The sequence below is a fragment of the Mycobacterium sp. AT1 genome (assembly GCF_002043095.1).
In the GTDB taxonomy this organism is placed as follows: Bacteria; Actinomycetota; Actinomycetes; order Mycobacteriales; family Mycobacteriaceae; genus Mycobacterium.
In genome coordinates, this window is the sequence record NZ_MVOC01000044.1 from 57,090 (window position 1) to 114,760 (window position 57,671).

Annotated in this window: 45 protein-coding genes (1 of these 45 only partly in view); 25 read left to right on the plus strand and 20 right to left on the minus strand. The window is 67.8% G+C overall.

Features of this window, described 5'->3' with window-relative positions:
- Positions 1-132: 132 nt before the first annotated feature.
- Positions 133-1,563 carry an MFS transporter gene (locus B1790_RS20270; protein WP_079925044.1) on the plus strand — a complete coding sequence of 477 codons (1,431 nt, stop codon included), beginning with the start codon at positions 133-135 and terminating at the stop codon, positions 1,561-1,563.
- Positions 1,564-1,803: 240 nt separating this feature from the next.
- Here B1790_RS20270 and B1790_RS35915 read toward each other — a convergent pair whose 3' ends face one another.
- A complete protein-coding gene (locus B1790_RS35915; protein ID WP_369832388.1) occupies positions 1,804-1,989 on the minus strand; it encodes a three-helix bundle dimerization domain-containing protein in 186 nt (61 codons plus the stop codon).
- A 167-nt stretch (positions 1,990-2,156) separates the two neighbouring features.
- Positions 2,157-3,035: a LysR family transcriptional regulator ArgP gene (locus B1790_RS20280; RefSeq protein WP_079925046.1), complete on the minus strand. Its 879-nt coding sequence runs from the start codon at positions 3,033-3,035 to the stop codon at positions 2,157-2,159.
- A 70-nt stretch (positions 3,036-3,105) separates the two neighbouring features.
- Here B1790_RS20280 and lysE point away from each other — a divergent pair, with 70 nt between their 5' ends.
- Positions 3,106-3,705, plus strand: coding sequence for an L-lysine exporter (gene lysE / locus B1790_RS20285; RefSeq protein ID WP_079925047.1), 600 nt, complete (start codon positions 3,106-3,108; stop codon positions 3,703-3,705).
- On the opposite strand, the gene B1790_RS20290 is transcribed toward lysE, so the two are convergent.
- Complete coding sequence (locus B1790_RS20290) at positions 3,702-3,950, minus strand: hypothetical protein (RefSeq protein WP_142271415.1); 249 nt, start codon at positions 3,948-3,950, stop codon at positions 3,702-3,704. The genes lysE and B1790_RS20290 overlap by 4 nt on opposite strands.
- Positions 3,951-4,005: 55 nt before the next feature.
- Between B1790_RS20290 and B1790_RS20295 the strand changes: the two genes are divergently transcribed.
- A complete protein-coding gene (locus B1790_RS20295; protein ID WP_079925149.1) occupies positions 4,006-4,803 on the plus strand; it encodes an SDR family oxidoreductase in 798 nt (265 codons plus the stop codon).
- Positions 4,804-4,876: 73 nt separating this feature from the next.
- On the opposite strand, the gene B1790_RS20300 is transcribed toward B1790_RS20295, so the two are convergent.
- On the minus strand, positions 4,877-5,158 hold the full coding sequence (locus B1790_RS20300) for a deoxyribodipyrimidine photolyase (protein WP_233165230.1): 282 nt from the start codon (positions 5,156-5,158) through the stop codon (positions 4,877-4,879).
- A 164-nt stretch (positions 5,159-5,322) separates the two neighbouring features.
- On the opposite strand from B1790_RS20300, the gene B1790_RS20305 reads away from it, so the two are divergent.
- From B1790_RS20305 to B1790_RS20340, 8 genes are all read left to right on the plus strand, one after another.
- Positions 5,323-5,928 carry a hypothetical protein gene (locus tag B1790_RS20305; protein ID WP_079925050.1) on the plus strand — a complete coding sequence of 202 codons (606 nt, stop codon included), beginning with the start codon at positions 5,323-5,325 and terminating at the stop codon, positions 5,926-5,928.
- 49 nt (positions 5,929-5,977) lie between these two features.
- Positions 5,978-6,958, plus strand: a complete 981-nt coding sequence (locus B1790_RS20310) for an ABC transporter substrate-binding protein (protein WP_142271416.1) — start codon at positions 5,978-5,980, stop codon at positions 6,956-6,958.
- 12 nt (positions 6,959-6,970) lie between these two features.
- Positions 6,971-7,657 carry a queuosine precursor transporter gene (locus B1790_RS20315; RefSeq protein ID WP_079925052.1) on the plus strand — a complete coding sequence of 229 codons (687 nt, stop codon included), beginning with the start codon at positions 6,971-6,973 and terminating at the stop codon, positions 7,655-7,657.
- Positions 7,658-7,670: 13 nt separating this feature from the next.
- Entirely contained in the window at positions 7,671-8,285 is a 615-nt protein-coding gene (locus B1790_RS20320) for an allophanate hydrolase subunit 1 (protein WP_079925053.1), read from the plus strand.
- The gene (locus B1790_RS20325) at positions 8,282-9,151 is read left to right on the plus strand and encodes a biotin-dependent carboxyltransferase family protein (protein WP_079925054.1); all 870 of its coding nucleotides are present in this window, start codon (positions 8,282-8,284) and stop codon (positions 9,149-9,151) included. The genes B1790_RS20320 and B1790_RS20325 overlap by 4 nt, the downstream gene beginning before the upstream one ends.
- 21 nt (positions 9,152-9,172) lie before the next feature.
- Positions 9,173-9,718 (plus strand): GNAT family N-acetyltransferase, encoded by a 546-nt coding sequence (locus tag B1790_RS20330; RefSeq protein WP_233165231.1) that lies wholly within the window; start codon positions 9,173-9,175, stop codon positions 9,716-9,718.
- 139 nt (positions 9,719-9,857) lie between these two features.
- Entirely contained in the window at positions 9,858-11,003 is a 1,146-nt protein-coding gene (locus tag B1790_RS20335) for a uroporphyrinogen-III synthase (RefSeq protein ID WP_079925055.1), read from the plus strand.
- Positions 11,000-11,683 (plus strand): sirohydrochlorin chelatase, encoded by a 684-nt coding sequence (locus B1790_RS20340; protein WP_079925056.1) that lies wholly within the window; start codon positions 11,000-11,002, stop codon positions 11,681-11,683. Before B1790_RS20335 ends, B1790_RS20340 begins: the two co-directional genes overlap by 4 nt.
- A 69-nt stretch (positions 11,684-11,752) precedes the next feature.
- Here B1790_RS20340 and nirD read toward each other — a convergent pair whose 3' ends face one another.
- The 4 genes from nirD to B1790_RS20360 all read right to left on the minus strand — a co-directional run bounded on the left by nirD (position 11,753) and on the right by B1790_RS20360 (position 15,969).
- The gene (gene nirD, locus B1790_RS20345; RefSeq protein ID WP_079925057.1) at positions 11,753-12,109 is read right to left on the minus strand and encodes a nitrite reductase small subunit NirD; all 357 of its coding nucleotides are present in this window, start codon (positions 12,107-12,109) and stop codon (positions 11,753-11,755) included.
- Entirely contained in the window at positions 12,106-14,646 is a 2,541-nt protein-coding gene (gene nirB, locus B1790_RS20350; RefSeq protein WP_079925058.1) for a nitrite reductase large subunit NirB, read from the minus strand. Before nirB ends, nirD begins: the two co-directional genes overlap by 4 nt.
- Positions 14,647-14,742: 96 nt before the next feature.
- The gene (locus tag B1790_RS20355; protein ID WP_142271417.1) at positions 14,743-15,087 is read right to left on the minus strand and encodes a hypothetical protein; all 345 of its coding nucleotides are present in this window, start codon (positions 15,085-15,087) and stop codon (positions 14,743-14,745) included.
- A 123-nt stretch (positions 15,088-15,210) separates the two neighbouring features.
- Positions 15,211-15,969 (minus strand): isocitrate lyase/phosphoenolpyruvate mutase family protein, encoded by a 759-nt coding sequence (locus B1790_RS20360; RefSeq protein WP_079925060.1) that lies wholly within the window; start codon positions 15,967-15,969, stop codon positions 15,211-15,213.
- Positions 15,970-16,083: 114 nt separating this feature from the next.
- Here B1790_RS20360 and B1790_RS20365 point away from each other — a divergent pair, with 114 nt between their 5' ends.
- From B1790_RS20365 to B1790_RS35050, 5 genes are read left to right on the plus strand one after another with little or no spacing between them, the layout of a single operon-like run.
- Positions 16,084-16,389, plus strand: coding sequence for a hypothetical protein (locus B1790_RS20365; protein ID WP_079925061.1), 306 nt, complete (start codon positions 16,084-16,086; stop codon positions 16,387-16,389).
- 49 nt (positions 16,390-16,438) lie between these two features.
- Entirely contained in the window at positions 16,439-17,269 is an 831-nt protein-coding gene (locus B1790_RS20370) for a hypothetical protein (protein ID WP_079925062.1), read from the plus strand.
- 44 nt (positions 17,270-17,313) lie between these two features.
- Positions 17,314-19,278 (plus strand): fumarate reductase/succinate dehydrogenase flavoprotein subunit, encoded by a 1,965-nt coding sequence (locus B1790_RS20375; RefSeq protein WP_079925063.1) that lies wholly within the window; start codon positions 17,314-17,316, stop codon positions 19,276-19,278.
- A 1-nt stretch (position 19,279) separates the two neighbouring features.
- Complete coding sequence (locus B1790_RS20380) at positions 19,280-20,029, plus strand: succinate dehydrogenase/fumarate reductase iron-sulfur subunit (RefSeq protein ID WP_079925064.1); 750 nt, start codon at positions 19,280-19,282, stop codon at positions 20,027-20,029.
- Positions 20,030-20,086: 57 nt separating this feature from the next.
- A complete protein-coding gene (locus B1790_RS35050; RefSeq protein WP_198952065.1) occupies positions 20,087-20,248 on the plus strand; it encodes a hypothetical protein in 162 nt (53 codons plus the stop codon).
- Between the two features lie 21 nt (positions 20,249-20,269).
- Here B1790_RS35050 and B1790_RS20385 read toward each other — a convergent pair whose 3' ends face one another.
- The 6 genes from B1790_RS20385 to B1790_RS20410 form a co-directional block, all read right to left on the minus strand.
- The gene (locus tag B1790_RS20385; RefSeq protein WP_079925065.1) at positions 20,270-20,755 is read right to left on the minus strand and encodes a flavin reductase family protein; all 486 of its coding nucleotides are present in this window, start codon (positions 20,753-20,755) and stop codon (positions 20,270-20,272) included.
- Positions 20,756-20,824: 69 nt separating this feature from the next.
- Positions 20,825-21,469, minus strand: coding sequence for a GAP family protein (locus B1790_RS20390; protein ID WP_079925066.1), 645 nt, complete (start codon positions 21,467-21,469; stop codon positions 20,825-20,827).
- A gap of 30 nt (positions 21,470-21,499) precedes the next feature.
- A complete protein-coding gene (locus tag B1790_RS20395) occupies positions 21,500-23,239 on the minus strand; it encodes an AMP-binding protein (protein ID WP_079925151.1) in 1,740 nt (579 codons plus the stop codon).
- A gap of 43 nt (positions 23,240-23,282) precedes the next feature.
- A complete protein-coding gene (pe, locus tag B1790_RS20400) occupies positions 23,283-24,431 on the minus strand; it encodes an acyltransferase PE (protein ID WP_079925067.1) in 1,149 nt (382 codons plus the stop codon).
- 57 nt (positions 24,432-24,488) lie between these two features.
- Positions 24,489-27,497: an RND family transporter gene (locus tag B1790_RS20405; protein WP_079925068.1), complete on the minus strand. Its 3,009-nt coding sequence runs from the start codon at positions 27,495-27,497 to the stop codon at positions 24,489-24,491.
- Between the two features lie 66 nt (positions 27,498-27,563).
- Positions 27,564-28,985: a condensation domain-containing protein gene (locus tag B1790_RS20410; protein WP_079925069.1), complete on the minus strand. Its 1,422-nt coding sequence runs from the start codon at positions 28,983-28,985 to the stop codon at positions 27,564-27,566.
- Positions 28,986-29,241: 256 nt separating this feature from the next.
- Between B1790_RS20410 and B1790_RS20415 the strand changes: the two genes are divergently transcribed.
- Positions 29,242-40,248, plus strand: coding sequence for a type I polyketide synthase (locus tag B1790_RS20415; RefSeq protein ID WP_079925070.1), 11,007 nt, complete (start codon positions 29,242-29,244; stop codon positions 40,246-40,248).
- 2 nt (positions 40,249-40,250) lie between these two features.
- Here the strand turns inward: B1790_RS20415 and B1790_RS20420 are convergent, their stop codons facing one another.
- Positions 40,251-41,330 carry a dihydrodipicolinate reductase gene (locus B1790_RS20420; protein ID WP_079925071.1) on the minus strand — a complete coding sequence of 360 codons (1,080 nt, stop codon included), beginning with the start codon at positions 41,328-41,330 and terminating at the stop codon, positions 40,251-40,253.
- Positions 41,331-41,577: 247 nt separating this feature from the next.
- Between B1790_RS20420 and B1790_RS20425 the strand changes: the two genes are divergently transcribed.
- Positions 41,578-43,413 (plus strand): acyl-CoA dehydrogenase, encoded by a 1,836-nt coding sequence (locus B1790_RS20425; RefSeq protein ID WP_079925072.1) that lies wholly within the window; start codon positions 41,578-41,580, stop codon positions 43,411-43,413.
- Positions 43,414-43,512: 99 nt separating this feature from the next.
- Entirely contained in the window at positions 43,513-44,925 is a 1,413-nt protein-coding gene (locus tag B1790_RS20430) for an alpha/beta hydrolase family protein (protein ID WP_198952066.1), read from the plus strand.
- Here the strand turns inward: B1790_RS20430 and B1790_RS20435 are convergent, their stop codons facing one another.
- Positions 44,926-45,861, minus strand: coding sequence for a TIGR03564 family F420-dependent LLM class oxidoreductase (locus B1790_RS20435; RefSeq protein WP_079925073.1), 936 nt, complete (start codon positions 45,859-45,861; stop codon positions 44,926-44,928). It lies immediately after the preceding gene.
- Positions 45,862-45,895: 34 nt separating this feature from the next.
- Between B1790_RS20435 and B1790_RS20440 the strand changes: the two genes are divergently transcribed.
- Positions 45,896-47,017, plus strand: a complete 1,122-nt coding sequence (locus tag B1790_RS20440) for a TDT family transporter (protein ID WP_079925074.1) — start codon at positions 45,896-45,898, stop codon at positions 47,015-47,017.
- A gap of 176 nt (positions 47,018-47,193) precedes the next feature.
- On the opposite strand, the gene B1790_RS20445 is transcribed toward B1790_RS20440, so the two are convergent.
- A complete protein-coding gene (locus tag B1790_RS20445) occupies positions 47,194-48,513 on the minus strand; it encodes an acetyl-CoA C-acetyltransferase (RefSeq protein ID WP_142271427.1) in 1,320 nt (439 codons plus the stop codon).
- A gap of 150 nt (positions 48,514-48,663) precedes the next feature.
- On the opposite strand from B1790_RS20445, the gene B1790_RS20450 reads away from it, so the two are divergent.
- Both B1790_RS20450 and B1790_RS20455 read left to right on the plus strand, forming a co-directional pair.
- A complete protein-coding gene (locus B1790_RS20450; protein WP_079925076.1) occupies positions 48,664-50,028 on the plus strand; it encodes a 3-oxoacyl-ACP reductase in 1,365 nt (454 codons plus the stop codon).
- 28 nt (positions 50,029-50,056) lie between these two features.
- Entirely contained in the window at positions 50,057-50,875 is an 819-nt protein-coding gene (locus B1790_RS20455; protein WP_079925153.1) for a MaoC/PaaZ C-terminal domain-containing protein, read from the plus strand.
- Here B1790_RS20455 and B1790_RS20460 read toward each other — a convergent pair.
- The 3 genes from B1790_RS20460 to B1790_RS20470 are packed head-to-tail and all read right to left on the minus strand — an operon-like array spanning position 50,872 to position 54,605.
- Positions 50,872-52,725, minus strand: a complete 1,854-nt coding sequence (locus tag B1790_RS20460) for an ABC transporter ATP-binding protein (protein WP_233165233.1) — start codon at positions 52,723-52,725, stop codon at positions 50,872-50,874. The two genes, B1790_RS20455 and B1790_RS20460, sit on opposite strands and share 4 nt — an antisense overlap.
- Before the next feature lie 10 nt (positions 52,726-52,735).
- Positions 52,736-53,359, minus strand: a complete 624-nt coding sequence (locus B1790_RS20465) for a TetR/AcrR family transcriptional regulator (RefSeq protein ID WP_079925077.1) — start codon at positions 53,357-53,359, stop codon at positions 52,736-52,738.
- A 28-nt stretch (positions 53,360-53,387) separates the two neighbouring features.
- On the minus strand, positions 53,388-54,605 hold the full coding sequence (locus B1790_RS20470) for a glycoside hydrolase family 3 N-terminal domain-containing protein (protein ID WP_079925078.1): 1,218 nt from the start codon (positions 54,603-54,605) through the stop codon (positions 53,388-53,390).
- 35 nt (positions 54,606-54,640) lie between these two features.
- Here B1790_RS20470 and B1790_RS35735 point away from each other — a divergent pair, with 35 nt between their 5' ends.
- The 3 genes in view from B1790_RS35735 to B1790_RS20485 are tightly spaced (at most 49 nt apart) and all read left to right on the plus strand, a layout consistent with a single transcriptional unit that may run on beyond the window.
- Entirely contained in the window at positions 54,641-56,143 is a 1,503-nt protein-coding gene (locus B1790_RS35735; protein WP_079925079.1) for a serine/threonine-protein kinase, read from the plus strand.
- Positions 56,144-56,192: 49 nt separating this feature from the next.
- Positions 56,193-56,366, plus strand: a complete 174-nt coding sequence (locus tag B1790_RS20480; protein WP_079925080.1) for a DUF2613 domain-containing protein — start codon at positions 56,193-56,195, stop codon at positions 56,364-56,366.
- 24 nt (positions 56,367-56,390) lie between these two features.
- Positions 56,391-57,671, plus strand: partial view of an alpha-(1->3)-arabinofuranosyltransferase gene (locus B1790_RS20485; RefSeq protein WP_198952070.1) — the start only. Its footprint extends 2,955 nt past the window's final position; the window shows 1,281 of its 4,236 coding nt (coding positions 1-1,281); its start codon is at positions 56,391-56,393; its stop codon lies beyond the right edge, outside the window.

Genomic DNA, 57,671 nt, shown 5'->3' on the forward strand with positions numbered 1-57,671 from the left:
ATACATGTCTAGATCAGCGTGTCCAGCAGCTCGTCAGCGGAATTGACCTGCGAGTGAACACTTCTCGAACAGAAGCTATCGGAGCTGGAAGAGCGTTGACAACCGATCGGCCGTCGGCGGACGGTACTAGTCATGACAAGTATTACCGCCTCTCGTCCCGACGTGGGGACGTCGCTCGACGACGCGCCGCTCGGCATCTTTCACTTCAAGGCGGCCGCCACCGCAGGCGCCGGATTCTTCACCGACTCATACGACCTGAACGTCATCGGCACCGTGACGCTACTGGCCGGACCGCAACTGCACCTCGGTGCCGCTCAGACCTCGATGCTGACGAGTTCGACGCTGTTGGCAGTCGCCGTCGGCGCGGTGTCCTTCGGCCGATTGGGTGACCTCCTGGGTCGGCGGCGCATCTACGGACTCGAAGCAGTGCTCATGATCATCGGCGCGCTGGTGTCGGCGTTCGCACCCAATTTCACCGTCCTGCTCGTCGGCCGCCTCATCCTCGGGCTGGGGATCGGCGGCGACTACCCCGCCAGCGGCGTCCTCATGACCGAGTACGCCAACACCCGCAACCGAGGACGGCTGGTCGGGCTGACGTTCGTCTTCTACGTCTTCGGGCAGGTGACGGCCTACCTCGTCAGCCTCCTGGTGCTCACCGCCGGAGTTCCCGACGACATCGCCTGGCGGCTCATCCTGGGGATCGGGGTACTCCCGTCCCTCCTCGTGCTCTACCAGCGTCGCCACATGCCCGAGTCACCACGATGGACCGCAGCCAACGGAGACGAGGAGCGTGCCCGGCAGGACTTCGAGGCCTTCACCCGAGCGGGCAACACCACATTCGCCGCCGCGTCGGGCGCGCACCGGCAGAGTGGCAGGATCCGCGCTGCAGTCGGCAACCGCAGAGTGCTGTTGACCCTCGTCGGCACGGCGGGCAGCTGGTTCTTCTTCAACGTGGCGGTCTACGGCAACTCCGTGAGTCAACCGCTGCTGCTCAAGAGCATCGTTCCGCACGGCTCCACGGTGTCGAACATCGCGATCAACGCGGTCCTGGTGGTGCTGTTCAGCCTTGGGGGCGCGGTGGTGGGTCTCGTCGTCCTGGACCGCCTGCCGCGACGAGTCCTACAGAACGTCGGGTTCGGGCTGTGCGCTGTGGCGATGTTGTCCATCACCGTGATTCCCGCGCTCAGCGGCACGGTCCTGCCGTTCGCCGTGGTCTTCGGCGTCTCTCTGTTCGGGATCGCCGTAGGACCCAACTACACGACGATGCTGCTGGCCGCGGAGTCCTATCCGACCGCCATCCGCAGCACCTTTCATGGATTGTCCGCGGGCGTCGCCAAGGTCGGCGCCTTCGCCGGCGCCCTAGTGGTGCCGTTGATCCTCGCCGGAGCGGGTCTGCGGGCCGTGACTCTCCTCGCCTTCGGCTGTTACGTGGCCGCCATCCTGGCCACCTTCTTGATTCGGGAGCCCGCCGGGCGCGCGCTCGACGACATCGGCGCCGACCTCGACGTCGACGTGCCGGCCCTGTCGGCCCTGTCGTCAACCCGTGGGCACGACACCACGTGAGGGCTGCCGCACATCCGTCGCCACTACGTTTCGGCTTTGCCGACCGGGACGTTGCCGTCGTGTCCGTGCTGCGTCGAAGGGCGGCGAACCCGCTAAACACCTCTGTGCGGCTCCAAACAATCACTTTTCCCACCGCTGCGAAGCGACTCGATCCAGAGCGAATAGCCGCGACCACTTATTACTAACTGCACTTGTCTGGGCCAACTGCTCGCGGGCGGCTCGTGCCACCAGCAACGGCAATTATTCGCGAATTGGGCTTCCGGCGAACCTGCCGTACGCGCCGTTCACCACTTCGGCCACTGTCCGTACTGGCAGATTTGCGAAGCGGGTGCTCAGTCTGTGGATCATCTCGTCGATACCCCAGTGTTCGCTCGGGCTGGCCCCGGCTATGACACACAGCGCCGTGCGTTGACGATCGCTGATCATCCGTTCGTCGCTCTTCCTGGTTGCCGTGCAGACACCAACCGACCGAAAACCGAACTCGCCGGAGAACCGCACCACGGGGGCGGTTGCGGTTGCGACGAAGTCAGATAGTGCGCTCGCGGCGCCACCCTAGCTTCGGAATTGGTGGACCAACTCATGGCGACGCCCGATCAGCGACCGTGACGCAGGCTCGCGGCTGCCGCGCGCACCGCGTCGGTCACCGCGTCGACGACCGGGCTGTCGAGCTTCCAGCATTGCCAGAACAGCGGCACGTCGAGGTGCGCGTCGGCGATCCGGACGAACGTGCCGTCGGCCAACGACTCCGCCGCGGCGCGCTCCGGGTACATGGCCCACCCCAATCCGACCGTCGTCGCCGCCCGAAAGCCCTCCGAGGTTGGCACGTAGTGCACCGGTCGCGGCACGGACCGACGAAACAGCTTGCGAAGCAACGAATCCTGAAGTGCGTCGGCGTGATTCCACGCCAACGACGGCGCCGCAGCCATCGTCGCCGCGGTGACGCCGTCCCGGAGATACCGGTTGACGAAGTCGGGGCTGGCCACCGGGAGGTATCGCATGACCCCGAGCGGCTGCGTCCGGCAACCGGCCACCGCGGTGCGCTCGGTGGTGACCGCACCCATCACGGCACCCTCCCGCAACAACCGGGCCGACCGATCCTGGTCCTCGATCCGAACGTCGAACAACACGTTCGGCAGTGCGCCGAGCACGTCGGTGAACCACGTCGCCATCGAGTCGGCGTTGACCGCAAGCGCGACACGGGTGAGCCGATCGGCAAGTCCAGTCATCTCGGCGAGCGCTTCGGACTCCAGCAGCGCCGTCTGGGCCGCCAACCGCAGCAGCGGGATGCCGGCAGCCGTTGCCGTGCAGGGCTTCTCACGCCGTATCAACACCTGGCCGACGGCGTGTTCCAACGTCTTGATGCGCTGACTGACCGCCGAAGGCGTCACGTGCAGCCGTGACGCCGCAGCATCGAAGGAGCCCAGCTCGACGACGGCGGCGAAGGCCGCCAACTGCTGGGCATCCAGACTCACATTAGCGATTCTAATGGTTCACCAGAATGATTAGCTGTACTGCGTGAGACCCGGATCGTAGCGTCGGGGCATGCACTCACCACTGGTCGTCGGCTTTCTGGCGTCCTCCGCCCTGATCGCCGCCATCGGCGCCCAGAACGCCTTCGTCCTGCGCCAGGGCATCCGCCGCGAACACGTCCTGCCGGTGGTCGCCCTGTGCACCCTGTCCGACGCCGTCCTGATCGTCGCGGGAATCGCCGGTGTCGGCGCGCTGATCGCCACTCACCCTGGCGCACTGAACGTGGTCAAGTTCGGCGGCGCCGCCTTCCTCGTCGGATACGGCCTGCTGGCCGCCAGGCGCGCGTGGAAGCCCAAGTCCCTGACGCCGTCGGACGCCGCGCCCGCGCGACTGGCCGGGGTCCTCCTGACGTGCGCCGCACTGACGTTTCTCAACCCGCACGTCTACCTCGACACCGTCGTCCTGCTCGGGGCCCTCGCCAACGAACAACGAGAGGGACGCTGGCTGTTCGGCGTCGGCGCCGTGACCGCCAGCGCGGTCTGGTTCGTCTGCCTCGGCTTCGGGGCCCGCCGGCTGTCCGGACTGTTTGCCAAGCCGTCCACCTGGCGGGTGCTCGACTGCGTCATCGCCGCGACCATGATCGGCCTCGGGGTGCTGCTCGCGACCCGCTAGGGCTGGGTGACGACCCCAAACAGACCGCCGGGGAAGCAGATGACGTCGTTGCACCACGTGCCGTAGGAACCGAGCCCGGGTTGGACCGGCGGCGGGGCGTCCGTGCCACGGATGTCACCCTGGGCGCAGACCACCGTGCCACTGGAGTCGTTGCACCCGGCGACGGCCGCCGGCGCCCCGACGAGTGCGGCCGCGGCCATGCCGAACGTCGCGACGGCCACGGCCCAGCGCAGGTGTATTCGCATGATCACTCCCAAGGTGCCCCACAAGCATGCACCCGCACGAGACATCATGGTGAACATGACCCCAAAGAAGTCGGTCTTCATCACCGGCGCGGCCGCGGGCATCGGCCGCGCGACCGCATTGAACTTCGCGAAGAACGGCTACGTCGTCGGCGCCTACGACCTCGACGAGGTGGGCCTGAAGACGCTGTCCAAGGAGATCGAGGACCTCGGCGCCACGGCGGTGACCGGTCACCTCGACGTCACCGACGCCGACGAGATGGCCCAGCGGGTCGGCGAATTCGCCTCCGCCGCAGGCAACCGCCTCGACGTGATGATCAACAACGCGGGCATCCTCATCGCGGGGCGCTTCGAGGAGATCGCCGTCACGGCGCATCACAAGGAGATCGACGTCAACACCAAGGGCGTGGTGAACGGTCTGCATGCGGCGTTCCCGTTCCTGCGGGCCACGCCGGGGGCGGTGGTGGTGAACCTGGCGTCGGCGTCGGCGATCTACGGTCAGGCCGAACTCGCGAACTACAGCGCCACCAAATTCTTCGTGCGCGCCATGACCGAGGCCCTCGACCTGGAATGGAAGCGCTACGGCATCCGGGTGATCGCGATGTGGCCGCTCTACGTCCAGACCGCGATGACCGCCGACGTCAGGACTGGCACCACCGACTCGCTCGGCATCCGGCTCACCGCGCAGGACATCGCCGACGACATCGTCGCCGCCGTCAACCCGTCCTTCGCGCGACGGCTGATCCACCAGGTCCACTTCCCCGTCGGATCGCAGGCCAAGACCCTGGCGGTGGGCGCCCGGTTCTCACCGGCGTGGCTGACTCGCCTGGTCAACAAGCGCCTCGCCCACAGCTGACGCCTGAGCACTGCCCCACCCCGATCCCGGATTCCGCTCGCGCACAACGGAAGCGCTCACCCTCTCGGGATAGTCAGCTCTTCTTGCTTGGGATCACGATCACGACGATGAGAGTGATGATGCTGAAGAAGAGTCCGAGGATTCCCCAGCCAATCGCGCTGCGCCCCTTGGTTCCTGCGATCACCGCGCAGATGACGGCGGCGATGATGCTGCCGATCGCCACGAAGATGCCCTTGATGCCGCGAAGGATGAACCCTGCCGCCTCGACGTTGTCCGAAGCGAGTAGTACGACGTTGTTCAGCATTGCCGGTGCCTCCGCGATGAGCCGTTGTCCGGCGTCGTTCGCCGGCCTCACCGGGTACCCCCGTCACCGCACCTGAATCAGGCTGCGGGCCACCCCCAGGAACCTGCCAGCGCAACGCCACGAATTCGTTCCGACGTCGACCGTCGTTCGCCGCAGCGTCGCCCACGCCCTGTGAACTGACGAGCGTCCGATCACCGCGCCGGAAGGACCCACCCATGTCAGAGAACGACGCCACGATCACCGCCACCGTCACCGTCACCGCCCCGAGGCCCACCAGGGCGCTCGTCATCCGCCACGTGCTGGAACGGCAACTCGGAGCTGGCCACGGCCTCGGCACCGAGCTGGTGAGCGCCTCCACCGAACTCTCTGCCTCGATGGCGCACGCACCGGCGGCCGTCGTCGACGAAATTCGCAGCGGCGCAACGCTGCCCGCCGCACTGGCCAACACCGGCGCAGAGGTGCGTCACGTCGCCGCCAGCACCGGCACCCGGATGCGGTCCGCCATCGGCGAGTACGTCGGAAACCAGGCCACCCTTCCGAACGCCGTCGTCGTCGGCGCCGCCGACGTCGCCGAGACCATGCTGCGGGCACAGGGAACGGTGGCCGCCACGGCCGTCGACAACGCCTTTACCCTCGCCACGACCGCCGTCCGCGGTGGCGACGTCACCGACGCGCTGAGCCAGGGCCGACGCGAGATCGCCGACCGAACGCGCGCCGCTCGCGCCGACGTCGTCGGCGCGTGGGACCGTGCCGCCGACGAGATCCGCGGCGCCGTCACCGACTACGACGAGTACCTCGAGGCCCTGTCCGCCGACGACTGACCCGAGTGTTGGGCAACCCCTACGCCGGACGGCAAGTTACGCTCGCCGCGTGCCACCACCATGGTCCCGACGGACTTTCCTGGCAATGACCGCCGGCCTCGCCCTCACTGCCGTGGCCTGCGGGTCCGACAAGCCGGGCACGGTCGCCGGCGACGGTTCCGTCACCGTCACCCACGCCTTCGGCGAGACCAAGATTCCGTCGGCACCCAAACGGGTCGTCAGCGCCGGACTCACCGAGCAGGACGATCTGCTCGCGCTCGGGGTCGTCCCGATCGCCGTCACCGACTGGTTCGGAGGCGAACCGTTCGGCACGTGGCCGTGGGCCCTGCCGAAACTCGGTACCGCCCAACCGGTCGTGCTCAACCTCGTCGACGGCATCTCGGTCGACCAGATCGCCGCACTCAAACCAGATCTCATCGTCGCCACCAACGCGGGCCTGGATGCGGACACCTACGCCAAGCTGTCCGCGATCGCGCCGACCATCGCCCAATCCGGCCAGCACGCTTTCTTCGAACCTTGGAAGGACCAGGCGAGCGCCATCGGCCAGGCGGTGTTCAAGTTCGACGAGATGACCAAGCTCGTCGACGCCATCGACGCCAGGTTCACCGACGTCGGCAAGAACAACACGACGTTCAGCGGCAAGAAGGTCGTCGTGGTCAGCGCGACGGCCTTCCAAGATCAATACGACGTCACCCCGCCCGGGTGGCGCACCGAGTTCCTGACCCAGATGGGCTTCGCGATCCCGGACGAGGTCAACGCCTTCGTAGAGAACGACCGGGCTCAGGTTCCGCGCGACAAGTTGGCCTCGGTTCTCGACGCCGCCGACGTCGTGGTGTGGAAGACGGAGAGCGACGACGAGCAGGCTGCGCTCGTCGCCGACCCGGTGTTCACCGCGCTGAAGTCGACGCTCGCCAAGCGCAACGTCTTCACCGGCAAGGAACTCGCCGGCGCACTCGCCTTCTCCTCGGTGCTCTCGTACCCGGTGGTGGCCGATCGGTTACCGCCGATGATCTCGAAGGTGCTGACCTGACAAGATGACCGGGTGACAACGCCCGAAACATCAGAGCAGCGCCCAGGATTCGCACAGGTAGGGTCCGCCTACTATCCGGTTCTCGTCGCCGTGTTCACCGCACTGGTCATCATCTCCAACGTGACGGCCACCAAGGGCGTGGCATTCGGCCCGATCCTGACCGACGGCGGCTTCATCGTCTTCCCCCTGACCTACGTGATCGGCGACGTGCTGAGTGAGGTGTACGGATTCAAGGCGGCCCGGCGCGCGATCGTCCTCGGCTTCTCGATGAACGTCTTGGCCGCGGCGGCGTTCTGGGTGACCATCTACCTGCCCGCCGCCGACTTCTACGAGAATCAGGCCGCTCTCGAGAACGTCGTGCACGCCTACACCCAGCTGATCGTCGCCGGGCTCGCCGGCTTCCTCGTCGGGCAGACCATCAACGCCTGGGTCGTCGTCGCGATCAAGGAACGCACCAAGGAGAAGCACCTCTGGGCGCGGCTGGTCGGGTCGACGTTCGCCGGCCAGCTCGGTGACACGTTGGTGTTCTGCAGCATCGCCGCGGGCGCGATCGGCATCACCAGCTTCCGGGACTTCGCCGTATACACCGCGCTGGGATGGATCTACAAGACCGCCGTCGAGGTGGTCCTGCTGCCCATCACCTACCGCGTGATCGCGGTCATCAAGCGCCGGGAGCCGACCTACCAACCCGCGGTCTAGCCTGGGAACCGGCATGATTCACGACTACGGAGACCGGGCGCTGCTGCTCGACCTCGACGGCACGGCCGACGTGCTGGCGTGGTGCGACGCGGTGCGCGAGGCCGATCTCCCCGGTGTCGTCGACGTCGTCCCTGCCGCCCGCACGGTACTGCTGGTGCTCGCCGGGCCCCGGTATCAAGCGGCGACCAGGGTCCACCTCGCCCGCCTGCACGTGGAACGATCCGAGATCACCCCTGCCGACCGTCGCACCGACGTCACGATCGACGTCGTCTACGACGGTGCGGACCTCGACGAGGTGGCGCGTCTCACCGGACTCTCGCCCGACGACGTCGTCGCGGCCCACACGGCCGCGCCGATGCGCGTCGGCTTCGGCGGATTCTCCCCCGGCTTCGCCTACCTGGTCGGCGGTGACGAGCGACTGCACGTTCCGCGCCGCGCCGCGCCTCGCACCAAGGTTCCCGGCGGATCCGTCGGGCTGGCAGGCGAATTCAGCGGCGTCTACCCACGGGAGACTCCCGGTGGCTGGCAGCTGATCGGCCACACCGACGCGGTGTTGTGGGACGTCGACCGAGACCCTCCCGCCCTTCTGATACCCGGCACCTGGGTCCAGTTCCGGGCCGTTCGATGACGACACTCGAGATCCTGGCCACCGGCCCGCTGGCCCTGCTCGAAGACTTGGGCAGGCCGGGCCTCGCACACCTCGGCGTCACCCGCTCCGGCGCCGCCGACAGGCACTCCCACGCCCTGTCGAACAGGCTGGTGGCCAACCCGCCCGACCGCGCCACGATCGAGATCACCTTCGGCGGGTTCTCCGCCCGCGTCCGCGGCGGTGACGTAGCGATCGCCGTGACGGGGGCCGACGCTGACCCGTCGGTGGACGGACTTCCCTTCGGCACCAACAGCATTCACTACGTGCGCGACGGGCAGACGATATCGCTCGGGACGCCGCGCTCCGGGCTTCGGAGCTACCTGGCGGTCCGCGGCGGCGTCGACGCCGAGCCCGTCCTCGGTTCCCGCAGCCACGACGTGTTGTCGGCGATCGGCCCTCGGCCGTTGCGACCCGGTGACGTCCTGCCGATCGGCCCACACGCCGCGGACTTCCCCGAACTCGACCAGGCGCCCGTCGCGCCCATCACCGGGGACGTCCTCGACCTCGTCGTGGTGCCAGGCCCGCGCGACGACTGGTTCGCCGATCCCGACGCACTGGTGCGCACCGACTGGGTGGCGTCCGAGCGCAGTGATCGCGTCGGGATGAGGCTGACGGGTCGCCCGCTCGACGCCCGCTTCCCAGACCGGCAACTTCCCAGCGAGGGCGCCACCCGCGGCGCAATCCAGGTGCCGCCCAACGGCTTACCCGTCATCCTCGGACCCGACCACCCCGTGACCGGCGGATACCCGGTGATCGGCGTCGTCGTCGACCACGACGTCGACCGGGTGGCTCAGGCCCGTCCGGGTCAGCACGTCCGACTGCACTGGTCCCGCCCGCGCGGTTGACGGCCCTGGTAGGAACGAGGTGTGCTCCACACCGCGCGCCTCGTCCACACGTCCGATCTCGACGGCGAGACCCGTGAGGACGCCCGGCGGATGCTCGTCGACGCCTTCGCCGACAGCGAGGTCGACTTCACCGACACCGACTGGGAGCACGCCCTCGGCGGCATGCATGCCCTGATCTGCGTGCGCGGAGCGTTGATCGCGCACGGCGCGGTGGTGCAACGCCGGCTGATCCACCGGGGCGTCGCGCTGCGCTGCGGCTACCTCGAAGCCGTCGCCGTGCGCGAGGACTGGCGTGGCCAAGGCCTGGCGATGGCCGTGATGGACGGCCTCGAACAAGTGCTGCGCGGCGCCTATGAGCTGGGCGCGCTGAGCGCGTCGGAGGCGGGCAGGCACATCTACGCCACCCGAGGGTGGCAGCCGTGGGAGGGTATGACGTCGGTGCTGACGCCGTCCGGAGTGGTCGCGACCCCCGACGACGACGAATCCGTCTTCGTCTTTCCCGTGACCGCCGACCTCGACACGACGGGCGAAATCACGTGCGACTTTCGCGACGGCGACGTGTGGTGACCAGCGAATTCACATCTCACCGATGGCGCCCGGCCGTGGTGAGCCGATGTTCACGGCCGAGTCATGGTCACGCTACCGCGACATGCGTCGGCAACGGCCACGAAACCAAACGGCAACACGGGATGCCTTGACTGGTGCCATGCCCGAACCAGATTGGGCACCTCTGACCGGATTCCGGGTGGCGGTGACCTCAGCCCGACGTGCCGACGAGCTGAGCACGCTGCTGCGTCGCCGCGGAGCGACCGTCACCAGCGCCGCCGCCATCGAGATGGTGCCGCTGCCCGACGACGACGAACTGCACGTGCACACCGAGGCGTTGATCGCCGCGCCCCCCGACCTCGTCGTCGCGACGACGGGCATCGGGCTGCGGGGCTGGATCGCCGCCGCCGACGGCTGGGGACTGGCCGCGGACCTGACCGCCGCGTTGAGCAAGGCGCGCATCGTGTCGAGGGGCCCCAAGGCCACCGGCGCGCTGCGGGCAGCCGGGCTGCCCGAGGAGTGGTCGCCGGAATCGGAGTCCTCCCGCGAAGTCATGCAGTACCTGCGCGAAGGCGGCATCGAGGGGCTGCGCGTCGCCGTCCAGCTCCACGGCGCCACCGCCGACTGGGACCCGTTCCCCGAATTCCTCGACGAACTGCGGGCCGCGGGGGCCGAGGTCGTGCCGATCCGCGTGTACCGCTGGCACCCCGTCCCACGCGACGGCGCCTTTGACACGCTCGTCGCCGGCGTCGCCGAGCACAAGTTCGACGCGGTCAGCTTCACCTCGGCACCCGCCGTGGCCGCGATGCTGATGAGAGCCACCGAGATGGGCGTCGACGCCAAGATGCTCGCGGCGCTGCGGACCGACGTACACGCGATGTGCGTCGGCCCGGTGACGGCGCGCCCCCTGGTGCGACTCGGGGTCCCGACGTCGGCGCCGGAACGGATGCGACTGGGTGCCCTCGCCCGGCACATCACCGACGAATTGCCGCTGCTGCAGTCGCGGACCGTCACGGTGGCGGGCCACGTCCTGGAGATCCGCGGCACGTGCGTGATGGTCGACGGCGTCGTCAAGGAACTCCCTCCGGCGGGCATGGCCACCATCCGCGCGCTGGCCCATCGGCCGGGACAGGTGGTGTCGCGCGGCGACCTCCTCAACGCACTGCCCGGTGGCGGCACCGACACCCACGCCGTCGAGACCGCGGTGCTTCGACTGCGAACGGCATTGGGCGACAAGAACATCGTTGCGACGGTGGTGAAGCGCGGCTACCGCCTCGCCGTCGACGACGCGGCGGGTGACGCGTGAACCCGCTGCTCGTCGCCCACGGCACCCGCAAGGCCGACGGGGTGGCGATGATCGCCGACCTGGCCGACCGGGTGGGACGTCAGCTGGGTCAGCGGGTGCGTACCGCGTTCGTCGACGTGCTGGGTCCAACGCCCGCCGAGGTCTTGGCGGAGCTTCCCGACGAGCCCGCCGTCGTGGTGCCGGCCTTCCTCGCGAGCGGCTACCACGTGCGCGTCGACGTTCCGGCATTCGTCACGGCCAGCGGGCATCCCGACGTGACGGTCACCGACGCACTCGGACCGTCGGCCGACATCGTCCGCGTGGTGGTCGACCGTCTCGTCGAATCCGGCTGGAAGCCAACCGATTCCGTGATATTGGCGGCAGCGGGTACCTCTGACGACCGGGCGAAGCGCGACCTCCGCGTCACGGCAACGCTGCTGTCGGCCGCCATCGGCGCACGCGTCGAGCTCGCGTACGCCGCCACCGGCGAGCCGCGCGTCGCCGACGCCGTGGCAACCATGCGCTCGCAGGGTGCGCGCCGAGTCGTCGTGGCGTCGTACCTGCTCGCCGACGGGCTCTTCCAGGACCGGCTGCACCAGTCCGGCGCCGACGTGGTGACCGCGCCGCTGGTCACCCATCCCGGCGTGACACGGTTGATCGCCCGCCGGTTCCGCCGGGCGCGGCTGCCGATCTCAGCCTGAGTACCTCGCCGAGACTACGGTTGTTGACGTAGATCGCGCTCGTCACGTCATCTTCTGCAGTCTCGGCGGCTAGGAACCGATTTCGACCCGACCGCCGTCGACGATCCTGGTCCGGTACACCGGCAGGGACACCTCGGGGTCGTCGAGGCACGTGCCGTCGTCGAATGCGAACGCCTGCTTCTTGATCGGCGACTGCACGCACGCTCGGCCGGCACGGTCTCCGACGATGCCCCGCGACATCACCGCAGCACCCGAGAACGGGTCGACGTTACCGATCGCCCACAGCGATCCGTCGTCGAGCCGAAACAGTGCGACCTGCACCCCGTCGGGCAGCAGCACGCCCACCCCGCGGCCCGGCAGCAGCCGGTCGTATTCGCAAGCCCGCGTCCAGATCTGGACGTCTCTGACATCGTCTAGCAGTGTCACGCGTGTTCTCCTCTGCGAACCTTCGGCATACCAAGTCCCGTCGTGCTTCCCGCCGGTACCTTGCGGCCCGAGCGCTCGGTGAATTCAATGGTCGGATCGGCGACGTCGGGGGCGTTGACGAACGACACGAACCGCGACAGCTTGTCGGGATCGTCCAGCACGCCCTTCCATTCGCAGGCGTAGCCGTCCACGTGCCTGGCCACCGCGGCCTCGAAGTCCGCGGCCAACCCGAGCGAGTCGTTGCACACCACGTCCCGCAGATGGTCAAGGCCGCCGTCGAGGCTCTCCACCCACGGGGCGGTGCGCTGGAGCCGGTCCGCGGTGCGCAAGTAGAACATCAGGAAGCGGTCGATGTAGCGGACCAGCGTCTCGTCGTCGAGGTCACCGGCCAGCAGCTGCGCGTGTTTCGGTGTGGCACCGCCATTTCCGCCGACGTAGAGATTCCAACCCGTCTCGGTGGCGATGACGCCGACGTCCTTGCCGCGCGCCTCTGCACATTCGCGCGCGCAGCCGGACACACCCATCTTGATCTTGTGCGGCGCCCGCAGTCCGCGGTAGCGCAGCTCGAGGTCGATGGCCATCTGCACCGAATCCTGCTGGCCGTACCGGCACCAGTCACTGCCCACGCAACTCTTCACCGTGCGCAGCGACTTGCCATATGCCTGACCGGATTCCATGCCACCGTCGACCAGACGGCGCCAGATCTCGGGCAGCTGGTCGACCGACGCACCGAACATGTCGATCCGCTGACCACCGGTGATCTTGGTGTAAAGGCCGAAGTCGCGGGCGATCTCACCGATGAGGATCAGCTGCTCGGGGGTGATGTCACCGCCGGGCACCCGGGGCACCACGGAGTAACTGCCGTTCTTCTGGATGTTGGCCAGGAAGTGGTCGTTCGAGTCCTGCAGCGAAGCCTCTTCGCCGTCGAGGATGTGCCCAGAGCTGGTCGACGCCAAGATCGACGCGACGACGGGTTTGCAGATGTCACAACCACGGCCGGCGCCGTACCGAGCGATCAGACCCGAGAACGTCCGGATGCCCGACGCCGAGACGATCTCGAAGAGCTCGGCCCGGGACTGGGTGAAGTGCTCGCACAACGCCTTCGACTGTTGAACGCCTTGCGCCTCGAGGAGTTGCTTGAGCAGCGGGATGCACGAGCCGCACGACGTGCCCGCCTTGGTACAGCTCTTCAAGGCGGACACATCCGTGCAGCCGTCGGCGATCGCGTCGGTGAGATCACCCTTGCTGACGTTGTTGCACGAACAAATCTGAGCGGCGGCGGGTAGTGCACCGACACCCAATCCCGAGTCGCCCGAATCGGATCCGCGCGGTGCGATGATCGCGAGCGGGTCACCGGGCAGCTGCTCGCCGACCATGGGCCGGAGCACGCCGTAGGCCGCGACGTCACCGACCAGAATGCCACCGAGGAGCGTGGCGGCGTCGTCGGACAGCACGAGCTTGGCATAGGTCTGGTTGACGGCGTCGTTGACCACCACCTCGAGGCAGTCCGGCGTGACACCCATGGCGTCGCCGAAGCTCGCCACGTCCACACCGAGCAACTTGAGCTTCGTCGACATGTCGGCTTCACCGAATTCGGCTGCGCCACCGAGCAATCGGTCGGCGACGACCTCGGCGCTGGTGTACCCGGGGCCCACCAACCCGTAGCAGCGACCGTCGATCGCGGCGACCTCGCCGATCGCGTACACGTGCGGGTCGGCCGTCACACAGCTGGAATCGGTGAGCACTCCGCCACGCTCGGCGACCGGAAGCCCGGCGGCGCGACCCAACTCGTCACGCGGGCGCACGCCAGCCGCGAAGATCACCAGGCCCGCGTCGATCACCGATCCGTCGCCGAGGGTGACGCGCAGCCCGTCATCACGACTCTCGATCGCGTCGGTGCCGACGTCGACGTGCACCACGATGCCGAGTTCACCGACCATCCGGTTCAGCAACGCGCCGCCCGCCTCGTCGAGCTGCTGGGCCATCAGCCGCGGCGAGCGCTCGACGACGTGCGGGGTCATGCCGAACTGTCGCAACGCATTTGCGGCTTCCAGGCCAAGCAGACCGCCGCCGATCACCACACCCGCCGCGCCCTCACCCGCGCGAACGGCATCCGCCCGGATCTCGTCGAGATCGTCGAGGGTGCGGTAGACGTGGCAGTGAGGAAGGTCGTGCCCCGGCACCGGCGGTACGAACGCCGACGATCCGGTGGCGAGCACCAACGCGTCGTAGGAGATGCGGCGGCCGAGAACGGTCGTCACGTACCTCCCTGCGGTGTCGACCCGCGTCACGCGGTCCCGCAGGATCAGCTCGACGCGGTCGTCACCGGCATAGTCGTTGCCGGGCAACGCCAACCGATTGCGGTCCCAGTGCTCGGTGTAACCGGTCAGACCGACGCGGTCGTAGGCGGCGTCGCGTTCTTCGGCGAGGACCGTCACCCACCAGACGTCGTCACCGTCGCGCGAGCGCAACGCCTCCACGAACCGGTGACCTACCATGCCGTGCCCGACGACGACGACACGCTTCTGCGAACCCATGGCGCCACGCTATGGAGCCGACGTTGCCATCATGTCGCGTCGCGTGAAGCGCCCGTCACGGTGTGCTCACCCGCACTGTCCCCGGGCTGTGAGCACTCAGACGTGTCCGGCGTTGGTCGGGGTCGTCGTGCCGTAGGGGTTGGTGGTGGTCGTCGGCGTCTGGGTGGACTCGTCCGTAGACGGGACGTCTGGCGTGGGAACGTCGGTCGCCGCCGGGGCACCGGTGTCCTCGCTGGTTTGGACGCTCGGCACGCCGTAACTGGTCGACGACGAGGAGGTCGTGTACGCCGATGCCGACGTGGCGTCCGGGGACGGAGCGGGTGGACCGACGACCGGGGCGCCCGTCGAGTCCGACATGCGGATCACCGCCACCACCAGCACGGCAATCAACCCAATGGCAGCTACTCCCGCCGCCCAGACCGCTCCCGGATGCTCGTCCACGGACGCAGGGTAGGTACGCCAGACCAATAACCGGTGAACACGGCTGACGAACCGCGAGACATAAGCGCTGGCGACGACACGCCGCGTTACGCCGCCAACGCTTATGTCTCGTGGAGGACGCCGCTACTTCCAGCGGGCGAGCAAGGTTTCCGCATGCCCGGACAGCACCCGCTGAAAGAACGGCCCGAAGCTGATGCGGCCCACGCCAAGCGGTCCGAACGACGCCGGGTCGTCGGTGTCCGGCAACGCAATGGCGTTCACCGGCAAGGGCAGTTCGGACGTCAGCCGTCGCATGGTGTCGTCATCGTGGCGCCCGACGGGGTACAGGCTGTCTGCACCGGCGTCCGCCGCCAGGATCATCCGGGCGATGGCGCGGTCGACGCGATCGGAGTCCTCGCCGTCGTTCCGGATGAACAGGTCGGTGCGCGCGTTGATCACCACGTGCACGCCCGCCGCGTCCGACGCCGCGCGAAGCGCCCCGATCAGCTCGGCGTGTTCCTCCGGCGAACGCAGTCGCTTGCCGTCGGAGTGCACGGTGTCCTCGACGTTGAGGCCCACCGCGCCTGCCTCCAACAGCCCGTCGATCAGCCGTTGCGCCGACTCCCCGTAGCCGGACTCGGCGTCCACCGACACCGGCACGTCGACCGCGCCGGTGATCTGCGCAACCCTGGCGGTCAGATCGTCGAACGACATGCCCTCCCCGTCCGCCTTGCCCACCGAATCGGCCACCGGATGACTTCCGACCGTCAATGCCGCAAACCCGGCGTCGACCGCAAGCTTGGCCGACCAGGCGTCCCACACCGTCGGAAGAATCACCGGGTCACCAGCCACGTGTAGGGCCTTCAACAATGTTGCGCGCTCCCGCAGAACCTCTTTGGACACTTCCCAACCCTTTGCTCTCGACGTGACCTGTCTCACTCTGAACTCCGAGGGTGACTACCATCAATTGTCGTACTGTGATCCGTGACACCCTTCAGCCCGAGGAGGTCAACTCCGTTGTCCACAACCACCGAACTCGACCAGCTGCACCTGCTGATCGGAGACCTTCGCCGCTGCGTGTCGTCACTGGCATCACGCTACGGCGACAGCGCGGCGATGCGGCGCATCGTCAACGACGCCGAACGCATTCAAAACGACATCGACCGGCTCGACATCGACGCCGACGAGTTGAACCTCGTTCGCGGGGTAACCCATCACCACCACACCGCCGAGAAGATCGGCATCCCCGACACCCAGTACGCCAGCGACTTCTGGCAAGACGTCGACGACGAAGGTCCGATCAGCCCATCGCCGTTCGACTGAGACGCCAGCGCACCGACACACATTTCAAAGATGAAGTGAGGCACACCCCGTGAGCGCACCCACCGCCGACCGCAGCGATTCCAGCGGTACCGGGGTCTTTTCGCCGACGCGAGCTCGAATCTCGCAACGCACGCTCCGCACGGACGCGTGGTGGAAGTCGCCGCTGATCACCGATCTCGGCTTTGCCGCGTTCGTGATCTACGCGACGGTGCGGGCGTTCATGCAGAACAACTACTACGTCGCCGACTACCACTACCTGACGCCGTTCTACTCACCCTGCATCAGCACCGGCTGCCTGCCCGAAGCCAGCCACTTCTGGCCGCAGATCCTGCCCGACGTGTGGTGGCTGCCGTACGCGGCGGCGTCGCTGCCGTTCCTGCTGCTGTTCCGGCTGACCTGCTACTACTACCGCGGCGCCTACTACCGCTCGGTGTGGCAGTCCCCCACCGCCTGCGCCGTGGCCGAACCACACGCCAAGTACACCGGCGAGACGCGGTTGCCGCTGATCATCCAGAACACCCACCGGTACTTCTTCTACATCGCCGGGATCATCTCGCTGATCAACACCTACGACGCAATCAACGCCTTCCAATCGCCGTCCGGCTTCGGATTCGGTTTGGGCAACGTCGTTCTCGTCGTGAACGTGGTGATGCTGTGGATCTACACGCTGTCCTGCCACTCCTGTCGTCACGTCGTCGGCGGGCGGCTCAAGCACTTCTCCAAGCACCCGGTGCGGTACTGGCTGTGGGGTCAGGTGAGCAGGCTCAACACCCGGCACAAGCTGTACGCGTGGATCACGCTTGGCACCCTGATGCTCACCGACTTCTACGTGATGCTGGTCGCCAGCGGCACCATCTCCGACCTCAGATTCATTGGCTGATTCGTTGGCCGACAAGACAATTGACGACGTAGGGATACGAATTCATGGGTGAACTCGAACGGCACGAATACGACGTGGTCGTCATCGGCGCCGGCGGGGCAGGACTGCGCGCGGTGATCGAGGCCCGCGAGCGCGGCCAGCGCGTCGCGGTGGTCACCAAGTCGCTGTTCGGCAAGGCGCACACCGTGATGGCCGAGGGCGGCTGCGCGGCGGCGATGCGCAACGTCAACACCAAGGACTCCTGGCAGACGCACTTCGGTGACACCATGCGCGGCGGCAAGTTCCTCAACAACTGGCGGATGGCCGAGCTGCACGCGCAGGAGGCCCCCGACCGGGTGTGGGAGCTGGAGACCTACGGTGCACTGTTCGACCGCACCAAGGACGGCAAGATCAGCCAGCGCAACTTCGGCGGGCACACCTACCCGCGGCTGGCACACGTCGGCGACCGCACCGGCCTGGAGATCATCCGCACGCTGCAGCAAAAGATCGTCTCGCTGCAGCAGGAGGACTTCCGCGAGCTCGGCGACTACGAGGCCCGGATCAAGGTGTTCCACGAGTGTTCGATCACCGACCTCATCCTCGACAAGGGCCCGAGAGACAACGCCAGCGCCGAGCCTGACTCGGACGGACCCACCGGCAGGATCGCCGGCGCCTTCGGCTACTGGCGCGAGACCGGCAACTTCATCCTCTTCGAAGCACCGGCGGTGGTGCTGGCGACCGGCGGCATCGGCAAGTCGTTCAAGGTGTCGTCCAACTCCTGGGAGTACACCGGCGACGGCCACGCCCTGGCGCTGCGCGCCGGATCGTCGCTGATCAACATGGAGTTCATCCAGTTCCACCCGACCGGGATGGTCTGGCCACTGTCGGTGAAGGGCATCCTCGTCACCGAGGGCGTCCGCGGTGACGGCGGCGTGCTGAAGAACTCCGAGGGCAAGCGCTTCATGTTCGACTACATCCCCCCGGTGTTCAAGGGCCAGTACGCCGAGACCGAGGAAGAAGCCGACCAGTGGCTCAAGGACAACGACTCCGCCCGGCGAACCCCTGACCTGCTCCCCCGCGACGAGGTGGCCCGCGCGATCGTGGCCGAGGTCAAGGCAGGCCGTGGCACCCCGCACGGCGGCGTCTACCTCGACATCGCCTCGCGCATGCCGACCGAGGAGATCAAGCGTCGGCTGCCCTCGATGTACCACCAGTTCATCGAGCTGGCCGAGGTCGACATCACCAAGGACGAGATGGAGGTCGGCCCCACCTGCCACTACGTCATGGGTGGCATCGAGGTCGACCCCGACACCGGCGGGGCCGCCACTCCCGGCCTGTTCGCCGCGGGCGAGTGCTCGGGTGGCATGCACGGCTCCAACCGGCTCGGCGGCAACTCCCTGTCCGACCTGCTGGTGTTCGGCCGGCGGGCCGGACTCGGGGCGGCCGACTACGTCCGCTCGCTCGGCGAGCGGCCGAAGATCTCGCAGGACTCCCTCGACGAGGCCGAGAAGATGGCGTTGGCACCCTACGAGCCGCACGAGAATCCCGAGAACCCGTACACGCTGCACGCCGAGCTGCAGCAGTCGATGAACGACCTCGTCGGCATCATCCGCAAGGAAGACGAGATCCACGAGGCGTTGGCCAAGCTCGACGAACTCAGGGGCAGATTGCAGAACGTCGCCGTCGAGGGCGGGCGGGTCTACAACCCGGGCTGGCACCTCGCGATCGACATGCGCAACATGCTGCTGGTCAGCGAGTGCGTGGCCAAGGCGGCGCTGCAGCGCACCGAGAGCCGCGGCGGACACACCCGCGACGACCATCCGGCGATGGACGCCAACTGGCGCAACACGCTGCTGGTGTGCCGGACGACAGAGGCGGCGACCGCCGAGGCGATGGTCCCCCGCGTCACCGTCGACGCCGAGGAACAGCTGCCCATGCGGCCGGACCTCCTCGAGGTCTTCGAGCTCTCCGAACTCGAGAAGTACTACACCGACGCCGAATTGACCGAGCACCCGGAACGGAAGGGCTGACATGGCTGCATACGAAGCGAGCATGCGGGTCTGGCGCGGCGACGACACGGGCGGCGAGCTCAAGGACTACACCGTCGAGGTCAACGAGGGCGAGGTGGTGCTCGACATCATCCACCGGCTGCAGGCCACCCAGGCCAACGACCTCGCGGTGCGGTGGAACTGCAAGGCGGGCAAGTGCGGCTCGTGCTCGGCCGAGGTCAACGGGCGTCCGCGGCTGATGTGCATGACGCGCATGTCCACCTTCGGCGAGGACGAAACCGTCACCGTCACCCCGCTGAGGACCTTCCCCGTCATGCGTGACCTGGTGACCGACGTGTCCTTCAACTACGAAAAGGCGCGCCAGATCCCGTCGTTCACCCCGCCAAAGGATCTGCAGCCCGGTGAGTACCGGATGCAGCAGGAGGACGTGAACCGCAGCCAGGAGTTCCGCAAGTGCATCGAGTGCTTCCTGTGCCAGAACGTCTGCCACGTGGTGCGCGACCACGAGGAGAACAAGGAGAACTTCGCCGGTCCGCGTTACCACATGCGGATCGCCGAGCTGGACATGCATCCGCTGGACACCGTGGACCGCAAGGACATGGCGCAGGAGGAGTTCGGCCTCGGCTACTGCAACATCACCAAGTGCTGCACCGAGGTCTGCCCCGAGCACATCAAGATCACCGACAACGCCCTGATCCCCATGAAGGAACGCGTCGCCGATCGTAAGTACGACCCGATCGTGTGGCTCGGAAACAAACTCTTCAAGCGGTAGCGGCGTACCGTGGACTGCAGGCCGATCCACGCCATTCAACGACGAAAGGCTAGCCGCATGGGTCCTCAAGAAACCAAGAGCGTCAACGACATTCGCACCGCGATCCGCGAACTGACGGTGCGCGCCGAGCTGGCTCGCAAGGAGGGCAGGCCCGACGACGCCGCCGAGTTGGACCAGCGCGTCGCGGGCTACCGCGACGAGTTGGCTGCTCGCCCGTAGCGAGCTCGACGCCAAGGAGAACTAGGCGCCGAGGCGGCGGAACGCGCTCCGGTGGAACACGATGGGTGCGACACCGTCGTGGATCGTGATGTCGTGCACCCGAAGCACCACGATGGTGTGATCGCCGGCCAGGACTTCCTGCTCGATGGCGCTCTCCAACCAGACGCTGGTGCCGTGGATGAACAGTGCGCCGCGCTCGGTCGACCTGGTGTCCAGGCCGGCGAAGCGGTCACCGGTCTTCGCGGCCAGGGTCTTGGCGGCGGCGTCGTGAGCCTCGCCGAGCACGCTGATGCCGAGAAACGGCAGATCCTTCAGCTTGGGCCACGTCGTCGACGAGTTCTGCACGCAGAACGACACCAACGGCGGATCGAGGGACACCGGGACGAAGGTGCTTGCCGCCAGGCCCACCCGGACACCGTCGACTTCCGCGGCGATCGCGATGACACCCGTCGGGAAGTGGCCGAAGGCCTCGCGTAAGGAGGTCGGGCTCAGATCGGTACCGGTCATGAGGTCTCCATCTTCACACGTATCAAGGTGTGGTCGCCAGATTCGCGCTCGCCGTGATTGCAACTCCAGTCACAGGCCGGCCACGCCGACCGCCAGAAACCCACAGCCAATCGCCGTCAGTACGCTTGCCACCTCGACCCGGCGACGCGCTCGGATCCAGCCATGCAGCGAGGCGACCCATCTCAAGGTCGCCCGTGGAGCCAGCAGATAGCCAAGCAAGGGAATCTCCACCAGCGCGAAGGCCACGACGTTGAACGCCAACAACAAGGCGACCTGTGTCGCGGCGTCCGCGTCCGCGGTCAGGATGACGGCCAGCGCGGCAAGATAGTCGACCGACGGAAGCGCGATGCCCAGCCCGGCAACGCCTGCGACCACCAGCGACGGTCCGCGCAGCAGTCGTTCGGCTGGCCCCGTCACGCGTGTCGGCCGCAGACGTAGGCGTCCGGGGATCACGACGATCAGCGCGAAGAACAACATCAGGAGCCCGATCAGAATCTGGACGTTCGGCAAGGTGACGTAGTTCGACTCCCGTAGTGCACGGTGAAACACGAACAGCACGACGAGGCCCACCGTGATTCCCATGGCGAAGCCGCCACACAGGAACGCCAGCAACTGGAGCGCCGGCCGGGGCCTGTTCAGCATCAGCAATGTCATGCCGATTCGGAACGGTTCGACACTGACGGCAAGCGCCATGACCAGAACGGTGAGGAACATCGATGACCCTGGCGCGCCCCGCGATTGGGCTCAGGCGTCCAACCGGTCGAATTGCCCCTCGCCATACAGACCGACGCACGCTGCACGCTGAATCTTGCCGCTCGTCGTGGTCGGGATCGACCCGGGCGCTACCAGCACGAGATCGCCGACGGTCACACCGTGCTCATTGGATATCGCCGCGGTGACGTCGCTCTTGACGACATCGAGCCAGCTCTCGGGCGAATCTTCACGCTTCTTGAGCTCGACGACGGCGACCAATTGCTCCACGTCGTTCACCGGGACCGATATCGCCGCGACACGACCGCCGGTGAGTTCCTGGATCGTCGCCTCGATGTCCTCGGGATAGTGGTTTCGACCGCGAATGATCAGCAGGTCCTTGATGCGGCCGACGATGAAGAGCTTTCCCTTGGAGACGAAACCCAAGTCGCCCGTTCTCAACCACGGTCCATCCGGTGTACCCGACGAGGGATCGACGATCGTGGCCCCGAAGCAGCGCTGCTCCTCGGGCGGCCTACCCCAGTATCCGGTCGCAACGTTGTCGCCGTGCACCCAGAGCTCGCCGACCACGTCCTGCGGCACTTCCCGCTCCGTCTCGGCGTCGACCACCCGCAACATGGGTGACTGCGGCAGTTCGTAGCTCACCAGCGACGACCCGGTTCCGGCCGGACACCGTCGAGCGCGGCCCGCGGACAATTCGCCGACGTCGAATGCGACGGCCGACGACTCCGCCCAGGTGGCGGTCGTCACGAAGACGGTCGCTTCCGCCATGCCGTAGGAGGGACGCAGCATGTGGTCGCGAAAGTTGAAGTGCGCGAACCGATCTGCGAAGCGCTCCAGGCTCGCGGGCACGACGCGTTCAGCGCCGTTGATGATTCCGACGACTCCACCGAGGTCGAGCCCGGCGAGATCACGGTCGGTGGTCTTGCGGGCCGCCAGGTCGAAGGCAAAGTTCGGTGCCGCCGAGAACGCATGCGGGTTCTGTGCCAATGCACGCATCCATCTGGCCGGACTTTCCAGGAACGCGGTCGGGCTGGTGAGCTGGGCGTGAAAGCCACCGAGGATGGGTGCGCAGACACCAAGCACCAAACCCATGTCGTGATAGAAGGGCAACCACGACACCATGGTGAGATCGGCTCCAGACGTGACCCGTCCGCCAAAGATCTTGCGCATCAACTGCTCGTAGTTCACCTGGAGATTTTGGTGCGAGATGATCACTCCGGTGGGCAGCCGGGTCGAACCCGAGCTGTACTGCAGATACGCCGTGCTGGGGAACTCCGTCGACGAAGCGCCGGACCCTCCGTCGAGCAGGCCGTCCAGATTCATCGCGTCGACTTCGACGATCTTCGGAACGACGTCGAGGCCTGCGCGATCAAGGTACTCGGCGACGTCGTCTGCAACGGTGGACGTCGTGAGCACAACCGCGGGCGACGTGTCGTCGAAGACGGCACTCACCCGATCATGGCTGGCGCCGCGGTGCGGCAGGGGCAGCGGCACCGCGATCAGGCCGGCCTGCATGGACCCCAGGAATGCCAGGACGTAATCGAGTCCCTGTGGTGCCAGAATCACGACCCGGTCCCCGACCGATGCGTGATTGCCGAGTTCGCGCGCCGCATTCAACGTTCGGCGGGACAACTGCGACCACGTCACACTCTCGGCAACGCCTCCAGAGTCGTGGTCGTAGTCGGTGAAGGTGAAGGCGACCTCATCGGGGCGCATGCTAGCGCGACCGTGCAATATCGAGAGGATGCTCGACTGGGGGGCAGGCGTCACGTCACGTCCGTCGTAGTTCGTGGAAATCTGACTGTCCGCACGGCTACTCGGGGCCACTGGAGAACGCGGACATCAGGCTGTTGGCGAGCGTCGAGAGTGGATCATCGCTGCCACTGAAGGTCGCCTCGTTGGCAGGCGCGGTGACAGCCACGGGATCGAAGCCGCGCGCGGGGTCCACCTGGACCGGAGCCGTCGCCGGATCGTCGTTTCGCGAGTAGCCCGCGTTCACGCGGGGCAGCAGTATCGCGTCGAGCTGATTCAGCGTGTCCTGCGGGTAACCGAGATACTTGAAGGGCAGGACCAGCGGGAGGTGCTCCTCCGGAATCAGATACGTCGTGGTCGTCCCGCCCCTGGAGTTGACCTCCGTCCTGACGTTCTGCGGCGGCACGTTGCTCGGTTTGGTGAACGCAATGGCAGTGTGGCCGGTGGCCAGCCCGGCGATCGAATTGGCAAGGGCGAACAGATTGTCCGGACGATCGGGAAAGTCGGCAATGCTGTCGTAGGCAGAGACGAACTGGTCGGTGTGGTACTGACTGTCGACCGGAGCGGGCATGCGGAAGTCCAGCGCGGGCACGACGCTGCCCACGGGGAACATCTGGGTCAGAAAGCTCTCCCCGAAGGAGCTCTTCGCAAGTGGGTCGCCGAACGTCGCAAAGCTCAACTGATTCGGCGGCGGAGCGGTCGGATCAGTGGCCAATCGATCCTTCACGGCCCCGAGGACGAAGGCCCCCTCGGACAAGCCCATCGCGACCCCGGGACCACCGTTGCGAATGGCCGCCTCGAGGTTCGGCTCGCCGACGTCGACGGACTCGCCGATACTCGGGCCGTCCAAGCCCAAACCGGGACGGATCTGCTCTCCGATGGGGCCGATACCGGGGAACAGTCGCTCCAGAACGTGGCCCTGAACCTGGCCCGCGGGATAGTCGACCTTCTCCCGCTTCATCCCAGGGAACCAGTCAGCGCCCGTGAGTCGGATGTACTCGTCGTAGGGAATCCCAAGGACGTGGGCGCCGCCGAGGGCGTACGCCGTCCCGTTCACCGCCGCGGCGGGGGCCGGGGTGTTGCCGGCCGGCGATCCCGGCGCAGGCGGATCGGCGGGCCGCGCGTCGTCCGCGGCGGCGGAACCTGCGCCGAAACATCCAGTGACGCCAGCAGTTATCACTACCGCAAGTCCCGCGAGGAGCTTCTTCATCCGTAGTCCTGACCCGTCTGCTTCGTGTCGTAGTTTCACATACATCGCAGGCCCGCGCTAACCGGGTTGCTCGACCGGTTCGGCCTTCGGCGTCGACGACCGCCGCGCACTCATTCGACCTGACGGCCACCAGTTCGCGCGGCCGACCAGAACCGCAATCGCGGGGACCGTGATGGTGCGAACCACGAAGGTGTCCAACAAAATTCCCACCCCGATGACGAAGCCGCCCTGCAGCACGATGCCGATGCTCGAGAACATCAGTCCGCCCATCGAAGCGGCGAAGATGAGCCCTGCCGCGGTGATCACACCGCCCGTCGAACCCAGGGTACGGATGACTCCGTAACGCAGGCTGCGCGGAGACTCGTCGCGCATTCGCGACACCAGGAGCATGTTGTAGTCGGCTCCCACCGCCACCAGGACGACGAAGGCCAACGGCGGCACACTCCAATGCAACTGCTGCCCGAGCAGGAACTGGAATACGAATACGCCGATGCCGATGGCCGCAAAGTACGAAAGCACCACGGTGCCAACGAGGTACAGGGGTGCGACGATCGCACGCAGCAGCACCATCAGAGTCAGCAGGACGACGATGAGCGTCGCGATGATGATGAACCGAATGTCGTGCTGGTAGTAGTCGCGGGTGTCCTTGAGCGCGGCCGGATACCCTCCCATCGAGATCGTGGCGTCGGCCAACGTGGTGTTCGGCTGGGCCCCCATGGCGACGTCTCTAATCTGGTTGACCTGATCCATCGCCGCGGAGCTGAACGGGTCGAGCTTGGTTTGCACCAGGTACCGCACCGAGTGTCCGTCCGGCGACACGTACGCCTTGGCGGCCTTTTGGAACTCCGCCAGCTTCAGCACTTCCACCGGGATGTTGAACCCGGCCTGCGATGGATCTGAAGCGTTCTCCTTCATCGTCAACAGAAACCCTGAAGCCTCGCCAAGGCCGTCGGCTATCACCTTGACCTGTTCGACGAGTTGGTCCACCCCGCCGGCTACCTGCTGGCTGCCACCAGCCAGGCGGTCGGCGCCCTGCTTCAGCTGGGTCAGGCCCGCCTGCGCACCGCCGGGTTTGTCCAACCCCATGGCGTTGACGGCCGAGGAGACGCCGGCGAGTGTGCTGTTCAGCTTCTTCAACGTGGCATTCAGAGACTGTTTGTCACCCATCCCCTGCAGCTGGTGCGCCAGATTGTTCAGCTGATCGAGGTTTCCATTGGTGCGCGAGGCGACGAGTCGCGCGAATACGTCGCGGGTATTGCTACAGGAGGTGTCGAGGTCGCAGATCGGGTTGCCCTGCAACGCCGTCAAGACCGGGCCGATCCAGGCGAACATATCCCTGGCAGCGGTGAAGTTGATGCCCATCTGATTACCGAGCGCGTTGATGGCGTCGACCAGCTTTGCGGCATTGTCGACGTCGCGCACCAGGGTGTCGCCGCCGTTCTTGGCTCTCAGTGAGGAGACGGAGTCGATCAGACGCTGGATGTTTGGCGCGATCTTGTTGACCTGCGCGCGCACGTCGACGAGGCTGTCGGCCAACGTATTGGCTCCGGCTGACAGCCGGCTGAGGTCGCCCGTGCGCTGGTCGATCTGGTTGGAGCCGTCGGCCAGCCGGGAACCGACGAGGCCAGCCTGATAGGTAGCCCTGAACTCGGGCGGCACGGTTCCCAAGGGCCTGGTGACGCCACTGACCAGACCGATGTCAGGTAATTGGGCAATACGCGAAGCCAGCTGCTCCAGGTCCGCAAGCGCCTGCGGCGTACGCAGATCACGCGGCGACTGGATGAGGACGTATTCGGGTATCGACTGGCTGATCGGGAAGTGGCGTTCCAGCGCGGCGTAGCCGACAGAGCTTGGTGCCGACGCCGCCACGGCCTTGCGGTCGTCGTAGTTGTAGTGCGCAAAGATCGCGCAGCTGGCCAGCAGGCCCAACACCAGCAGGCTGGTCACGAGATGGGCCACCGGTCTGCGCACGATGCGGATGCCAGACCGCCGCCAGAATCGAGCGGTCAGTTCGCGCTGCGGCTTGATCCAGCCACGCGGCCCGGCGAGCACCAGAATCGCCGGCAACAACGTGACGCCGGCCAGGTAGGCGACGCCGATCCCGATTGCCGCCGAAGTTCCGACCGTTCGGAAGACTCCCATCTTCGCGAAGCTCAACAACAGGAAGGTGAGCCCCACGGTGGTGGCTGATGCGGTGATCACCTTCCCGATGGACGCCATCGCCTGTCGGACCGCCCGTTCGGGGTCGGCCCCCAATCGCAAATAATCGTGATAGCGGCTGATGAGGAAGACCGCGTAGTCCGTCCCGGCACCAGCCATGATGGCGCTCAGGAAGATGACGGATTGGTTCGAGACGCCCGACCCCGTTAGCTCGGAAAATCCAGCCACCAACGACTGCGCGATCAGCAGGGACGACCCGATCGTCACCAGCGGCAGCAGCATCGTGACCGCGCTGCGGTAGACCAGCAACAGGACCGCGAGCACCAGGATGGCGATCGCGAGTTCGATCGGCAGACGATCGGTTTGACCCGCGACGGTGAGGTCGGCGACGGTGGCCGCCGGCCCCGTGACGTGCACGTCCAGCGGACTGCCCGCGGTATTGAGTTTGACCAGGTCGGCCACCCGGTTGTAGGACGCGAAGCCCTGCGGAGTACCCAACTCCCCCGCCAGACCCACCGGCAACACCCAGGTCTTGTTGTCCTCACTCGTCAGGAACTGCCGCAGCTCTGGTGTGTTGACGAAATCCTGCACCATCACGACGTCTGTCACGTCGTCGCGCAGCGCGTCCACCAGCTTGCGGTAAGTCGGCTCGTCGCCCGCGCTTAGTCCGTTGTCGTTGGTCAGCGCGATCAGGAGGAGGTCGTCGTTGCCCGATTCGTGGAATGCATCGGTCATCTTGCGAGCGGTGACACTCGACGGTGCGTCCGCGGGCAGAATGGCGAGCGGATGCTTCTCGGCCATCGAACCCAGGGACGGAAGGGTCAGCGGCAGGGCGATCAACAGCGCGGCCCACACGCCTACGACCGCCCAGGGCCACCGGACCACCAGATCAGCTAGCCGTCGCATGACTCCCTCACCGCCGCACGATTCGCGTGTCGCGCCGAAGAACCGTTGCCATCCATGTGCTCCCTGTTATGCAACGCGTCCCCAGTGACCGCTGTCGGCGACGCGCACGGCCACCGAACTCATGGCCTCCATGTAGCGGGTTGCCGACTTCTTGGCCACCGGGTTGTCGGGGTGCATGATCGCCATGACCGTGCCCTCCCCGTACCGGAATATGTAGATGGTCAGCTGGTAGGAGAACCGTCCGTCGGGGTAGATCCCGATGTTGTTCGCCAGCCCCATGGCGCCCGCCGCGAGGACGGCGTTGAGTGGTGCCGCGCCGCCGTGCAGGAAGTTCGACACGGGGAAGTTCGGCTGCGGCCACCGCAGCCAGGGTGCCAGCTCCAACACTCGGTAATACGGCACCCGCACCATGTCCAGGCTCGAGTCGAAGCACGCCTGCGCGGCCGCAGCCGCTTCGGTGAAGGACGTCGCCGCCACCGGGACGACGATCGGGATCAGTCCGGTGAACCACCCCTGCGTCATGAAGTTGTCGCCGGCGGTCCGGGAATCCCTCGGAGTGAGCCCGTAGTAGGTCAGGGCCCCGGTGAATTCATGTTCGACCAGGCCGAGACACGCGAACAGTCCGCCGACGAAGCGCGCACCCGCGGCCGAGCACGCCGCCTCGAAGCGTTCGGTCTGTGCCGCGTCCATCAGAACGTGCGACGTCATGTCGCTGGCGGTCGCCTTGCCCGGGTTGCCGAGCGGCAGCGGAAACTCCGGGAAGCCGTCCCCGTTGTTCTGCGCGAAGTCGATCCACCTGCGCACGCCGGGTGAATCCGTGGTCAGCTCCGAGGTGTACCCCTGCTCTCGGATGCAGAAGTCGTCGAAGCTGCCTGCATCGGGGAGCACCAGGGCGTCGCCGCCCGAACTCAGCGCCGAGTACATGCCGTTGGCTTCCATCATCGTGGTGCCGATCAGCGTCGCATCGCCGTGGACGTGGTCCATGGCGGCGAAGAAGGTGAAGTTGCCGTCGTGCTGGACGATCCCGAAGGTGAAGCAGCCCCACTCCAACGGATTCGGGATGCTGACGGCGTGGGCATGGATCTCGTCGGGCGTCATGTGCCCTTGGTCGACGGGCACGAACTCGATGTCGGTGGGATCCTCGATGGCGTGGCGGACGAATTCGCCTGCATCAGTTCGTTCGAACCAGCTCCGGAAGGTGTCGTGACGTTGGAGGTACGCGTTGACGGCGTGGTCCATGGCCGCGATGTCGCATTCGCCGGCCACCTCGCAGCTGGCGATGATCTGGCGCGAGAAGTTCAGTCCCGCGGCCGCGCGGTCATGGTAGTTGCGGAGGTGTTGGCGCTGCATGTAGCTGACGGGCACGGTGCTGACGGGCGCATTGCGGGCCTTCTCCTGCGCCGCCGCCGTGGGCTGCCACGACGTCACGGTTCCCGGACTCACCGACCACTCGTGGAGAGCGCCGATGGTTATATCGCCGATGCGCAAGAACTTCGTCCTCCCAGTTTGCCCGGTTGCCGGGGCCGGCACCTCACGTCGCGGCGCCCAACATACCCTCGGTAACCGACTCCGCCGGATCGTCGGTGACGAATCCGTGACGCCGCGCCGCACGTGCCATAGTGGGCGGCGACATTGCTTCTCAGCAACTCAGCGGCGTCGAACCGCCTTAAACTGACCGTTGAGTAAGTTAATCTGACCGCGGAGTAAGTTACCTCACCGTAGGTCACGATGGAAGGGCACTGCCATGGGCAGCGAAGTTCATCCGATGGAGCCGGCCCCGCGTTTCGCGATTGTCGGCTACGCGGCACGATTCCCGGGTGCGGCAGACGCCGACGAGTTCTGGGACGTCCTGCTCGAAGGCCGCGACGCCGTCTCCGACGTGCCGAAAGACCGCTGGAACGCCGATGACTTCTACGATCCCGAACCGGGAGTCCCCGGCAAGATCGTCACCCGCCGGGCTGGCTTCGTCGACGACGTCACCGGATTCGACGCACCGTTCTTCGGAATGTCGGCCCGCGAAGTCCGGCTGATGGACCCCCAACATCGCATCCTTCTCGAGACGTCGTGGCGCGCGGTCGAACATTCCGGCACGGCGCCTACGGATTTGGCAAACACGAACACCGGGGTCTTCGTCGGGTTGGCAACCCACGATTACCTGGGGATGGCGTCCGATGCGCTGTCCTACGCCGAGATCGAGGCGTACCTCGCGATCGGAACGTCGAACGCCGCTGCGGCGGGCCGCATCAGTTACCGGCTGGGGCTCCAGGGTCCGTCGGTCGCAGTCGACACGGCGTGCAGCTCGTCGCTGGTGGCGATTCACCAGGCCTGCCAAGCGCTGCGCCTTGGAGAGTGCGATCTCGCGCTGGCGGGCGGCGCCAACGTGCTGCTCACCCCGGCCACCATGATCACCTTCTCGAGCGCGCACATGCTCGCGCCCGACGGCCGGTGCAAGACCTTCGACGCCGCCGCCGACGGGTACGTGCGCGGTGAGGGCTGCGGCATCATCGTCATCAAGCGCCTCGAAGACGCCATTGCCGACGGCGACCACATTCGAGCCGTGATTCGCGGCAGTGCGATCAACCAGGACGGCGCGTCGGGCGGCTTGACGGTGCCCAATGGCGTTGCGCAACAACGGGTCATCACCGATGCGCTCAAGCGTTCCGACCTCGAACCCCGCGACGTCGGATACCTCGAGGCACACGGCACCGGGACGTCGCTCGGCGACCCGATCGAGGCCCAAGCCGCCGGAGCCGTGCTCGGAGCAGGCCGCGCGTCCGACCAGCCGCTGTTGATCGGATCGGCGAAGACGAACATCGGCCACCTCGAGGCAGCCGCGGGAATCGCAGGCGTCATCAAGGTCATCCTGTCCCTCGAGCACCAAACCTTGCCCAAGCACTGCAATTTCGAGAACCCCTCACCACACATTCCGTGGGACCGCCTTGCCGTCGAGGTCGTCCGCGAGACCACCCCGTGGACGCGGGGCGACCGACCCCGCATCGCAGGCATCAGCTCGTTCGGTTTCGCGGGCACCAACGCGCACGTCATCCTCGAAGAGGCGCCCCCGGCATCCGCGGTGGCCGTTGCCAATTCGGCCGACCAACCAGCGGACCGCTTCAGCATCCTTCCGCTCTCGGCCCGCACACCCGCCGCCTTGACGCAGCTCGCAGATCGCTACCGCCGGTGGCTGACCGCGCACCCCGAGGCCAGCCTCGCCGACGTCTGCCTCACCGCGGGCACGGCGCGGGCACACCTCGAGCACCGGGCCGCCCTGGTGGTCGACTCCAGAGAATCCGCCATCGAGCTCCTCGGCGCGCTCGCCGACGACCGCCCGGCTCCGGGACTGGTCCGCGGGGAATCTCATGACACCCCGAAGACGGCGTGGCTCTTCACCGGTCAGGGCAGCCAGTACACCGGCATGGCCAAGGAGCTGTACGCCACCCAACCGGTATTCGCCGAGACCGTGGACCGGTGCGCCGCAGTGGTCGCCGACGTCCTCGAAAAGCCGTTGCTTGAGGTCATCTTTGGTGGTGGTGGAGATGAGACGCTGGGCCAGACGGCGTACGCGCAGCCTGCCCTGTTCGCGGTGGAGATGGGCCTCGTCGCCCTGTGGCAGTCGTGGGGCTTCGAACCCGACGTCGTGCTTGGCCACAGCGTCGGCCAGTACGCGGCCGCCTGCGTCGCCGGGGTGCTGACGCTCGAGGACGGCGTGCGACTGATGGCCGAACGCGGCCGCCTCTTCGGCAGTCTGCCCGCGGGTGGCCGGATGGTGGCCGTCTTCACCGGCGCCGAACGCGCGGAGAGCGTCACCGACGAGTTCCCCGCCGTGTCGGTCGCCGCCTACAACGGCGCCAACACCGTGCTGTCGGGCCCTGCCGCCGATCTGGAGCGGGCCGTCGTCGCGTTGACCGCCGACGGTGTCCGATGCGACTGGCTCGACACCAGCCACGCGTTCCACTCGGCGCTGCTCGACCCGATCCTCGACGAGTTCGAGTCATATGCCGACACGGTGAATTACGCTGCACCACAACGCCTTCTAATCGACAACCGGACCGGTGACCCGCTCGGCTGGAGTACGCGACTCGACGGTGCATACTGGCGTCGGCACGCCCGCCAACCGGTGGAGTTCGCCAAGAGCGTGCAGACCCTCGCCGCGCTGAACTGCAAGGTGCTGCTCGAGATCGGCCCCCAGCCGGTGCTCACCGCCACCGCCCTGCGGGCGTGGCCCGATGCGGCGACCGCCCCTCGGGCGATCGCGTCGCTGCGCCGAAACGTCGTCGACCACAGGCAGATCGCCGAGGCCGTCGCCGACGCCTACGTCCAGGGTCACGTGCCCGACTTCGCGGCCTTCCAGCAGACCCCAGCGCAGAAGGTCGACCTTCCCACCTACCCCTTCGAACACCGGCAGTACTGGTTCAAGGACGACCGCGAGCCGGCCGGCGAAGAACGGGCCGTCGTCGGGCCGCGCACCGACTCCGTCCGCCTGCTCGAGGACGGCCACATCGCCGAACTCGCCACCCTGCTCGGCGGATCGGGCGAGGACCCCCAGGTCATGAAGGTTCTGACCGAGTTTGCGGCACAACACAACCGACAGCGCGTGGCGCAGTCGACGTCGGACGACCGCTACGAGATCCGCTGGGACAAGTCCCCCAACCCGCTCTCCGGCACCGAGTCCGGCGAGGAGTTCAGCTGGCTTCTCGTCGGCACGCACTCCCCCGCGCTGCAGCCCTTGGTCGACGCCATCACCGCCCGCGGACAACGGCATCGGTTCGTGGACTTGCCGATCTCCGACGCCGACGAGACCGCGCTCGCCGAGGCGCTGCGCATCGCTGCCGCCGATGGTTCGGCGCTGCGCATCCTGAACGTCGCGGCGCTCGATTCGGACGCGTCACCGTCGACGCAATCGTTGCTGCGGATTCAACATCGAATCCTGAGTGGCACGCGGCATCTCTTCAAGGCCGCGACGTCAGCCGACCTTCGCGCACCGATTTGGGTGCTGACCCGCGGCGCACAGCGCGTCACGGACACCGACGCGGTCGCACCGGAACAGACCGCGCTGTGGGGCTTCGGCCGCGCCGCAGCTCTCGAGCTTCCGCAGGTGTGGGGCGGCCTGGCCGACGTGCCGGCCGATGCCACCGGTGACGAGTGGACCCGGCTCCTCGATCGCGTCACGACACCGCACGACACCGCCGCTCGAGAAGACCAGATCGCGCTGCGTGGTCAGGCGGTCTATCTGCCTCGACTCATCCGACGCTCCGAGCGGCCAAGCGGGAAGCCGCTGGAACTCCGAAGCGAAGCAACATATCTGGTGACCGGTGGTCTCGGAGCCATCGGCCTGGAGATCGCCGGTTACCTGGCCGCGAACGGTGCCGGCCAGCTGGTGCTGACCAGCCGGCGAGCTCCCGGTGACGCCACCCAACGGCGCGTCGACGCATTGGTCGCGCAGCACGGCTGCGAGATCCGGGTGGTCACCGCCGACGTGGCAGACGCACACGACGTAGCGCACCTGTTGGCAGGCATCCAGGCCGAACTACCGCCGCTGGCCGGCATCGTCCACGCCGCCGGCGAGATCGGCACTACCCCCCTGAGCAGTCTCGACGACGCCGAAGTCGACCGCGTATTCGCCGGAAAGGTCTGGGGTGCGTGGCATCTCGCCGAAGCCGCGACCGACCTGCAGCTCGACTTCTTCATCAGCACGTCCTCGATCGCCTCGGTGTGGGGCGGCTTCGGGCAGACCGCGTACGCCGCAGCCAACGCCTTCCTCGACGGGCTGGCCGCGCGCCTGCGCGAGCGGGGCGTCGCGGCCACCAGCGTCAACTTCGGCCCGTGGTCGGCGGGCATGGCCGACGCGGAATCCCGTGCGCGGCTCGAGCAGCGCGGTGTCCGTACCCTCTCACCCGCGGATGCGCTGGCAGGACTGGTCGACGTCGTGGCCGCAGCCTCCGCAGGCGGGCCGACGCACGCCGTCGTGGCCCGAATCGACTGGGCCCGTTTCCTGCCGCTGTATCAGCAGGCGGGCAGGCGGGCGTTCCTCTCGGAGGTGGAGCGTGAGCTGCCCACCGAGCAGACGGCCGCACCGTCGACGACGAGCTCCGGAAGGACGCAGCTGGTCGAACGGCTCGTCAACGCCCCGGTGCAGCAGCGCAGGCGACTGCTCACCGACTACCTGCGCGACGCGGTGGCCGAGATCACGCTGGTCGACGCCTCGGAGATCCGCGAGGACGCCGGCTTCTTCGACCTCGGCATGGACTCGCTCATGGCCGTGGAGATGCGGCGTCGCATCGAGGCGGGGGTCGGCAAGGAAATCCCCGTCACCGTGGTGATGGATCACCCCCGCCTGTCCGACGTGGCCGACTACCTCCTCGGTGACGTGCTCGGCCTCAGCGAAACCCCCGACGCCGCGCCCGCCTTGGCTCGGTCGGTGACGACTCGCTCGGACGAACCGATCGCGATCGTCGCGGTGTCGTGCCGCTTCCCCGGCGCACCGGACCCGGAGGCCTTCTGGGACCTGCTCTCCGGCGGGGTCGACGCGATCCGCGAGGTTCCCGAGGACCGCTTCGACATCGACGAGTTCTACGACCCCGACCCCGACAGTGCGGGCAAGACGTACACCCGCTTCGGTGGATTCCTCGACGGGATAGACGGATTCGATCCGGAGTTCTTCGGCATCTCACCCCGCGAGGCCGTCTGGATCGAGCCGCAGCAGCGGCTGACGCTCGAAACCGTATGGGAGGGCCTGGAACGGGCCGGGTACTCGCCTGCCTCGCTGCGCGGCAGCCGCACCGGAATCTTCATGGGCGTGGCCGCCAACGAATACGCGCATCTGCTGTCATCCGGGTCGATCGACAAGATCGAACCGCACTTCATCACCGGCAACGCCCTCAACGCCATCTCCGGTCGGGTCGCCTTCGCGCTGGGGCTCGAGGGCCCCGCGGTGGCCGTCGACACCGCGTGCAGCTCGGCGCTGGTCGCGGTCCATCAGGCCGCTCAGGCCTTGCGCTTCGGCGATTGCGACATGGCGTTGGCCGGTGGGGTCAACGTCCTGCTGAGCCCGGTCACCATGATCGCGGCGTCCCGCGCGCGGATGCTCTCCCCCGTCGGACGATGCAAGACCTTCGACGCCTCCGCCGACGGCTACGTGCGCAGCGAGGGATGCGGCGTCCTCGTACTCAAGCGGCTCAGTGACGCCGAGCGCGACGGCGACCGCATCTGCGCCGTCATCTCGAGCAGTGCGGTCAACCAGGACGGCGCGTCCAGTGGCCTCACCGTGCCCAATGGTGGTGCCCAGCAACGCCTCATCGGCACGGTGCTCGCCCGTGCGGGCCTCTACGGCGGCGACGTCGACTACCTGGAGGCGCACGGAACCGGCACCCCGCTCGGCGATCCGATCGAAGTGCAGGCCGCAGCGGCCGCCTACGCCGGCTCGCGTGACGCCGACCGGCCGCTGCTGATGGGCTCGGTGAAGACCAACATCGGCCACACCGAATCCGCCTCCGGTGCAGCCGGTTTGATCAAGGTCGTGTTGTCGCTGCAGAACGAACTGCTGCCCGAGAGCCTGCACTTCGACAACCCGTCACCCCACATTCCGTGGGCCTCCCTGCCCGTGCGGGTCGTCGACGAGGCGACTCCGTGGCACGCCAACGGCAGGCCGCGGCGCGCAGGCGTCAGCTCGTTCGGCTTCACCGGGACCAACGCGCACGTGCTGATCGAGGAGGCGCCGGCGAGGGTCGAGCCGTCCGAACCCGCACCGGAGGCCGCCACGGCTCCGGTCGGCGTCCTCGCACTGTCCGCGCGATCGCCAGAAGCCCTGGCGGCGTTGGCACGACGCTACGACACGTGGTTGAGCGTGCACCCGGACGCCGACCTCGCCGCGGTGTGCCTGACCGCGGGAACCGGCCGGTCGCACTTCGAGCATCGCGCCGCGCTGGTCGTCGACTCGATCGCGGCGGCCCGCGACGGCCTTGCCGAACTGGCCGAGAATCGCCTACGCCCCGGCGTCGTCCGTGGCGAGCACGTCAACCACCCGACGACGGCGTGGCTGTTCACCGGTCAGGGCAGTCAGTACCCCGGCATGGCCCGCGAACTGTTCGAGAGCGAGCCGGTGTTCGCCGAGACCGTGCTGCAGTGCGCGGACGCGGTCAAGGACATTCTGCCGCGTCCGCTGCTCGAGGTGATGTTCGCGAACGACCTCGACACCGGCGGCAAGGCCGGAGAGGCGTTGCGGCACACGTCGTTTGCGCAGCCGGCCCTCTTCGCCGTCGAGATGGGCCTGGCCCGGCTGTGGCAATCGTGGGGCATCGAACCCGACGTGGTGCTCGGCCATAGCGTCGGCCAGTACGCGGCCGCCTGCGTGGCAGGGGTGTTCAGCCTCGCCGACGGCGCACGGCTGATCGCCGAGCGCGGCAGGTTGTTCGGCAGCCTGCCCGAGGGCGGCCGAATGGTCGCGGTGTTCGCCGACGCCAAGCAGGTCGAGCAGGTCGCCGCCGACTTCCCGCGGGTGTCGGTCGGCGCCTACAACGGTCCCAACACCGTGCTCTCGGGCCCCGGTGACGACCTCGAGAGCGCCGTCGAGCGGTTCGAGGAGGAGGGCATCCGCTGCACGTGGCTGCAGACGAGCCACGCCTTCCACTCCGAACTGCTCGACCCGGTGCTGGACGAGTTCGAGTCCTACGCGTCGCAGGTGCAGTTCGCCGCACCAACGCTGCCGTTGGTGTGCAACCGAACCGGTACCGTGCTGGCGCCGCAGACCCCGCTCGACGCCGGGTACTGGCGGCGTCATTCCCGCCAGCCGGTGCAGTTCGCCGAGAGCGTTCGCACCGTGGCCGCCCTTGGCTGCTCCGTGCTGATGGAGATCGGTCCGCAACCGGTGTTGACGAGCGCCGCGGTGCAGGTCTGGCCGGAACACCTGGCCGCGCCGAGGGCGGTGTTGTCGATGCGCAAGGGCGTCGACGACCGCCGCCAGATCGCCGACGCACTGGCTGCCGCCTACGTCGGTGGCCACCGGCCGGACTTCGCGGCAATCGCCAACGGGAGTTCGACGCCACTGGAACTGCCCACCTACCCGTTCCAGCGTCGCCGGTTCTGGCCCAAGGCCTCCGGTCTCACCGGGGCCGAGGGCAACGGTGCGTCGGTGTCCGGAATCCTCGGCAGCGCAAAGGAGCTCGCGTCCGGCGACTCCGTCTTCACCAGCAGGCTGTCGGTGAAGTCTCAGCCATGGCTGTCCGACCACGTCATCTACGGCACGGTCGTCGTCCCGGGCGCGACCTACGCGGCGATGGCGTTGGCCGCGGTCGGCACTCCGGCGCGGGCCAAGGAAGTCTTCTTCTACGAGCCGATCATCCTGCCCGAGAAGGCTTCCCGTGAAGTGCAGCTGACGCTGCATCCCCTCAGCCAGGACGGCGAGTCGCGGTTCCAGGTGCACAGCCGCGCGTACGGCGAGAAGGGCGCCGAGTGGTCGCTGAACGCCGAGGGTGTCGTGGCCACCGGTGCCGACGACGCCGACGCCACGACGGCCGCCGAGCCGCAGGAACCGGTCGACGAGGCAGTCGAGCGGCTGGAGCGCATGCGTCCACAGGACCTGTTCGAGACGTTCGCCGATCTGGAGCTGGCGTGGGGCCCGACCTGGTCGGGCTCGTTGAAGTCGCTGTGGCTTGGCGACGGTGAGGCGATCGGCGACATCCTCGTCGGCGAAGAGCTCACCGAACACCTCGGCACCGAACCGATGCACCCGGTCCTGATGGACCTGTGCACCGGTGTCGCCTTCCCCGCCTTCCCCGCCCTTCTCGCCGCCGAGCAGGGGGTCAACGACCTGTTCCTGCCGCTGCGGTACGGACAGGTGACGTTGCGCGAGAAGATGCCTCGGCGGTTCTACTGCCGCGCGAGGTGGCACGACAGCGGCCTCGACAGCGAAACCCAGGTCTTCGACCTCGACTTCCTCGATCGAGATGGCCGTCAGCTGGGCGGAATTCGCGAGTTCACCGTCAAGCGCGCTCCCCGCGAGGCCCTGTTGCGTGGCCTCGGTGGCGACGCGACGCGGCTGCTCTACACCCTCGGCTGGCACGAGGTGCCCGCCTCCGGTGACGACGCCAACGGAGCCGGGAGCGCAAGCGGCACCTGGCTGGTCGCCGGGTTCGACGAACTCGCCGCGAAGGTGCCGGGCTGCATCCCGCTGAATCGGGACGTCGACCCCGAGCTCCTCGGTCAGGTGCTGGCGGATGCGCACCAGCGGGGTCTCGGATTCTCCGGTGTGGTGTGGCGCAGTGCGGCGCCGGTCGGGCACGAGACGACCGCCGAGGCCACCGAGCGCATGGAGAGCGAGATCGCCAACCTGCTCAGCGCCGTGCACACCGTGCAGGGCGGCGAGGTGAAGCTGCCCGGCGGGCTGTGGATCGTCACCGAGCAGGCCGTCGCCACCGAGTCCGGCGAGCCGGTCGACCCGGTTCAGGCGGCGCTGTGGGGATTCGGCCGCACCACGATCAACGAAGAGCCGATGCTGCGCTGCCGACTGGTGGACTGCGACGGCTCCGAGGAGGCCGTGGACGCGTTGGTGAGCCTGCTCGCCAAGCCGGTCGACGAGCCGGAACTCGCGCTGCGCCAAGGCAAGCTGCTCGCGTCGCGGTTGTTGCCGTGGGCCCGCAGCGGTCATCTCACGGTGCCGCGCGCCGGTGACTACGTGTTGGCGCCCACCGAACGCGGCGCGATCGACAACCTGCGGCTGACCGAGAAGGACGTGCCGCCACCGGATGCGGACTACGTGCAGGTTCGGGTCGAGGCCGCCGGCCTCAACTTCCGCGACGTGCTCAACGTGCTCGGCCTCTATCCCGGCGATCCCGGCCCGATCGGCGGCGACTTCGCCGGCGTCGTCACCCAGTTGGGTGACGGGGTCACCGGAGTCGAAGTGGGTCAGCGCGTCTACGGCTCCATGCAGGGCGCATTCGCCACCCGGTTCAACGTGCCCGCCCCGTTCCTCGCGCCGATCCCGGACGGGGTCAGCGCGGTGGAGGCCGCGACCATTCCCGCTGCCGCGCTGACGGTTCGGTTGTCGTTCGACTGGGCGCAGCTCAAGCCGGGCGACAAGGTGCTCATCCACGCGGCCAGCGGCGGCGTCGGATTGGCTGCCGTCCAGATGGCCCAGCGGTGCGGTGCCACGGTCTTCGCCACGGCGAGCACGTTCAAGCGTGCGACGCTGCGCAAGCTGGGGGTGAAGTACGTATACGACTCGCGCTCAACGGATTTCGCCGACCAGATCCTGGCCGACACCGACGGCGCTGGCGTCGACGTGGTGCTCAACAGCCTGACCAGCGATGGGTTCATCGAGGCGACGCTGAAGGCCACGGCCCCGAACGGCCGCTTCGCCGAGATCGCCAAGCGCGACATCTGGACGCCGGAGCAGATGGCCGACGCCCGGCCCGACATCGCATACGAGATCGTCGCGTTGGACACGGTGATGTTCACCGAGCCCGAGCGCATTCGCACGCTGCTGACCAAGGTGTCGGAGGGCTTGGCCAACGGTGAGTGGACTCCACTTCCCGCCGAGATCTATCCGCTGACCGAGGCGCGGGCCGCGTTCCGGCGGATGCAGCAGGCGCGCCACATCGGCAAGATCGTGGTACAGATCCCGAATCCGCTTGCCCCCCGATCTGATCGAAGCTATTTGATCACCGGTGGACTCGGCGCGATCGGCCTGCACACGGCGGCGTATCTGGCGCATCTCGGCGCGGGTGAGATCGTGCTGACCAGCCGTCGTGCGCCCGATGCGGACGCGCAGCGGGCGATCGACGAGATCGCCGAGCGGCACAGGTGCCGGGTCCACGTGTTCTCGGCCGACGTCGGCGACGAGTCAGAGGTGGCGACGCTGTTGAAGCGGGTTCGTGCGGAGTTGTCGCCCCTCGGGGGCGTCGTGCACCTGGCGGGCGTTCTCGACGATGCGCTGCTGTCCCAGCAGAGCGTGGAGCGGTTCCGAACGGCGCTCGCGCCCAAGGCGTTCGGGGCATACCACCTCGATCGCCTGACCGCCGACGACGAGCTGGACTTCTTCATCGTGTCGTCCTCGGTGTCGGCCCTGTTCGGCTCGCCTGGGCAGTCCAACTATTCGACCGCCAACGCGCTGCTCGACGGCTTGGTCGCCGAGCGACGGTCCAAGGGCCTGCCCGCCACCGGAGTCAACTTTGGCCCCTGGGCGCAGGGCGGCATGGCGTCGTCGGAGGCTGCGACCGCGAACATCGGTGCCCAAGGCCTGATTCCGCTGGAGCCGTCGGCCGCGTTGAGTGCCCTTGCCGAAGTGGTCGCCAACGGCACCGGCCAGGCCACGGTGATCAAGGCGAACTGGCAGCGCGCCGCGAAGGTGCTTGGCAGTTCGAGGCCGCCGATCCTCGACTTGGTGTTGCCCAGTGCGGCAGGCGAGGTGACGGGTGACAGCGAGATGCTCAAGCAGCTACAGGAGATCCCGGTGACTCAGCGTGCCGGGTTCGTCACCGAATTCCTGCAGCGGGAGGTGCAGAACTTCTTGCGCCTCGCGGGTCCGCCCGCGGCGAGCAGCCGCTTCCTGGACCTTGGCACCGACTCCCTGATGGCGATCGAACTTCGCAACCGGCTGCACAGCCAGTTCGGCGGCGCGTTCACGATCAACGCGACCGCGGTGTTCGACTACCCGACCATCGGTGGGCTCGCCGAGTACCTGGTTGGTCAGCTGCCCGACGCGGAGGCGCCGGCGACGGACACCGAGACGGCGGAGGTCACGGAACCCGCCACGTAGGCCTAGGCCCAGCGGGTGGCTTCGACCTCGTCGGGCAGCGGCGTGTGCAACGGCACGTCGAGGCCGTCGTAGATGCCCGGCTTCTGCGTCGCCAGCCATTCGATCGCACCGAGCAGGCGGTTGGCTGCGGTGGTGTTGCCACCGTCGGCCCGGGTGCCTCCCGGCACGTCGGCGCGGCTGACGATGGTCAGCTGGGGGTCGCCGTCGACGATCACGCGGTGGTCGCCGACGCCCTCGTCGGGCTGTGGCCAATCCGGGGCGCAGGCCGGGTCGATGCGGGTGATGTGGTCGACGACGATGCGTTGCTTGCCGTCGGCCCAGCCGATGATCTTGAGCCGGAACGCGCCTTGCGTGCCCTTGTCGAAGCGGCCCATGACGTTCTCGACGGTCTCGTCGAGCGGCAGCCGTTCGACGACCTCGGTGATGTCGTCGATCTCGAGGCCGAGGCCCCGTCCGATCAGCCGGATGTTGCCACCCCAGACCATGGTCGGGATCGACGGCAGCAGCATCATCGGTGTCTCGTCCATGGCTCCCCCGAAGCCGCAGCTGACGCGGACGGCGTGCGGTTGGTCGTAGGTCGAGTAGTCGAAGATCTCCTGGCAGTGGATGGTCTTGATGCGCGTGCAGAGCCCGGCGGCCATGACGGCGAGCGCATCGTTGGCCCAGCCCGGGTCGACGCCGCTGACCAGCAGGGTGGAGCCGCCCTCATCGGCGGCGGCGGTCAGCCGGTCGACCCATTCTCGAGGTGCCGACCGCGGGTCGTAGAGGGAGTACAGCGACGGCGTGACGACGTGCGCGCCGGCCCGCAGGCAGCGCTCGATGTCGGCGACGGCGTCGTCGGGGCGGATGTCGCCGGAGGCCATGTAGGCGACCGCGTCGCAGTCGGCGAGCGCGGCGTCGACGTCATCGGTGGCGAGGATTCCGGTCTCGACGTCGCGGCCGGCGAAGTTGGCGGCGTCGCGTCCCACCTTGTCCGGGGACGACGTGATCACGCCGGTCAGTTCCAGCCCGGGAAACGCCAGCGCGGATCGGATCGCCGTCGAGCCCATGTTTCCCGTTCCCCAGACCACCACGCGCCTCATGCGCCTCACCCTAGCGGGCATGCTGGGGCAGCTAGTGGCAGACATCACATCCGGCGATATGCGCAGGTCAGATGGCATGAAGACGGTCGGCCAGCCGCCCAATCAACCGTCGGGTTGGTTAGCCAGCAGATATTTGCTCGACACTGCTTTGCGAACAAGTTACCAGCCGGTATAGTTGGCTGCAGTTACTGGTGGGTAACTTAGCCCGAGTACCCAACCGCAGACGCCATCTCATCGAGGAGAATTCGTGAGCCACTACAAGAGCAACGTCCGTGACCAGCTGTTCAACCTCTTCGAGGTGTTCGGCATGGACAAGGTGCTCGGCGAGGGGCCTTACGGCGACCTCGACGGCGACACCGCGCGCGAGATGCTGGCCGAGATCACCCGGCTGGCCGAGGGACCCATCGCCGATTCGTTCGCCGACGGCGATCGCAACCCGCCGGTCTTCGACCCCGAGACGCACACGGTGACCCTGCCGGAGGCATTCAAGAAGTCGGTCCGCACGATCATCGACGGCGGCTGGGACAAGATCGGCCTCGACGAGGAGCTCGGCGGCATGCCGATGCCCCGCGCGCTGCAGTGGGCCCTGATGGAGAGCGTCCTCGGCGCCAACCCGGCCGTCTACATGTACTCGATGGGCGCCGGTTTCGCGCAGATCATGTACAACCAGGCCACCGAAGAGCAGAAGAAGTGGGCCATCCTTGCTGCCGAGCGCGGCTGGACCTCGACCATGGTGCTCACCGAGCCCGACGCCGGTTCCGACGTCGGCGCAGGCCGCACCAAGGCCGTCCAGCAGCCAGACGGCACGTGGCACCTGGACGGCGTGAAGCGCTTCATCACCTCCGGTGACGCCGACGACCTCGGCGAGAACATCCTGCACCTGGTGCTGGCACGCCCCGAGGGCGCCGGTCCCGGAACCAAGGGTCTTTCGCTGTTCTTCGTGCCGAAGTACCACTTCGACTTCGAGACCGGTGAGCCCGGCGAGCGCAACGGCGTCTACGTCACCAACCTCGAGCACAAGATGGGCCTCAAGGTCTCCGCGACGTGTGAGCTGTCGCTCGGCCAGCACGGCACCCCCGCCGTCGGTTGGCTCGTCGGCGAGGTGCACAACGGCATCGCGCAGATGTTCGAGGTCATCGAGCAGGCGCGAATGATGGTGGGCACCAAGGCCATCGCCACGCTGTCGACCGGCTACCTCAACGCGCTCGAGTACGCCAAGAGCCGCATCCAGGGTGCCGACCTGACCCAGATGACCGACAAGACCGCGCCTCGTGTGTCCATCACGCATCACCCCGACGTCCGCCGGTCGCTGATGACCCAGAAGGCGTACGCGGAATCGCTTCGCGCGCTGTACCTCTACACCGCGACGTTCCAGGACGCCGAGGTCGCCAAGGCCGTCCACGGCGTCGACCCCGAGCTGGCAGGCAAGGTCAACGACCTGCTGCTCCCGATCGTCAAGGGTGTCGGCTCGGAGCAGGCCTACGCCAAGCTGACCGAGAGCCTGCAGACCTTCGGCGGATCCGGCTTCCTGCAGGACTACCCGGTCGAGCAGTACATCCGCGACGCCAAGATCGACTCGCTCTACGAGGGCACCACCGCCATCCAGGCGCAGGACTTCTTCTTCCGCAAGATCGTCCGCGACAAGGGTGTTGCGCTGGGCTACATCGCGAACGAGATCGAGCAGTTCGTCAAGAACGAGTCCGGCAACGGCCGCCTCAAGGCCGAGCGCGAGCTGCTCGCCAACGCCTTGGCGGACGTGCAGGGCATGGCGGCCACGCTGACCGGTTACCTGATGTCGGCGCAGGAGGATTCGGCCAACATCTACAAGGTAGGCCTCGGCTCGGTGCGCTTCCTCATGAGCGTCGGCGACCTGGTCCTCGGCTGGCTGCTGCAGAAGCAGGCCGTCGTGGCCATCGCCGCCCTCGACGAGGGTGCGAACGGTGCGGAAAAGTCCTTCTACGAGGGCAAGATCGCCGTCGCGTCGTTCTTCGCGAAGAACTTCCTGCCCCTGCTGGCCAGCACCCGTACGGTGCTCGACAACATCGACAACGAAGTGATGGAACTCGACGAGGCTGCGTTCTAAGTCGAATCACGCGCTTGAGGCCCCCGCTGCGGCGGGGGCCTCTTGCGTTTCATAACCTCCGAACAGCTACCGCCCAGGTTTCATTGCGACCATGTAAACGTGCACTTCTTGGCCGCTGATGCTCCTGCCACCTACCGCCACGGACTGTCGCTGCTGCAGGGCTGGTTGCCGCTGACGGTGCAAATCGTCGCGGTCGTGGTGGTGCTCGCCGCGCTTGGCTGGCGAACGCGTCGCTGGTGGTTGATCTGGGCGCCCGTCGCCGTCCTGGTGGGCATCGGTGCGGCCGCGTGGGCGCACTGGTACGTCGACTCCCAGGGCATGGCGGGTGATCCCGCACCCGACTCGCTGTGGGTGTGGACCGGCGTGACGGGATTCGCGCTCGCCGCAGCGGTATTCGGCTGGCGCGGAGTGAAGTGGCGCCGCGTGGCCGCGGTCGCCGCCGTGCCCCTGTGCCTGCTGAGCACGGGCCTGGCGCTCAACACCTGGGTGGGTTACTTTCCCACCGTCCAGATCGCCTGGAACCAACTGACCGCGGGCCCGCTGCCCGACGAGACGGACCTCGACACCGTGACCGCCATGCAGAAGGCCGGGACGGTGCTCGACCACGGCAGCGTGGTGCCGGTCGACATTCCCTCGGCCGCATCGGGATTCAAACACCGAACCGAGCTGGTCTACCTGCCCCCACGATGGTTTTCGTCCAACCCGGCGCCCAAGCTACCGGTGGTGATGATGATCGGCGGAGAGTTCAACACCCCCGCCGACTGGCTCCGCACCGGCAACGCCGCAGCCATCGTCGACTCCTTCGCCCAATCCCACGGCGGCAACGCACCGGTGCTGGTCTTCGTCGACTCCGGCGGTTCGTTCAACAACGACACCGAATGCGTCAACGGCACCCGCGGGAACGTCGCCGACCACCTCACCAAGGACGTGGTGCCCTACGTCAACGCCACCTTCGGCACCAGCTCGGCAAGCGCCGACTGGGGCATCGTCGGCTGGTCCATGGGCGGCACCTGTGCCGTGGACCTGACCGTCATGCATCCCGAACTGTTCTCCCACTTCGTCGACATCGCCGGCGACACGGGCCCCAACGCAGGCACCAAGGATCAGACGGTCGCCCGGCTCTACGGCGGCAGCGAGGCCGCCTGGGCGCAGTTCGACCCGGCGACCGTCATGGCCAAACACGGCCCCTATCAAGGGGTCTCGGGCTGGTTCGCCATCTCCACCGACGCGCCGAAGAAGTTCAACATGCCGCACAGCGAGGGTGCCGTCGGGCTCGGCGGGCGCGACGCGGACGGCATGCCCACCGATCAGACGCAGGCCGCCAACACGCTGTGCGGGCTCGGCAAGGCCAAGGGCATCACCTGCTCAGTGGTGCCGACGACGGGACGCCACGACTGGCCGTTGGCGACGCAGGTGTTCACCGCGGCGCTGCCCTGGCTGGCGGGGTCAATCCACACCCCCGGCGTCCAGCCCGTGCCGCTGCCTGCGGGGGCACCGGTCGCGGGAGTCTGATCAGTCGTCGAGTTCGCGGAGCACCGCGCGCGTGCGCGCCCGCCCCTCGGGTGAGGAATCGAATGTGGCACCGACGTATTCGTCGACGCCCGCCGCCTTCAGTTCGGCGAGCCGATCCCTGACGGTCGCCTCGTCGCCGATGATCGCGGCATCCTCGGGCCCGGCGTAGCCCTCGCGGTCGAGCATCGCGCGGTAGGACGGAAGCACGCCGTACATCGAGAACTGCGCGGCGGCGTGCTTGCGGGCGCCGTCGACGTCGTCGGTGACGCTCACCGGCAGCGCGGCCACCACCCGGACCGCGTCCTCGGGCCGTCCCGCGTCGGCGGCCGCCTGCCGCAACGTGGGGCTGACGTGGCCGGCGAGCGTCTTGGGCCCCGTCATCCAGGTGCACGTGCCTGCCGTCCGGCGACCGGCAATCCGCAGCAGCTGCGGACCGAGAGCCGCGATGTACACGTCGGGCTTCGGGGCTCCCGCGATCATCAGGGCACCTCTGGTGGTGACGATTTGACCGGTCGCGTCGGCGGCCTCACCCGCCAGAAGTGGCAGCAGACCGTCGAGGTATTCGTTGAGCCTGCGCACCGGCTTGTCCCACGGGATGCCCCACATGCCCTCGGTGACCGCCTGATGAGTCATGCCGAGGCCCAGGATGAAGCGCCCGCCCGACACCAGGCTGACGGTCAGCGCGCGCTGCGCCATCTGCATGGGGTGCTGATTCTGGATGGGCACCACCCCGCTGGCCACCTCGATGTCGGGCACCTCGCGCAACGCCACCGCAAGAATCGTGAGAAGGTCTGGCTCATAGGGCATTTGGCTCATCCACAGCCGACGGAAGCCCTCCTCGTGCAATTGGGCGACGTTGCGCACGCAGGCGTCGACCGGATTGGAACTGCCCGCATCGCCGAGTTGGCCGAACATGGAGATCTGCACGGTGTCCATCGAAGCACGAGTGCGTCCTGTTCAATGACGACCCATGACCACTGAGGCCGCGCGACTCAAGAACTTCGGGCCGAACTGGTTCGCGTCGGTGATGGGCACCGGCATCGTCGCGACCGCGGGCGTCGGGCTGCCGATCCACGTCCCTGGTCTGCACGTCTTCTCCCGCGTGGTGTGGGTGGTGGCGACGGCGCTGCTCGTCGTGCTCCTCGTCGCGGTGACCGTGCAGCGCTTCCGTCATCCGACGATGGTGCGGGCGCATTCCAGGAATCCGCAGATGGCCCACTTCTTCGGAGCGGCCCCGATGGCGCTGATGACCGTTGGGTCTGGGGCGATCCTGATCGGCAAGGATCTGATCGGAACCCGCGTGGCGGTCGACCTGGCCTGGGTGCTCTGGACGACGGGCACCATCGGTGGGCTGTTCACCGCCGCGACGATCCCGTATCTGATGTTCACCCAGCACAACGTGGAACCCGACGCGGCGTTCGGCGGCTGGCTGATGCCGGTCGTCCCGCCGATGGTGTCCGCCGCCGCTGGCGCGCTGCTGGTCCCGCACATGGCCGCCGGCACCGGACGCACCACGATGCTCTACGGCTGCTACGCCATGTTCGGGCTGTCGCTGTTCGCGGCGCTGATCATCATCAGCATGATCTGGAGCAGGCTCGCCCTGTACGGCACGTCGGGCACGGCTCGGGTGCCGACGCTGTGGATCGTGCTGGGACCGCTGGGGCAGGGCATCACTGCGGCAGGTCTTCTCGGTGGCGTCGCGGCGCTGGCCGTGCCCGCCGACCTAGCCAGCGCGATGAACGTCTTCGCGGTCCTGTTCGGCGTCCCAGTGTGGGGATTCGCGCTGCTGTGGATCGTGTTGGCGACGGAGTTGACGGTGCGCACGCTGCGGCGCGGCATGCCGTTTGCGCTGACGTGGTGGAGCCTGACGTTCCCCGTCGGCACGTTCGTGACGGGTACCACGCAGCTGGCGGTGCACACCGGCCTGCCAGCGTTCAAGGTGGCGGCCGCCGTCGCCTACGCCGGCCTGCTGTGCACCTGGGGGCTGGTCGCGGTGTGGACGGCCCGCGGCAGCGTCCGAGGGAATCTGTTCGTCCCGCCGCCGGCGAACGCGGGGCCTGTGCGCGCGAAGAAGGACCCGCCGCCGGCCTAGCCATCCGACGCCAAGTGTGGGCGCTATGCACGCCTGACGTCGATGTGCCGTACGTAAGGCCCACACTCGCCGCAGGCATGAAGAGAGCCCCGTGTTGCCGTCGGGTCGGGGGGGCTGACGGCAACACGGAGCTACAAGTCATATCGACGCGTGGTCGCGAGGCGTTACACCCGAGATCAAGCCTCCAGAATTGCGGTGACGCCCTGGCCACCAGCTGCGCAGATCGAGATGAGCCCGCGGACCGGCTTGCCCGTCTCGGCCTTCTTCTCGGCCAGCTGCTTGGCCAGCTGGGCGACGATGCGACCGCCGGTGGCCGCGAACGGGTGACCCGCCGCCAGCGAGGATCCGTTGACGTTGAGCTTGGACCTGTCGATGCTGCCCAGCGCCGCGTCGAGGCCCAGCCGCTCCTTGCAGTACTCCTCGGACTCCCACGCACTCAGCGTCGCGAGCACCACAGAGGCGAACGCCTCGTGAATCTCGTAGAGATCGAAGTCCTGCAGCGTCAACCCGTTTCGGGCCAGCAGCCGCGGCACCGCGTAGGTGGGCGCCATCAGCAGACCGTCGGGGCCGTTGACGTAGTCGACGGCAGCGGTCTCCCCGTCGACGAAGTACGCCAGCACCGGCAACGAGTGCGCCTGCGCCCACTCCTCGCTGGCCAGCAGCGCGACCGAGGCGCCGTCGGTCAGCGGTGTCGAGTTGCCCGCCGTCATGGTGGCGTCGCCGTTCTTCACGCCGAAGACGGGCTTGAGCTTGGCCAGCTTCTCGGCCGTCGAATCGGCGCGCAGGTTGTTGTCGCGGTACAGACCGAGGAACGGGCTGACCAGGTCGTCGAAGAAGCCGCGGTCGTAGGCGGCGGCCATGTTCTGGTGGCTGGCCGCGGCGAGGGCGTCCTGGTCGACGCGCTTGACGCCGAACTCCTTGGCGGTGATGGCGGCGTGGTCGCCCATCGACAGCCCGGTGCGCGGCTCGCCGTTGGTCGGGATCTCGACGCCGACGGCGGCGGGCAGCTTGCCGACCAACTTGAGGCGGTCGACGTTGGACTTGGCGCGGCGCAGGCCGAGCAGGACGCGGCGCAGGTCGTCGCCGAAGGCGATGGGTGCGTCCGAGGTGGTGTCGACGCCACCGGCGATGGCCGAGTCGTACTGCCCGAGCGCGATGCCGTTGGCCACCGCGATGGCCGACTGCAGACCCGTGCCGCAGGCCTGCTGCAGGTCGTACGCCGGGGTGTACGGGGACAGCGCGCTGCCGAGCACGCATTCCCGCATGAGGTTGAAGTCGCGACTGTGCTTGAGCACGGCTCCGCCGACGACCGCGCCGATGCGCTCGCCCTTCAGGCCAAACCGGTCGACGAGTCCGCCGAGCGCGGCGGTGAACATGTCCTGATTCGACGCATTGGCGTAGGCGCCGTCGGAGCGCGCGAAGGGGATCCGGTTTCCGCCGAGAATGGCTACTCGTCGGGCTGCCTTGCTGGGCGACTGGGTGTCGGCCACGTTCATCTCCATTGGTTGAATGTGGTTGCTGGTGTCGAGCGTCATACTACCTACCGTTCTTACTCTGGAGTAAGTTCGTGACCGATACGACAATCTCGCGCGGTGCTGGGTACCCCACTCCCGCACGCACTACCCGTCTCCTCGAAAGGCAGCTCTGTGGCTTCCGACCTGTTCTCGCAAGTGGTCAACTCCGGACCTGGCTCGTTCCTCGCCAAGCAACTCGGCGTTCCGCAGCCGGAGACCCTGCGCCGCTACCGGGCGGGCGAGCCGCCGCTCGCCGGTCCGCTCCTGATCGGCGGTGAGGGCCGCGTCGCCGAACCGCTGCGCAACGCCCTCGCCGAGGACTACGACCTCGTCGGCAACAACGCCGGCGGCCGCTGGGCCGACACGTTCGGCGGGCTGCTCTTCGACGCCACCGGCATCACCACCCCCGAGGGCCTCAAGGCGTTGCGCGACTTCTTCACCCCGGTGCTGCGCAACATCGGCTCGAGCGGCCGCGTCGTCGTCGTCGGCACCACGCCCGACCAGACCGGCAGCGTCGACGAGCGCATCGCCCAGCGCGCGTTGGAGGGCTTCACCCGCTCGCTCGGCAAGGAGCTGCAGCGCGGCGCGACCATCGGATTGGTCTACCTGGCGGCCGACGCCAAGCCCGCTGCCACCGGACTGGAATCCACCGTCCGGTTCCTGCTGTCGGCCAAGTCCGCGTACGTCGACGCCCAGGTGTTCTACGTCGACGCCCAGGATGCGGTGCCGCCCGCCGACTGGGACAAGCCGCTCGACGGCAAGGTCGCCTTGATCACCGGAGCCGCGAGAGGCATCGGCGCCGAGATCGCCAAGGTGTTCGCCCGCGACGGCGCCAAGGTGGTGGCGATCGACGTGGAGGCCGCCGCCGACGCCCTTGCCGAGACCGCCACGAAGGTGGGTGGCACCGCGCTGGCGCTCGACGTCACCGCGGCCGACGCCGTCGACCGCATCACCGAGCACCTGCGCGAGCACTACGGCGACCACAACGGAGGCAAGGCCGACGTCCTGGTCAACAACGCAGGCATCACCCGCGACAAGCTGCTCGCCAACATGGACGAGGGCCGCTGGGACTCGGTCGTCGCGGTCAATCTGCTTGCCCCGCAACGGCTGGCACAGGGCCTGGTCGACAACGGCACCATCGGTGAGGGCGGCCGCGTCGTCGGACTGTCGTCGATGGCAGGCATCGCGGGCAACCGCGGCCAGACCAACTACGCCGCCACCAAGGCAGGCATGATTGGGATGACGCAGGCGTTGGCACCCGTCTTTGGCGAGAAGGGCATCACCATCAACGCCGTCGCTCCGGGCTTCATCGAGACCAAGATGACCGAGGCGATCCCGCTGGCCACCCGCGAGGTGGGGCGCCGCCTCAACTCCCTGTTCCAGGGCGGCCAGCCGGTCGACGTCGCGGAGGCCATCGCCTACTTCGCCAGCCCCGCGTCGAACGCCGTCACCGGCAACACCATTCGGGTGTGCGGCCAGGCACTCTTGGGGGCGTGACGTGACCCAACCCAGTGGCTTGAAGAACATGGCGTTGGCCGCGGCGGGAGCCTTGCCGTTCGTCTCGCGGGGCAGCTCGCTTCCCGACCGCACGGTCACCATCACCGAACTCGCGATCAATCCGGCCAACGTCTCCGAGTACGCCGCGGTGACGGGGCTGCGCTTCGGCGACACGGTGCCGCTGACCTACCCGTTCGCGCTGACCTTCCCGTCGGTGATGTCCTTGGTGAGCGGCTTCGACTTCCCCTTCGCCGCAATGGGGTCGGTGCACGTCGAGAACCACATCACCCAGTACCGCCCGATCTCCGTCACCGACACCGTCGGCGTCAAGGTGCACGCGGAGAATCTTCGCGAACACCGCAAGGGCCTGCTGGTCGACCTGATCACCGAGATCAGCGTCGGCAACGAGATCGCCTGGCACCAGGTGACGACGTTCCTGCACCAGCAGCGGACCAGCCTGTCCGACGAGCCGAAGCCGGAACAGCAGCACGCGAGACAGAAGCTGCCGCCGCCGAATTCGATCCTGCACGTCACGCCAAGCCAGATCAGGCACTACGCGTCGGTCAGCGGGGACCACAACCCGATCCACACCAGCTCGATCGGTGCGAAGCTGTTCGGGTTTCCGTCGTCGATCGCACACGGAATGTTCACCGCCGCAGCCGTTTTGGCAAACGTCGAGGGACAGCTGCCCGGTGCCGTGAAGTACTCGGTGCGCTTCGGCAAGCCAGTGCTGCTGCCCGCGCGCGTCGGGCTCTACACCGAACGCGTCGCCGACGGCTGGGATCTGACGCTGCGAAATCTCTCGAAGGGCTACCCGCACGTGACGGGAACCGTCCGGGCGCTCTAGGACGGCAGGGCGACGTTCTGCGCCTCGTACAGCCGCTTGTACAGGCCACCCGCGGCGATCAGGGCGTGGTGGTCGCCCTGCTGGGCGATGCGCCCGTCCTCGATCACCAGGATGCGGTCGGCGACCGCGGCGATGAAGTCCATGTCGTGGCTGATCACCAGGCAGGTGCGGTCCTTGGCGTAGCCGCGGATCACGCCGGTGAGGAGCGCACGCTGATCGGCGTCCAGATTCTCGGTGGGCTCGTCGAGCAGCAGCACCTCCGGTGTGCGCAACAGGCAGCGCGCCAAGGCAATCAGGCGTTTCTGCCCACCGGAGGGCACCTGGACGTCGACCACCGTGTCGTATCCGTCGTACATCTTCTTCGGGTCGGTGATGACGGCGTGCACGTTGGCCCTGATGCACGCCTGCTCGATCTCGGCGTCGGTGGCCTCCGGTCGGGCCAAGCGGATGTTCTCGCGGATCGTGTCCTTGGTGAAGAACGGGAACTGGGCCAGCTTGGACACCTGTTCCCGCAGCGAGGCGATCGTGACCTCGTCGATCGGGTGGCCGTCGAGCAGTATTCGGCCACGCTGCGGGTCGAGGAAGCGCAACAGCAGGTTGTACACCGTGGACTTGCCCGAGCCGATGCCGCCGACGAGCGCCACCGTCTCGCCCTCGGCGACCGAGAACGACAGCCCGTCGAGCACGCGCTGCGTCGGCGTGTAACCAAACGCGACGTCATCGAACACCAGGTTGCCGCGGACCTCCCCGAGTGAGATCGCATCCGGGGACTCCTGCACCGCGGGACGGGTGTCGAGCAACTCGTAGGTCGACGCGGCACTCGGCGCCACCGACTGATAGGTGGTGTAGGCACCCATGACCCGTTGCGCCGCACCGAACATCGTCGGCACCATGCCTGCGAAGACCATCAGGCCGGCGAACGTCAACCCGAAGCTCGAACTGAACCCGATGCCGACCAACAACACCACGACGGTGCTCACCGCGACGAACACCTGCGATCCGTTGGCGGTGGCCTGCATCCACATCACCGTCGAGGCCTCGCTCTTTGCCGCTTCGTCCGAGACGGCACGAAAACGCTTGCTGCGCACCGGTTGCGCGTTGAACAGCTGGATCTCGGCGATACCGCTGACCGTTTGCTCCAGCTCGGCGCCCATCGCCCGGTCCGCGTCCATCGTCCGACGCACCGCCGCCTGCACGTACCGGCCGGCGTACCTCAGCACCAACAGCGCCACCGGCGTGAGGACCAACGCGGCCACGGTCATCTGCCACGACAGCGCCACCAGGTAGCAGACCGCCACCAGCAGCACCACGGAGTCGATCAGCGGCGGCAGCAGACAATCCGTCAGAAGGCGTTGCACGCCAGTGGATTCCGTCGTCACACGGTGCATCAACGCGCCGCTGCGCGAGGCGGTGAAGAAGTCCAGCGACAGCGTTTGGAGATGGTCGTGCACCCGTTGCCGGATGTCGGTGACCAGCACCCGCTCGACCTTGGTGCCCACCCAGGCGTTGACCAGGTACATCAGCTGAGTCAGCACCAGCGCGCCGGCCCACACGCTCAACAGCACCGCGAACGGAACCGAACCGGCCACCTCGCTGAGCGGACCGTCGGACCGCGCGACCAGCGGTCCCCGCATATCCCATACGCCGGTGAGGTTTCCGTTCGTGCCCGCGTCGGCGACGACCTGCATCATCGGGCCGAAGGCCGCGGCGCTGACGTACGGCAGCGCCGACGCCAGCGCGCCGACGACGAACAACGCCGCAATCGAACGCCGAACGGCGGGAAGCATGCCCAGACTTCGACGGATGAGACGGTCGGGCCTCATCGCGGGTGTGACGGACTCGACCTCCACGGTCGGAACGCTAGCCGCTTGCTGCGGGTACCGCCTGGGTATCGGCAGGTCTGCCCTTCAGACCACGCCAGAACAGGTTGATCATCAACTCGGCGGCCTCGTGGACTCCGGCGTCACCGGTGCTCACTCGAGTGGCCACCGCCTCGCCCGCGCCCACCAGCGCGACCGCCATCATGTCGAAGTCGGTGTCCGGCTCGGGATTGCGCGTTCCGGACTGCAGCAGCCTGCCGACGAGGTCGACGATGCGTTCTCGGCCCTCGCGCACGGTGTGGGAGAACGCCTGCGAGCTGGTGGCCTGGGTGTACAACACCATCCACGACGCCCGATTGGTGTCGATGTAGCTCAAGAACGCGACCACCGCGTTGCGCAACAGTTCCCGCGCGGGCTGGCTGAAGTCGATCTCCCCGCGGACGGTGTCGACGAACCGGGCCAGTTCCCGGTCGAGACACGCGCCGAACAGCTCCTCCTTGGAGCCGTAGTACAGGTAGAGCATCGGCTTCGAAATCTCGGCCTGGGCGGCGATCGCGTCCATCGACGTCTCGTGATAGCCGTTCACCGAGAACATTTGAACGGCAGCGTCGAGCATCTGCTGCTCGCGCACCGCGCGCGGCAATCGCTTCGTTCCACCTGCCATCAGGACAGACTAGGCAATCCCACGGCGTTCAGCCTCCGCAGAGGGGACTCTTCCCCTTCAGCGCCGCGATTCGCAGCACCGAGGCATCCACCCTCTTCATGTCCAACTCGCCGGCGGTGACGGCGGCCTCGAGCGCGTCGAGCACCCCGGGAACCTCGTCGGTGGTGATCCACAGCGCGATGTCGGCCCCCGCCTGAAGCGCCTTGAGGGCCGCCTGCGCGACGGTGTAGTTCTGGTTGATCGCGCCCATGCTGGAGATGTCGTCGGTGAACACCACGCCGTTGAACGGCAGGCCGCCGTACCCGCCCGTGCGCAGCAGGTCGTAGGCGGCGGGGTTCAGGCTCGCCGGGTCGGTTCCGGTGAGCCCAGGCACCTGCATGTGGCCCACCATCACCGCGGTGCCGGGCAGCTGCGCCAGCTCGCGGTACGGCACCAGATCGTCGTTCATCAGCTCCGACAGCGGCGGTGTGACGACGCCACCCACGTGCGAGTCGCCCGACGCGTGACCGTGGCCGGGGAAGTGCTTGAGCACCGGCGTGACGCCTGCTTCGAGCAGCCCACGCGCATAGGCACCGGCGTACTCGGTGACCTTCTGCGGGTCGTCGCTGAAGGAGCGGTCGCCGATCACGGTGTCGTCGCCCTGGTCGGACACGTCGGCGTCCGGGGCGAAGTCGACCGTGATGCCCAACTCCTTCATCGCCTTGCCGCGGGCCAGGGCGATGTCGTGGACGTCGGCAGGCGTGACCGTCTTGCCGAGGACGCGTGCCGACTCCTGCACCCCGATGAGGCTCTTCAGGCGCGAGACCCGGCCACCCTCCTCGTCGGTGCTCACCGCCAGCGGCAGGGGGCCCGCCGCGGCGGCGATCTCCTTGAGCGGATCGCCGAGCATCGTCAGATCGGTCCAGCTGCCGATCATGATGCCGCCCACGTGATCGTTGGCCACGACCGCCCGCGCGTCGTCGGCGCCGGTGACGCCGACCATCAGCAGCTGGGCGAGCTTGTCGCGGGTCGACATCGCCGCCAGCATCGCGTCGCCCTCACCGCAGACGGGTGGTTCCGCCGCGGGCAGCTGGGTGGGGCTCGGAGTCGACGACGGGGCGGTGGCCGTCACGTCGCGATTCTTGACGAAGTACACGCCTGCCACCACGACGGCGGCGATGACGAGCACCGCGAGAACGATCGACACGACGGTCTTCCGCCGACTGGAACCCGTCGAGTCATCTCCTGCGGTACGGCCCAACGGCATGGGGCGAATCGTAGCGGCTGGGTAATCTCCGGGGCATGCCGCTGCGATCCGGGGACGTGTTCGCGGGATATACCGTCGTTCGCCAACTCGGCGAGGGCGCCAGCGGCGCGGTGTACCTGACCGCGCATCCGCGGCTCCGCCAGGACGCGCTTCGGGTGCTGCCCGCCTCGGTGTCCGCCGACCCTCAATTTCGGGCCCGCTTCCACCGCCGCGCCGAGATGGCCGCGACGTTGTGGCACCCGCACATCGTCGGCGTTCACGAGCACGGCGAGTTCCAGGGACTGTTGTGGCTGACGACGGACTTCGTGGACGGCACAAACGCCGGCGCGTTGGTGCGCGACCGATACGACACCGGCATGCCCGCCGATCAGGTCCTCGACATCGTCACCTCGATCGCCGACGCGCTCGACCACGCGCACGCCCGCCGGTTGACCCACGGCGACGTCACGGCGGCCAGCATCCTGCTGACCAACGAGCTACGTCGCCGAGCGCTGCTGACCGACTTCGGCGTTCCCCGGGGCGACGACGACGCCGGGTCCGACCAGTACGGGCTCGCCGCGACGGCCTACCACCTGCTCAGCGGGACGCCGCCGGACGGCCGCCCGCTGGGAGACACCCGGCAGGATCTGGCCGCCTACGATCCCGCGTTGCTGCGGGCGCTGGCAGCGGACCCGCGACAGCGCTTCGACGCGTGCCTGGACTTCGCGGCCGCGCTGCGCGACGCCGCCACCGCGGCCACCCAAGCCCAGCCGATCGTCGACCCCGCGGCCCACGCCCCGACCGAACACTTGGTCAATCCGTCGACCGGCTCCGGAATGCCCGCCGTCTTCGTCGCCGCGTGGTCGGCCGAGGAACCCGACCCCTTGGCCGAGTTGGGCCCCGAAGTCGAACCCGAGTTCGCGCCCACGATGGCTGCCAGCCAGCTGACCGACCCGTCGTACCCACGGGAGCCGATGTTCGACGAGCGCAGGTTCGAGGAGCCGGCCTACGACGAGCCGGAGTTCGACGAGCCGCCTGCCTCGGGGCACGGCCGGATCTGGGCCTTCACCGGAGTCGCCGCGCTCCTCGCGCTCGTCGTCGTGCTGGTGGTGCTCGTCGTCCGCGGCGGCGGCGACGATCGGACCGGCCCGGACGGTGCCGCGTCGTCGTCGAGCGTGGCGGCGCCGTCCACGCCGGACGACGCCCCCATCACCGGCGTCGGCGGCCGCCCGAGGCCAGCCGAGATTCGTGGTGCCGACCCGACCGGCGAGGACTGCGAGGGCGGGTTCCAGGTCACCGGTCAGGCCGGGTGGGCCAGCCAGGGCGTGCGCGGCAGTCCCGCCGCGACCTGCTCCTTCGTCGGAAGCGTTCTGAAGGCCTACTGGGACGCCGCCGACCCCAGCCGCGAGCCGCGCTCCGTCGTCGCCGCCGGCGCCATCCCCTGCGCGGAGGGCGCCGCCTGCGTTGGCGACGACTTCTTCGTCACCTGTTCGGCGGAGGGTACCGACCCGTGGATCACGTGCCGAGGCGGCCGCGGCGCCGTCGTGATCCTGTACTAGCGATCGGCTCGAACATCTTCCGAGCCCGGCCGAGTGCTACCTTGGCCGGGTGGATCGGTTCCTGTTGCCCGCTGCTGCCAGCATCGTCGTCGGGCTATTGCTTGGTGCGGCAGCCATCTTCGGGGTGACGCTGATGGTTCAGCAGGACACCAAGCCGCCGCTGCAGGCGGGCGACCCGGGGTCCTCCGTGCTCAACAGGGTCGAGTACGGCGACCGGACTTAGTTCCTGCCCGCCTCACCCACTCCCCTGTCCACCGAACCGCTGAGCCGTCGCTGGCTGTGGCTCGTCGGGGTCCTCTCGCTCGCGCTGGTGTTCGCCCAGTCGCCGGGTCGGACGTCCCCAGACACCAAGCTCGACCTGACGGCCAATCCCCTGCGGTTCCTCGCAAGGGCTGCGGATCTGTGGAACAGCGACCTCCCGTTCGGCCAGGCGCAGAACCAGGCCTACGGCTACCTCTTCCCCCACGGCGCGTTCTTCCTCGCCGGTGACGTTCTCGGGCTGCCCGGCTGGGTGATTCAGCGGCTGTGGTGGGCGTTGCTGCTGGCGGTGGGATTCTGGGGCGTCATCCGACTGGCCGAGACCCTCGGCATCGGCAGTCGCAGCTCACGGGTGATCGCCGCGCTGGCGTTCGCGCTGTCTCCTCGGGTGCTGACGACGCTCGGCGCGATCTCCTCGGAGACGCTGCCGATGATGTTGGCGCCGTGGGTGATGCTGCCGGTGGTCCTCGCGTTGAGGGGCTCCGGAGCCGGGCTGCCGGCGACATCGGGCCAGGGCAGCGTGCGGGTGCTGGCGGCCCGGTCGGCGTTGGCCGTCGCGCTGATGGGCGCGGTCAACGCGGTAGCGACCCTGACGGCCTGCTTGGCGGCACTGATCTGGTGGGCGGCGCATCGTCCGAACCGGCTGTGGTGGCGGTTCACCGGGTGGTGGGCGTTGTCGGGTGTGCTGGCCGTGACGTGGTGGGTGGTCGCGCTGCTCATGCTGGGACGGGTCAGCCCGCCGTTCCTGGACTTCATCGAATCCTCCGGCGTGACGACGCAATGGCTGTCGCTGGTGGAGGTGTTGCGAGGCACGTACAGCTGGACGCCGTTCGTCGCGCCGAACGCGACCGCGGGAGCGTCGCTGGTGACGGGCTCGGTCGCCGTGCTGGCGACGACGTTGGTCGCGGCGGCCGGGCTGGCCGGTCTCGCGCTGCGGTCGATGCCCGCCAGGGGCAGGCTGATCTCGATCCTGCTGGTCGGCGTCGCGCTGCTGGCGGTCGGCTATTCCGGTGGGCTCGGCAGCCCGTTCGCCCACTACGTTCAGACGTTCCTGGACGCCGACGGCACCCCGCTGCGCAACGTGCACAAGCTGGAGCCGCTGATCCGGTTGCCGCTGGTGTTGGGCCTTGCGCACCTGCTGGCCCGGATACCGCTTCCCGGCAGTGCGCCGCGCCGCGAATGGCTGCAGGCGCTGGCCCATCCCGAACGCGACAAGCGGGTCGCCGTCGGCGCCGTCGTCCTGGTGGCCCTTGCGGTGGCCACGTCGCTG

Excerpts from the sequence above, each read along its gene's own strand:
- B1790_RS20270 (WP_079925044.1), top strand. The coding sequence starts at position 133 with ATGACAAGTATTACCGCCTCTCGTCCCGACGTGGGGACGTCGCTCGAC.
- B1790_RS35915 (WP_369832388.1), bottom strand. The coding sequence starts at position 1,989 with ATGATCAGCGATCGTCAACGCACGGCGCTGTGTGTCATAGCCGGGGCC.
- lysE (WP_079925047.1), top strand. The coding sequence starts at position 3,106 with ATGCACTCACCACTGGTCGTCGGCTTTCTGGCGTCCTCCGCCCTGATC.
- B1790_RS20290 (WP_142271415.1), bottom strand. The coding sequence starts at position 3,950 with ATGCGAATACACCTGCGCTGGGCCGTGGCCGTCGCGACGTTCGGCATG.
- B1790_RS20295 (WP_079925149.1), top strand. The coding sequence starts at position 4,006 with ATGACCCCAAAGAAGTCGGTCTTCATCACCGGCGCGGCCGCGGGCATC.
- B1790_RS20305 (WP_079925050.1), top strand. The coding sequence starts at position 5,323 with ATGTCAGAGAACGACGCCACGATCACCGCCACCGTCACCGTCACCGCC.
- B1790_RS20320 (WP_079925053.1), top strand. The coding sequence starts at position 7,671 with ATGATTCACGACTACGGAGACCGGGCGCTGCTGCTCGACCTCGACGGC.
- B1790_RS20325 (WP_079925054.1), top strand. The coding sequence starts at position 8,282 with ATGACGACACTCGAGATCCTGGCCACCGGCCCGCTGGCCCTGCTCGAA.
- B1790_RS20335 (WP_079925055.1), top strand. The coding sequence starts at position 9,858 with ATGCCCGAACCAGATTGGGCACCTCTGACCGGATTCCGGGTGGCGGTG.
- nirB (WP_079925058.1), bottom strand. The coding sequence starts at position 14,646 with ATGGGTTCGCAGAAGCGTGTCGTCGTCGTCGGGCACGGCATGGTAGGT.
- B1790_RS20375 (WP_079925063.1), top strand. The coding sequence starts at position 17,314 with ATGGGTGAACTCGAACGGCACGAATACGACGTGGTCGTCATCGGCGCC.
- B1790_RS20380 (WP_079925064.1), top strand. The coding sequence starts at position 19,280 with ATGGCTGCATACGAAGCGAGCATGCGGGTCTGGCGCGGCGACGACACG.
- B1790_RS35050 (WP_198952065.1), top strand. The coding sequence starts at position 20,087 with ATGGGTCCTCAAGAAACCAAGAGCGTCAACGACATTCGCACCGCGATC.
- B1790_RS20385 (WP_079925065.1), bottom strand. The coding sequence starts at position 20,755 with ATGACCGGTACCGATCTGAGCCCGACCTCCTTACGCGAGGCCTTCGGC.
- B1790_RS20390 (WP_079925066.1), bottom strand. The coding sequence starts at position 21,469 with ATGTTCCTCACCGTTCTGGTCATGGCGCTTGCCGTCAGTGTCGAACCG.
- pe (WP_079925067.1), bottom strand. The coding sequence starts at position 24,431 with ATGAAGAAGCTCCTCGCGGGACTTGCGGTAGTGATAACTGCTGGCGTC.
- B1790_RS20405 (WP_079925068.1), bottom strand. The coding sequence starts at position 27,497 with ATGCGACGGCTAGCTGATCTGGTGGTCCGGTGGCCCTGGGCGGTCGTA.
- B1790_RS20415 (WP_079925070.1), top strand. The coding sequence starts at position 29,242 with ATGGGCAGCGAAGTTCATCCGATGGAGCCGGCCCCGCGTTTCGCGATT.
- B1790_RS20420 (WP_079925071.1), bottom strand. The coding sequence starts at position 41,330 with ATGAGGCGCGTGGTGGTCTGGGGAACGGGAAACATGGGCTCGACGGCG.
- B1790_RS20435 (WP_079925073.1), bottom strand. The coding sequence starts at position 45,861 with ATGGACACCGTGCAGATCTCCATGTTCGGCCAACTCGGCGATGCGGGC.
- B1790_RS20440 (WP_079925074.1), top strand. The coding sequence starts at position 45,896 with ATGACCACTGAGGCCGCGCGACTCAAGAACTTCGGGCCGAACTGGTTC.
- B1790_RS20445 (WP_142271427.1), bottom strand. The coding sequence starts at position 48,513 with ATGAACGTGGCCGACACCCAGTCGCCCAGCAAGGCAGCCCGACGAGTA.
- B1790_RS20455 (WP_079925153.1), top strand. The coding sequence starts at position 50,057 with ATGGCGTTGGCCGCGGCGGGAGCCTTGCCGTTCGTCTCGCGGGGCAGC.
- B1790_RS20465 (WP_079925077.1), bottom strand. The coding sequence starts at position 53,359 with ATGGCAGGTGGAACGAAGCGATTGCCGCGCGCGGTGCGCGAGCAGCAG.
- B1790_RS20470 (WP_079925078.1), bottom strand. The coding sequence starts at position 54,605 with ATGCCGTTGGGCCGTACCGCAGGAGATGACTCGACGGGTTCCAGTCGG.
- B1790_RS35735 (WP_079925079.1), top strand. The coding sequence starts at position 54,641 with ATGCCGCTGCGATCCGGGGACGTGTTCGCGGGATATACCGTCGTTCGC.